General features: G+C 61.8%; 59 protein-coding genes and 2 tRNA genes (2 of these 61 cut by a window edge). 33 read left to right on the forward strand and 28 right to left on the reverse strand.

Annotation, left to right across the window (positions count from 1 at the left end; translation table 11 throughout):
• The 3 genes from C4Q27_RS22070 to lpxO all read right to left on the reverse strand — a co-directional run.
• Nucleotides 1-223, reverse strand: the beginning of a protein-coding gene (locus C4Q27_RS22070) for a GNAT family N-acetyltransferase (RefSeq protein ID WP_049587612.1). It extends 347 nt beyond the left edge of the window; the window shows 223 of its 570 coding nt (coding positions 1-223); its start codon is at nucleotides 221-223; its stop codon lies beyond the left edge, outside the window.
• Between the two features lie 78 nt (nucleotides 224-301).
• Nucleotides 302-646, reverse strand: coding sequence for a carboxymuconolactone decarboxylase family protein (locus C4Q27_RS22075; protein ID WP_014591592.1), 345 nt, complete (start codon nucleotides 644-646; stop codon nucleotides 302-304).
• 119 nt (nucleotides 647-765) lie between these two features.
• Nucleotides 766-1665, reverse strand: coding sequence for a lipid A hydroxylase LpxO (lpxO, locus tag C4Q27_RS22080; protein ID WP_020193192.1), 900 nt, complete (start codon nucleotides 1663-1665; stop codon nucleotides 766-768).
• Between the two features lie 157 nt (nucleotides 1666-1822).
• On the opposite strand from lpxO, the gene thpR reads away from it, so the two are divergent.
• A complete protein-coding gene (thpR, locus tag C4Q27_RS22085) occupies nucleotides 1823-2368 on the forward strand; it encodes an RNA 2',3'-cyclic phosphodiesterase (protein WP_064492446.1) in 546 nt (181 codons plus the stop codon).
• Nucleotides 2369-2375: 7 nt separating this feature from the next.
• Here the strand turns inward: thpR and C4Q27_RS22090 are convergent, their stop codons facing one another.
• The 4 genes from C4Q27_RS22090 to C4Q27_RS22105 form a co-directional block, all read right to left on the reverse strand.
• A complete protein-coding gene (locus C4Q27_RS22090) occupies nucleotides 2376-4808 on the reverse strand; it encodes a TonB-dependent receptor (RefSeq protein ID WP_104887373.1) in 2433 nt (810 codons plus the stop codon).
• A gap of 90 nt (nucleotides 4809-4898) precedes the next feature.
• Nucleotides 4899-5876, reverse strand: a complete 978-nt coding sequence (locus C4Q27_RS22095) for a FecR family protein (protein ID WP_104887374.1) — start codon at nucleotides 5874-5876, stop codon at nucleotides 4899-4901.
• Nucleotides 5873-6379 carry a sigma-70 family RNA polymerase sigma factor gene (locus C4Q27_RS22100; protein ID WP_104887375.1) on the reverse strand — a complete coding sequence of 169 codons (507 nt, stop codon included), beginning with the start codon at nucleotides 6377-6379 and terminating at the stop codon, nucleotides 5873-5875. Before C4Q27_RS22100 ends, C4Q27_RS22095 begins: the two co-directional genes overlap by 4 nt.
• Before the next feature lie 122 nt (nucleotides 6380-6501).
• Nucleotides 6502-7098 (reverse strand): NAD(P)H-dependent oxidoreductase, encoded by a 597-nt coding sequence (locus C4Q27_RS22105; protein WP_104887376.1) that lies wholly within the window; start codon nucleotides 7096-7098, stop codon nucleotides 6502-6504.
• Nucleotides 7099-7189: 91 nt separating this feature from the next.
• Between C4Q27_RS22105 and C4Q27_RS22110 the strand changes: the two genes are divergently transcribed.
• A complete protein-coding gene (locus tag C4Q27_RS22110; protein WP_104887377.1) occupies nucleotides 7190-7789 on the forward strand; it encodes a TetR/AcrR family transcriptional regulator in 600 nt (199 codons plus the stop codon).
• A gap of 44 nt (nucleotides 7790-7833) precedes the next feature.
• On the opposite strand, the gene C4Q27_RS22115 is transcribed toward C4Q27_RS22110, so the two are convergent.
• On the reverse strand, nucleotides 7834-8739 hold the full coding sequence (locus tag C4Q27_RS22115) for an AraC family transcriptional regulator (protein WP_064492452.1): 906 nt from the start codon (nucleotides 8737-8739) through the stop codon (nucleotides 7834-7836).
• Between the two features lie 181 nt (nucleotides 8740-8920).
• Between C4Q27_RS22115 and calA the strand changes: the two genes are divergently transcribed.
• Nucleotides 8921-9973 (forward strand): vanillin reductase, encoded by a 1053-nt coding sequence (calA, locus tag C4Q27_RS22120; RefSeq protein WP_010953379.1) that lies wholly within the window; start codon nucleotides 8921-8923, stop codon nucleotides 9971-9973.
• A 110-nt stretch (nucleotides 9974-10083) separates the two neighbouring features.
• On the opposite strand, the gene C4Q27_RS22125 is transcribed toward calA, so the two are convergent.
• Entirely contained in the window at nucleotides 10084-11400 is a 1317-nt protein-coding gene (locus C4Q27_RS22125) for a hypothetical protein (protein ID WP_104887378.1), read from the reverse strand.
• A gap of 206 nt (nucleotides 11401-11606) precedes the next feature.
• Between C4Q27_RS22125 and C4Q27_RS22130 the strand changes: the two genes are divergently transcribed.
• The gene (locus tag C4Q27_RS22130) at nucleotides 11607-12806 is read left to right on the forward strand and encodes a sugar transporter (RefSeq protein ID WP_104887379.1); all 1200 of its coding nucleotides are present in this window, start codon (nucleotides 11607-11609) and stop codon (nucleotides 12804-12806) included.
• Between the two features lie 39 nt (nucleotides 12807-12845).
• Here the strand turns inward: C4Q27_RS22130 and C4Q27_RS22135 are convergent, their stop codons facing one another.
• The 3 genes from C4Q27_RS22135 to C4Q27_RS22145 are packed head-to-tail and all read right to left on the reverse strand — an operon-like array spanning nucleotide 12846 to nucleotide 15284.
• Nucleotides 12846-13430 (reverse strand): LysE family translocator, encoded by a 585-nt coding sequence (locus tag C4Q27_RS22135; protein ID WP_064492455.1) that lies wholly within the window; start codon nucleotides 13428-13430, stop codon nucleotides 12846-12848.
• A 51-nt stretch (nucleotides 13431-13481) separates the two neighbouring features.
• Complete coding sequence (locus C4Q27_RS22140; RefSeq protein WP_064492456.1) at nucleotides 13482-14312, reverse strand: AraC family transcriptional regulator; 831 nt, start codon at nucleotides 14310-14312, stop codon at nucleotides 13482-13484.
• 48 nt (nucleotides 14313-14360) lie between these two features.
• The gene (locus tag C4Q27_RS22145) at nucleotides 14361-15284 is read right to left on the reverse strand and encodes a LysR family transcriptional regulator (protein WP_010953383.1); all 924 of its coding nucleotides are present in this window, start codon (nucleotides 15282-15284) and stop codon (nucleotides 14361-14363) included.
• Between the two features lie 103 nt (nucleotides 15285-15387).
• Here C4Q27_RS22145 and C4Q27_RS22150 point away from each other — a divergent pair, with 103 nt between their 5' ends.
• From C4Q27_RS22150 to C4Q27_RS22160, 3 genes are all read left to right on the forward strand, one after another.
• Entirely contained in the window at nucleotides 15388-16041 is a 654-nt protein-coding gene (locus C4Q27_RS22150) for an oxygen-insensitive NAD(P)H-dependent nitroreductase NfsB (protein ID WP_014591578.1), read from the forward strand.
• 142 nt (nucleotides 16042-16183) lie between these two features.
• Entirely contained in the window at nucleotides 16184-16633 is a 450-nt protein-coding gene (locus tag C4Q27_RS22155; protein ID WP_003250525.1) for an antitoxin Xre/MbcA/ParS toxin-binding domain-containing protein, read from the forward strand.
• Nucleotides 16630-17067: an RES family NAD+ phosphorylase gene (locus C4Q27_RS22160; RefSeq protein ID WP_003250527.1), complete on the forward strand. Its 438-nt coding sequence runs from the start codon at nucleotides 16630-16632 to the stop codon at nucleotides 17065-17067. Before C4Q27_RS22155 ends, C4Q27_RS22160 begins: the two co-directional genes overlap by 4 nt.
• A 34-nt stretch (nucleotides 17068-17101) precedes the next feature.
• On the opposite strand, the gene C4Q27_RS22165 is transcribed toward C4Q27_RS22160, so the two are convergent.
• Together C4Q27_RS22165 and C4Q27_RS22170 are read right to left on the reverse strand one after the other, a co-directional pair.
• A complete protein-coding gene (locus tag C4Q27_RS22165) occupies nucleotides 17102-18256 on the reverse strand; it encodes a cysteine desulfurase family protein (RefSeq protein WP_064492465.1) in 1155 nt (384 codons plus the stop codon).
• A gap of 194 nt (nucleotides 18257-18450) precedes the next feature.
• On the reverse strand, nucleotides 18451-19377 hold the full coding sequence (locus C4Q27_RS22170; protein ID WP_010953387.1) for a LysR family transcriptional regulator: 927 nt from the start codon (nucleotides 19375-19377) through the stop codon (nucleotides 18451-18453).
• A 140-nt stretch (nucleotides 19378-19517) separates the two neighbouring features.
• Between C4Q27_RS22170 and C4Q27_RS22175 the strand changes: the two genes are divergently transcribed.
• From C4Q27_RS22175 to C4Q27_RS22185, 3 genes are all read left to right on the forward strand, one after another.
• The gene (locus C4Q27_RS22175; protein ID WP_104887380.1) at nucleotides 19518-20747 is read left to right on the forward strand and encodes an acyl-CoA dehydrogenase; all 1230 of its coding nucleotides are present in this window, start codon (nucleotides 19518-19520) and stop codon (nucleotides 20745-20747) included.
• A 163-nt stretch (nucleotides 20748-20910) separates the two neighbouring features.
• Complete coding sequence (locus tag C4Q27_RS22180; RefSeq protein ID WP_064492458.1) at nucleotides 20911-22308, forward strand: PAAR domain-containing protein; 1398 nt, start codon at nucleotides 20911-20913, stop codon at nucleotides 22306-22308.
• Nucleotides 22301-22690: a hypothetical protein gene (locus tag C4Q27_RS22185; RefSeq protein ID WP_064492459.1), complete on the forward strand. Its 390-nt coding sequence runs from the start codon at nucleotides 22301-22303 to the stop codon at nucleotides 22688-22690. The genes C4Q27_RS22180 and C4Q27_RS22185 overlap by 8 nt, the downstream gene beginning before the upstream one ends.
• A gap of 7 nt (nucleotides 22691-22697) precedes the next feature.
• Here C4Q27_RS22185 and C4Q27_RS22190 read toward each other — a convergent pair whose 3' ends face one another.
• Complete coding sequence (locus tag C4Q27_RS22190) at nucleotides 22698-23762, reverse strand: TerC family protein (RefSeq protein ID WP_064492460.1); 1065 nt, start codon at nucleotides 23760-23762, stop codon at nucleotides 22698-22700.
• Nucleotides 23763-24083: 321 nt separating this feature from the next.
• On the opposite strand from C4Q27_RS22190, the gene ahpC reads away from it, so the two are divergent.
• From ahpC to C4Q27_RS22215, 3 genes are all read left to right on the forward strand, one after another.
• Nucleotides 24084-24647 carry an alkyl hydroperoxide reductase subunit C gene (ahpC, locus tag C4Q27_RS22195; RefSeq protein WP_003250537.1) on the forward strand — a complete coding sequence of 188 codons (564 nt, stop codon included), beginning with the start codon at nucleotides 24084-24086 and terminating at the stop codon, nucleotides 24645-24647.
• A gap of 124 nt (nucleotides 24648-24771) precedes the next feature.
• Nucleotides 24772-26334, forward strand: a complete 1563-nt coding sequence (gene ahpF, locus C4Q27_RS22200; RefSeq protein WP_014591572.1) for an alkyl hydroperoxide reductase subunit F — start codon at nucleotides 24772-24774, stop codon at nucleotides 26332-26334.
• A gap of 926 nt (nucleotides 26335-27260) precedes the next feature.
• Entirely contained in the window at nucleotides 27261-27449 is a 189-nt protein-coding gene (locus C4Q27_RS22215; protein ID WP_003250541.1) for a hypothetical protein, read from the forward strand.
• Nucleotides 27450-27453: 4 nt separating this feature from the next.
• On the opposite strand, the gene C4Q27_RS22220 is transcribed toward C4Q27_RS22215, so the two are convergent.
• From C4Q27_RS22220 to nhaR, 3 genes are all read right to left on the reverse strand, one after another.
• Entirely contained in the window at nucleotides 27454-28101 is a 648-nt protein-coding gene (locus C4Q27_RS22220) for a YceH family protein (protein ID WP_104887383.1), read from the reverse strand.
• 88 nt (nucleotides 28102-28189) lie between these two features.
• A complete protein-coding gene (gene sstT, locus C4Q27_RS22225) occupies nucleotides 28190-29401 on the reverse strand; it encodes a serine/threonine transporter SstT (RefSeq protein WP_064491376.1) in 1212 nt (403 codons plus the stop codon).
• A 97-nt stretch (nucleotides 29402-29498) separates the two neighbouring features.
• Nucleotides 29499-30392, reverse strand: coding sequence for a transcriptional activator NhaR (gene nhaR, locus C4Q27_RS22230; protein ID WP_004573709.1), 894 nt, complete (start codon nucleotides 30390-30392; stop codon nucleotides 29499-29501).
• Between the two features lie 132 nt (nucleotides 30393-30524).
• Between nhaR and C4Q27_RS22235 the strand changes: the two genes are divergently transcribed.
• Complete coding sequence (locus C4Q27_RS22235; protein WP_020191237.1) at nucleotides 30525-30764, forward strand: hypothetical protein; 240 nt, start codon at nucleotides 30525-30527, stop codon at nucleotides 30762-30764.
• A 28-nt stretch (nucleotides 30765-30792) separates the two neighbouring features.
• Nucleotides 30793-31545 (forward strand): TerC family protein, encoded by a 753-nt coding sequence (locus C4Q27_RS22240; RefSeq protein ID WP_003250551.1) that lies wholly within the window; start codon nucleotides 30793-30795, stop codon nucleotides 31543-31545.
• Between the two features lie 130 nt (nucleotides 31546-31675).
• Here C4Q27_RS22240 and C4Q27_RS22245 read toward each other — a convergent pair whose 3' ends face one another.
• On the reverse strand, nucleotides 31676-31855 hold the full coding sequence (locus C4Q27_RS22245; protein ID WP_104887384.1) for a hypothetical protein: 180 nt from the start codon (nucleotides 31853-31855) through the stop codon (nucleotides 31676-31678).
• 166 nt (nucleotides 31856-32021) lie between these two features.
• On the opposite strand from C4Q27_RS22245, the gene C4Q27_RS22250 reads away from it, so the two are divergent.
• On the forward strand, nucleotides 32022-32756 hold the full coding sequence (locus tag C4Q27_RS22250; protein ID WP_104887385.1) for a peptidase C39 family protein: 735 nt from the start codon (nucleotides 32022-32024) through the stop codon (nucleotides 32754-32756).
• A gap of 88 nt (nucleotides 32757-32844) precedes the next feature.
• On the opposite strand, the gene C4Q27_RS22255 is transcribed toward C4Q27_RS22250, so the two are convergent.
• A complete protein-coding gene (locus C4Q27_RS22255; RefSeq protein ID WP_003250557.1) occupies nucleotides 32845-34128 on the reverse strand; it encodes an FAD-binding oxidoreductase in 1284 nt (427 codons plus the stop codon).
• Nucleotides 34129-34331: 203 nt separating this feature from the next.
• Here C4Q27_RS22255 and C4Q27_RS22260 point away from each other — a divergent pair.
• The 4 genes from C4Q27_RS22260 (at nucleotide 34332) to C4Q27_RS22275 (ending at nucleotide 35881) form a co-directional block, all read left to right on the forward strand.
• Nucleotides 34332-34408, forward strand: a tRNA-Val gene (locus C4Q27_RS22260).
• Nucleotides 34409-34579: 171 nt separating this feature from the next.
• A tRNA-Val gene (locus C4Q27_RS22265) sits at nucleotides 34580-34656 on the forward strand.
• A gap of 131 nt (nucleotides 34657-34787) precedes the next feature.
• Entirely contained in the window at nucleotides 34788-35357 is a 570-nt protein-coding gene (locus C4Q27_RS22270) for an SPOR domain-containing protein (protein ID WP_014591568.1), read from the forward strand.
• A 98-nt stretch (nucleotides 35358-35455) separates the two neighbouring features.
• Complete coding sequence (locus C4Q27_RS22275) at nucleotides 35456-35881, forward strand: hypothetical protein (protein WP_014591567.1); 426 nt, start codon at nucleotides 35456-35458, stop codon at nucleotides 35879-35881.
• Nucleotides 35882-35884: 3 nt separating this feature from the next.
• Here C4Q27_RS22275 and C4Q27_RS22280 read toward each other — a convergent pair whose 3' ends face one another.
• From C4Q27_RS22280 to cynS, 4 genes are all read right to left on the reverse strand, one after another.
• Nucleotides 35885-36577 (reverse strand): endonuclease, encoded by a 693-nt coding sequence (locus tag C4Q27_RS22280; RefSeq protein ID WP_064491378.1) that lies wholly within the window; start codon nucleotides 36575-36577, stop codon nucleotides 35885-35887.
• A gap of 6 nt (nucleotides 36578-36583) precedes the next feature.
• The gene (locus C4Q27_RS22285; protein WP_004574330.1) at nucleotides 36584-36826 is read right to left on the reverse strand and encodes a DUF1654 domain-containing protein; all 243 of its coding nucleotides are present in this window, start codon (nucleotides 36824-36826) and stop codon (nucleotides 36584-36586) included.
• Nucleotides 36827-37045: 219 nt separating this feature from the next.
• The gene (locus C4Q27_RS22290) at nucleotides 37046-37870 is read right to left on the reverse strand and encodes a formate/nitrite transporter family protein (protein WP_104887386.1); all 825 of its coding nucleotides are present in this window, start codon (nucleotides 37868-37870) and stop codon (nucleotides 37046-37048) included.
• A 64-nt stretch (nucleotides 37871-37934) separates the two neighbouring features.
• Nucleotides 37935-38375: a cyanase gene (gene cynS, locus C4Q27_RS22295; protein WP_003250631.1), complete on the reverse strand. Its 441-nt coding sequence runs from the start codon at nucleotides 38373-38375 to the stop codon at nucleotides 37935-37937.
• 201 nt (nucleotides 38376-38576) lie between these two features.
• Between cynS and C4Q27_RS22300 the strand changes: the two genes are divergently transcribed.
• Nucleotides 38577-40451 (forward strand): sigma 54-interacting transcriptional regulator, encoded by a 1875-nt coding sequence (locus tag C4Q27_RS22300; protein ID WP_104887387.1) that lies wholly within the window; start codon nucleotides 38577-38579, stop codon nucleotides 40449-40451.
• A gap of 119 nt (nucleotides 40452-40570) precedes the next feature.
• Here C4Q27_RS22300 and C4Q27_RS22305 read toward each other — a convergent pair whose 3' ends face one another.
• Complete coding sequence (locus C4Q27_RS22305; protein WP_104887388.1) at nucleotides 40571-41659, reverse strand: asparaginase; 1089 nt, start codon at nucleotides 41657-41659, stop codon at nucleotides 40571-40573.
• Nucleotides 41660-42026: 367 nt separating this feature from the next.
• Between C4Q27_RS22305 and C4Q27_RS22310 the strand changes: the two genes are divergently transcribed.
• The 7 genes from C4Q27_RS22310 (at nucleotide 42027) to C4Q27_RS22340 (ending at nucleotide 48964) form a co-directional block, all read left to right on the forward strand.
• Nucleotides 42027-42986, forward strand: a complete 960-nt coding sequence (locus C4Q27_RS22310; RefSeq protein WP_104887389.1) for a sugar ABC transporter substrate-binding protein — start codon at nucleotides 42027-42029, stop codon at nucleotides 42984-42986.
• Nucleotides 42987-43006: 20 nt separating this feature from the next.
• Nucleotides 43007-44560 carry a sugar ABC transporter ATP-binding protein gene (locus tag C4Q27_RS22315; protein ID WP_104887390.1) on the forward strand — a complete coding sequence of 518 codons (1554 nt, stop codon included), beginning with the start codon at nucleotides 43007-43009 and terminating at the stop codon, nucleotides 44558-44560.
• A complete protein-coding gene (locus C4Q27_RS22320) occupies nucleotides 44557-45552 on the forward strand; it encodes an ABC transporter permease (protein WP_104887391.1) in 996 nt (331 codons plus the stop codon). Before C4Q27_RS22315 ends, C4Q27_RS22320 begins: the two co-directional genes overlap by 4 nt.
• A 4-nt stretch (nucleotides 45553-45556) precedes the next feature.
• Nucleotides 45557-46579 carry a LacI family DNA-binding transcriptional regulator gene (locus tag C4Q27_RS22325; RefSeq protein WP_064491382.1) on the forward strand — a complete coding sequence of 341 codons (1023 nt, stop codon included), beginning with the start codon at nucleotides 45557-45559 and terminating at the stop codon, nucleotides 46577-46579.
• 15 nt (nucleotides 46580-46594) lie between these two features.
• Nucleotides 46595-47503, forward strand: a complete 909-nt coding sequence (rbsK, locus tag C4Q27_RS22330) for a ribokinase (protein ID WP_104887392.1) — start codon at nucleotides 46595-46597, stop codon at nucleotides 47501-47503.
• Nucleotides 47500-47898: a D-ribose pyranase gene (rbsD, locus tag C4Q27_RS22335; RefSeq protein ID WP_003250646.1), complete on the forward strand. Its 399-nt coding sequence runs from the start codon at nucleotides 47500-47502 to the stop codon at nucleotides 47896-47898. The genes rbsK and rbsD overlap by 4 nt, the downstream gene beginning before the upstream one ends.
• A 64-nt stretch (nucleotides 47899-47962) precedes the next feature.
• Nucleotides 47963-48964 (forward strand): nucleoside hydrolase, encoded by a 1002-nt coding sequence (locus C4Q27_RS22340; protein WP_104887393.1) that lies wholly within the window; start codon nucleotides 47963-47965, stop codon nucleotides 48962-48964.
• Here C4Q27_RS22340 and C4Q27_RS22345 read toward each other — a convergent pair.
• The gene (locus C4Q27_RS22345; RefSeq protein ID WP_003250649.1) at nucleotides 48936-49148 is read right to left on the reverse strand and encodes a hypothetical protein; all 213 of its coding nucleotides are present in this window, start codon (nucleotides 49146-49148) and stop codon (nucleotides 48936-48938) included. The genes C4Q27_RS22340 and C4Q27_RS22345 overlap by 29 nt on opposite strands.
• Before the next feature lie 274 nt (nucleotides 49149-49422).
• On the opposite strand from C4Q27_RS22345, the gene C4Q27_RS22350 reads away from it, so the two are divergent.
• A complete protein-coding gene (locus C4Q27_RS22350) occupies nucleotides 49423-49743 on the forward strand; it encodes an I78 family peptidase inhibitor (RefSeq protein WP_049587634.1) in 321 nt (106 codons plus the stop codon).
• Between the two features lie 199 nt (nucleotides 49744-49942).
• Here C4Q27_RS22350 and C4Q27_RS22355 read toward each other — a convergent pair whose 3' ends face one another.
• Together C4Q27_RS22355 and C4Q27_RS22360 are read right to left on the reverse strand one after the other, a co-directional pair.
• Nucleotides 49943-50155, reverse strand: coding sequence for a cold-shock protein (locus C4Q27_RS22355; RefSeq protein ID WP_003250656.1), 213 nt, complete (start codon nucleotides 50153-50155; stop codon nucleotides 49943-49945).
• Between the two features lie 162 nt (nucleotides 50156-50317).
• Complete coding sequence (locus C4Q27_RS22360) at nucleotides 50318-50623, reverse strand: hypothetical protein (RefSeq protein WP_012052881.1); 306 nt, start codon at nucleotides 50621-50623, stop codon at nucleotides 50318-50320.
• A gap of 338 nt (nucleotides 50624-50961) precedes the next feature.
• Here C4Q27_RS22360 and thrS point away from each other — a divergent pair, with 338 nt between their 5' ends.
• The 4 genes in view from thrS to rplT are tightly spaced (at most 60 nt apart) and all read left to right on the forward strand, a layout consistent with a single transcriptional unit that may run on beyond the window.
• The gene (gene thrS / locus C4Q27_RS22365; RefSeq protein ID WP_019751949.1) at nucleotides 50962-52884 is read left to right on the forward strand and encodes a threonine--tRNA ligase; all 1923 of its coding nucleotides are present in this window, start codon (nucleotides 50962-50964) and stop codon (nucleotides 52882-52884) included.
• Nucleotides 52884-53435 carry a translation initiation factor IF-3 gene (infC, locus tag C4Q27_RS22370; protein WP_012052879.1) on the forward strand — a complete coding sequence of 184 codons (552 nt, stop codon included), beginning with the start codon at nucleotides 52884-52886 and terminating at the stop codon, nucleotides 53433-53435. The genes thrS and infC overlap by 1 nt, the downstream gene beginning before the upstream one ends.
• Nucleotides 53436-53495: 60 nt before the next feature.
• Nucleotides 53496-53690 carry a 50S ribosomal protein L35 gene (gene rpmI, locus C4Q27_RS22375; protein WP_003250667.1) on the forward strand — a complete coding sequence of 65 codons (195 nt, stop codon included), beginning with the start codon at nucleotides 53496-53498 and terminating at the stop codon, nucleotides 53688-53690.
• A 27-nt stretch (nucleotides 53691-53717) separates the two neighbouring features.
• A protein-coding gene (gene rplT / locus C4Q27_RS22380) for a 50S ribosomal protein L20 (protein WP_003250671.1) crosses the window boundary here: on the forward strand, nucleotides 53718-53766 show its 5' portion. Its footprint extends 308 nt past the window's final position; the window shows 49 of its 357 coding nt (coding positions 1-49); the start codon lies at nucleotides 53718-53720; its stop codon lies off the right edge, out of view.

Below are 53766 nucleotides of genomic sequence, written 5' to 3' on the forward strand. Positions count from 1 at the left end.
CACCAGGCCCGGCAGCATTGGGCTTGAGGTAATACGAACCCAGTAGCTCGCCATCTTCTTCGGCCAGCAGCGTGTGCAAGGGCAGCTCCAGCCACAGCTGGCGCGCCTGTTCGAAGCTCAGGGCCGGGTCGAAAGCGTAGGTTTCACGGGCTTGGACAATGGCCTGGAAGGTGGGCCAGAAACGATCGAAATCGTCCGGCGTCATGGGGCGAATGTGGATCATGCGGGTTCCTGCGCGGGGTGAGCCGCTCAGTCTGGGTGGCGCGGCGCCGTCGCGCAAGGGCGGCGACGCCGTTTGTGCTCAACCGTTGGCCTTGCCCACCGCGTCCATTGCACGGGCGGAGTACACCAGCGCGGCACCGGCGTTCATGGCCACGGCCACGCCGAGGGCCTCGGCAATTTCCTCGCGGCTGGCACCCGCTTTGACGGCCTGCTGCGAATGCACGGCGATACAGCCGTCGCAGCGGGTGGTCACAGCCACGGCCAAGGAAATCAGCTCGCGGGTCTTGGCATCCAGGTGGTTGGTCTTGGCGCCTGCACCGCTGGCGGTCATGTAGCCGGCTACGGTGTCGGGTGAGAGTTGCTTGAGATCGCCGATGCCGGCCATCAACTGCTTACGGTAGGCGTCCCAGTCCATCATGCTCATCGTCTTCACCTTGGGGTGGTTGCGAGTGGAGCTTTCAGGCTAGTCGAAACGTGGCACGTGCGAGGCGGTACTTTGGTGGGTAAACGCAGGCCACTCGTACAGTGGCCTGCGTTGCGCCTTCAGATGTAGATGAACACCAGCACCAACGCCGCGACCACTGCCCATTTTTCCAGGTAGTAGCGCATGCGGTTGCGCTTCTTCAGCGCCTTGCCACGCTCGCGGATCTTGTAGATGCGGGTGAACAGGCGGTTGATGCCACCGGTCTTGTCGCTGGCGTCGTTGGGCGCAGCGGCAGCGGCCATCACGTTGCGGCTGAACCAGCGGTTGAACGCGGTTGCCCAGCGGTACTTGAGCGGGCGTTCGACGTCGCAGAACAGGATGATGCGGTTGTGCTCGGTGGTGTTGGCTGCATAGTGGATGTAGGTTTCGTCGAAGATCACCCCCTCACCATCGCGCCAGGCGTATTTCTCGCCGTCCACGTCGATGTAGCAGCCGTCGTCATTCGGCGTGTCCAGGCCCAGGTGGTAGCGGTACGAACCGGCATACGGGTCACGGTGGCGCACCAGCTTGGCTCCCGGAGGCAGGGTGGCGAACATGGCGGCCTTGACCGTGCCGATGCCTTGCAGCAGCTCGGTCGTGCGTGGGCAAAGGGCCATTGCCGACGGGTGGCTTTCGCCATACCACTTCAGGTAAAAGCGCTTCCAGCCGGTCTTGAAGAACGAGTTGAAACCGACGTCATCGTAATTGTCGGATTTCTTGATTTCGCCTACGTGCAGCAACTGGCGGCCTTCCTCACGGATCTCCTGCCAGTGGTCCTGCAGCGGTTTCAGTTCCGGAAAGGCCTCGACCGGCAGGTAGGGCTTGGCCGGGTGTTTGGAGAACAGGTACAGGAAGCTGTTGATCGGGGCCAGGAAGCTGGAGTGGTCGCCCAGCTGGCGAGTCAGCTTGTGGCGAACCCGACCGCGCAAGTGAACATAGGCGATCGAGAGGGCGAAGATAAGTACGAGTGCAATTTTCATGGACGTTTACTTGTCGAAAAATGGCCATGCGCCATGGCATGAGCCCGCCAGCATAAACAATCATGGGGGCAGTTTGTACTTATTGTTATGAAACTGCGGGGCGACATTGGTGTAATACCTACCGTCTTGCGCAAACGTTTCATGTCAGGGAGTTTGTATGGTTCAGGATATACGTCCCAGCGGTAGCCCGTTCAAGCGGCTGTTCTTCGCCTTGCCGGTCAGCGACGCCCAGCGCCGTGACCTGGCCCAGTGGCGGCGCGGGCTGAACCTGCGCAGCGGCAAGCCGGTGCCGACGGCCAACTTCCACGTCACGCTGCTGTTCCTCGGTGATGTAGATACCGCCCAGGTGCCTGCGATCTGTGCGGCAGTCGATCAACTGGCGCTGCCGGCCAGGGCACCGCGGCTTCTGCTTGACCGCTTGCAGGTGTGGCAGCGGGCCGGCGCGCTGGTGCTGGAGCCACAGCAGACACCGCCAGCCCTGTTGCAACTGGTGTACGGCTTGCAGCAGGCACTGCTGCCGTTGGGGGTGGAGGCGGCCAACCGTGAGTATCGGCCACACTTGACCCTGTCCAGGGATTACCGCGGGCAACCACCCGAGGCCAGCAGCGCGCCGGAGTTCTACCTCAGCGCGCGCCACTTCACGCTTTACGAGTCACGCAAGGGCGCTTACCGGCCCTTGGCGCAGTGGCCGCTGGCAGGCTGACCCAGGGTCAGAGTTGCGGGGTGTATTTCACCGTCAGCATGAAGTTGCGTGGCTCGCCATAGTTGTTGCTGCCATTGAGCTGGTTGAAGCCTGCAACCCAGTACTTCTTGTCGAACAGGTTGTTGGCGTTGACGGCAAGGTTCACTTCGGGGGTTAGCTGGTACGCCAGGCGTGCGCTCCACACGGTATAGCCAGGCACGGTATAGGTACGCTCGTAGCCGAGGGTGTGGCTCTGGGTGGTGAAGCCCAGGCCGGTGCTCCAGCGCTGGCCGTCCAGTGGCAGGGTGTAATCGGCCCATGCACGCAGCATGTGCTTGGGTGTCCACTGGCTGAAGGTGCGGCCTTTCTCGTCAGGGTCATCGAGGAACTTGGTGGTGTTGTAGGTGTAGCCTGCGAACAGCTGCAGGCCACTCAGCACTTCGCCGCTGATTTCGGCTTCAACGCCTTGGCTGCGCACCTTGCCCGCTGCGGTGGAGCAGTACCAGTCATCGCAGGCGAAGCCCGAGGCTACGTCGGTGACGGCGCGGTTTTCCTGGTCGTAGCGAAACAGTGCGATCGAGGCGTTGACCCGGCCGTCGAGGAGTTCGCCCTTCAGGCCCGTTTCGTAGTTGCTGCCGATCACCGGTTTGAGCGGCGCATTGCCCACGGCGCGTTCGGTTTGCGGTACAAACACGTCGGTGTAGCTAGCGTACCAGGCCCATTCGCGGGTCAGGTCGTAGACAAAGCCGGCATAAGGGGTGACTTGGCCCGTTTCGGTCATGCGGCTGGTGGGGTAGCGGGTACCGGAGTCGGTCAGGCTCTCGAAGTCGATCGAATCCCAGCTGTAGTCGAACCAGCTGACACGCGTGCCGAGGATCAAGGTCAGATCCTGGGTAGGCTTGATGCGCCAGGCGCCATACAGGCCCTTCTGGCGGATGTCGTAGCTGGCCCTGTTGGAGCGTGCAGCTTCGCCATCGAATACGCTGTCGCGGCTGGGCTCCGGGCGGTCATGGTCGATATCGAAGATGTTGCCGCCGGCGTCGAAGTTGCGCCAATAGGCGTCATCCGAGGTCAGTTTGGAGTAGTTGCCTCCCACGGTGATTTCGTGGGCCAGGGGACCGGTGTTGAAGTGGCCCACCACGTTCATGTCCAGGCCCAGCTTGGTCGAGTGAAAATCGGTGAGCCAGTCGGCGTAGGTGATGCCGCTGCCGTCAGGCGCAACGCCCTGGCGGGTGCTCTGCACGCGCTGGTGGGTGGATGTGTTGGTTTCATCCATGCGTACGGCTGCGGCCTTGAAGGTCCAGTCATCGTTGAAGCGGTGCTCAAGGTCCAGGTAGTACGTGGTGACGTCGGTTTCTGCGCGGCTCCAGCGGGCGCCGGTGTAAGTCGAACGCGGCAGGTCGACCGGTTTGCCACTGGCGTAGCGTGGGAGGCCGCGCAGCATCGGCCGGGACTGCTGACGGTTGTAGCTTATGCCGCCGCCCACTGTCGTCGCATCGGTCAGGTCGATGTCCAGCGCACCGTACAGCGAATGGTTTTTGCTCCAGACATAGTCGATGAAGCTGTCGCTTTGGTCCTCGTCAGCGACAAGCCGCCCGCGAACACGGCCGTCGGTCGTCAGCGGGCCGCCGGCATCCAGCTGCAGGCCATAGTGGTCCCAGGAGCCAGCTTTGCCTGTCAGCGTAACGGCCGGCACCGTTTGGCCACGCTTGCGCACCAGGTTGATTGCGCCACCTGGGCTGCCGGTGCCTTGCAACAGGCCCGAAGCACCGCGCAGCACTTCCACCCGGTCGAAGAACACCAGGTCCTGGGTTGCCCAGTTGCCCAGCGAATAGTTGTTTCGCGGGATCGGCACACCGTCGTATTGCCAGTCATCAATCTGAAAACCACGCGAGGTCACGACCACGCCAGGGCCAATGCCCTGCGCGCCGACAATGCCTGTGGTGTGGTTAAGCGCGTCCTGCAAGTCGGTGATGCCCTGGTCATCCAGTTGCTTGCGCGTGATGACGGTGACCGACTGGGGAATCTCCTTGAGGGTGTGCGTGCCTTTGCCCAGGGTCACCGCGCGGGCGGCATACGACCCGGTGCCTTCGCTGGTTGCGTCCACATAGTTGTCGGTGATGCTGGTGCTGCCCAGCTCCATGACGTCGCTGCCCAGGTTGCCGGGCGCCACACTGAAATGGCCCTCGGCGGAAACCCGCAACTGCAAGCCGCTACCGGCCAGCGCAGCTTGCATGGCCTGCTCGGCACTCATCTGGCCGACCACGGCAGGTGCCTGCTTGCCGTGCACCAGTGCTGGCTCCAGCGCGATGATGTGGCCGCTCTGGCTGGCGATGCGGTTGAGCGTGTGAGCCAGGCTGGCGGGTGGCAGGTCGAACACTTGGGTTTGCGCCTGGGCAAGCACGTTGAAGCTGGCCAGGGCAGCGACCAGGGGCAGGGCGCGGGGCAAGGGGTTGTACACGGATTACTCCCGAATGAAGTGGCTGTCAGGAGGTATGTGGGATGAGCAAAGAAAACTTGCCACGATTGCGAATGATTTTGATAAATATTTCTATCTGGCGGAGTTCAGGTCGATCAACATCAGCCACGGGCCATAGCGCTCCACGCTGATTGGAAGGGCCTCGGCCAAGGCCTTGAACGCCTGCTGTGGCTGGTCCAGAGGAAATACGCCCTGCACCCGCAGATCGCGTGCCGCGGGGGCGAGCCGGATGTAGCCGCGCTGGTAGGGGCGCAGCGCGTCGACCACCACATGCAGAGGCTGGTCGAGGACCTCCAGGCGGCCCTCCAGCCATGCAGCACGTTGCTGTTGCTCGCCTGTCAGGCGCTCAATGGTGTTGTTCCGTAGCAGGGCAGCCTGCCCTTGCTGCAGCTCCGCCCACTGTCCATTGGCCAGACTGGCGCGGACGCTGTGCTGCAGTACCACAACACGTGTGGCGTCCTGCTCCTGGCTGACCAGAAACCGCGTCCCCAACGCCTGCACTTGCCCTTGCGCGGTGCGCACGCGCAAGGGGCGCAACGGATCGCGCGCAACCTGGATCAGCAACTCGCCGTGACGCAGCACCAGAAGGCGCTGCCCGGCATCGAACTGCACGTCGACCGCACTGGCACTGTTCAGGCTCAGGCGGCTGCCGTCTGCCAAGGTAAAACTGCGCCGCTCGCCACGGCCCGTGTGCAAATCGGCCAGCCAGCCCTGGGTGGTGTCGCTGCGCCAACCACCCCACAGCGCCGCGCCGAACAGCCCCAGACTGGCCATGGCGCCAAGTACGTCACGCCGTGAGCGAGTAGGCTGCATCAGCAATCGGCGTGCCTCTGCTGCTTGGCCAGGGGCCCGCTGATCCAGGGCGAGCAACGCGGCGAACGGATGGCCAAGGCGTTGCTCCAGGCGGTTCCAGGCCTGTTGGTGAGCGGGGTCTTGCTGCAGCCACAGCCTGACCCGTTGCAGCAGCGCCGGGTCAGGCGTAGCGGCCCTGAGCTCCACCATCCAGTCGATGGCCTGCTCGCTGACCCGGTCCAGAGCAGGCCTGCTCATGGCTGCACTTCGCACAGGTAACATTGGCGCAGCGCCTGTTTCATGTAGCGGCTGACAGAGCGTTCACTGATCTGCAGCTTTGCCGCGATGTCGGCGTAGTGCATGCCGTCGAGCTGGCTGTAGAGGAAGGTGGCTTTGACGACTGCCGGCAAGCCGTCCAGTGCCTGATCGATGTTCACCAGGGCCTCGATCAGCAGCAGTTGCTCCTCGGCCGATGGCGCTACGGCCTCAGGCAGCCGTGCCAGGTGTTCCAGGTAGGCCTGCTCGAGCTGGCGACGGCGATGGCGGTCGAAGATCAGCCGACGGGCGATGACGGTAAGGTAGGCGCGAGGCTGCAGGATGCTGTCCGGGTCGACACGTGCGCCGAGCATCTGGCAGAACGTTTCGGCGGCGGTGTCCTCTGCGTCGGCGTGGTTGCGCAGGCGTTTCTGGATGTGCTGGAGCAACCAGCGATGGTGGTCGCTGAAGAAAAAGCCCAGTTTACGGGTCGATGTGCTGTCCAACGCCTGGCTTCCGGTTGTGAGTGTGAATCGTTCTCAATGGTAGCCGGGTCGTCTGATTTCCTGCAATGGGGTGGCTTGCAGAACCGAGGCTGCCGCTACCTGAGTAGCGGCACTGTGCCGGTTCAGGCTGCGGCCTGGCAATCTGCAAACAGTTTTTTGCCCAAAGCGTGTGCGTGGTGCAAGTGGGGAAGTTGGTCAGCCCCTTCGCTGTCATCCAGCAATGTGGAACTGAGTACTTCTGCGCCGCAATAGTCGAAGATGCCGTGCTCGATCTGCACGCGCATCGCCTCGCCATAGCCATGCCGGTCGAAGGTGCCTGTATCGGCACCTGCAATGCCGACCAGGTGAACCTTCATGCCGCGCAATTTCTTGACCGTGGTGCCCCCTTCATAGTCGAACGCCCAGCCGTTGCTGAATACCCGCTCGACCCACCCCTTGAGCAAGGCCGGCAGCGACCACCAGTAGATCGGATAGACCAGCACCAGGGCATCGGCGCGCTCGATGCGTGCCTGCTCGTTGAGTACATCGGCCGGCGGTGCTGCCAGCCGGCGGTGCACGGCATGGTCTGCCAGGCTGAAGCGGGGGTCGAAGCCTTCGCTGGCCAGGTCGGCGATTTCGCTGCTGTGGCCGACGCTGGCCAGGCCGTCGGCAACCTGCCGGGCCAGCGCGTGGGTGAGGGATTGCGGGTCATGGTGACCGACGACGATCAGAGCGTGCATGGTGGCTCTCCATTCAAGGATGCAGGGTAGCCTGAAGCGTTATATACTCCAGGTAAGTTACGATTAGTAAGTTACTTTTGGTAGGTAATCGATGTCAAGCGATCATCAAGCACGTTCCCGCAAGCGCCTGAGCCGCGACGACCGACGCAGGCAGTTGCTGGATATGGCCTGGCAATTGGTGCGGGAGGAGGGTACCGATGCCTTGAGCCTGGGCCGCCTGGCCGAACAGGCGGGGGTGACCAAGCCGGTGGTCTACGACCATTTCGAGACCCGCAACGGGCTGCTGGTGGCGCTGTATCAGGAATACGATGCGCGTCAGTCGCAGATGCTGGCGCGAGCCTTGGCCAGCTGTGAAGCCAGCCTGGCCAGCCGCGCCCGGGTGATCGCCGAGGCCTACGTGGACTGCGTAATGAGCCAGGGCCGGGAGATACCTGGAGTGTCGGCAGCGCTGGCCGGGTCGCCGGAAATGGAGGCGCTGAAGCGGGCGTACGAGCAGCCGTTCCTGGACAAGTGCCGCGAAGCCTTGGCCGGGTTTTCGCCCAGCGGCAATGTAGGGGTTGCCGGCATGCGCCTGCTGGTGGGGGCAGCGGATGCACTGTCCCAGGCGGCTGCAGCAGGGGAACTGGAGGCCGGGCAGGCCAAGGCTGAGCTCAAGGCCGCAATTATCGCCATGGTCGAACGGCAAACATGAAGCGCCGACCACTGTGTGTGGGCATGCTTGATAAACTGGCTTCGCTACACAGGCAAGCTCTGATAGGGCTGTTCATCCCCCGGGCTGCGTTCGAACTGGCGCTTGTACTCGCGGCTGAACTGCGAGGTGCTCTGATAGCCCACCCGGTGCGCAGCCTGTGCCACGCCCAGGCCTTCGCCAATCAGCATTTGCTGCGCCTTGAGTAGCCGCAAGCGCTTCAGGTACTGCATCGGCGCCATGTCGGTGCAGCGCTTGAAGTGTTCATGGAAGGTCGAAACGCTCATGTTGGCCCGCGCGGCCAGTGCCTCCACGCTCAGCGGCTCGGCGTAGTGCTCGCGCAGGTGGGCGAGGGCGGCGCCGATGCGGGCGAAGTGCCCCTGTTGCTCCACCAGTGCCCGCAAAACACCGGCCTGCGGGCCGCGCAGCGCGGTATACAGCACCTCGCGTACGCGCGCCGGGCCCAGTACCTTGGCGTCAAGCGGGTCGTGCAGGCAGTGCAGCAGCCGTTCCACACTTTCGCGCATGGGTGCATCCAGTGCCGCCGAGGTCATCGATTGCGGGGTTTGCGCCTGCACTTCAGCGTCCGGTGCCAAGCCCATGCTCTGCACCAACTCGCCCAGCACGCCACGGTCGATGCCCACCGCCACGCCCAGCAATGGCGCGTCAGGGGTGGCGAAGGTTTCGCACATGAACGGCACCGACAACGCCTGCACCAGGTAATGCCCGGCGCCGTACTCCAGGGTGCGAGGCCCCAGGCGCGCCAGTTTGCTGCCCTGGGCCAGGATCATGAGGCTGGGTTCGTAGATCTGTGGGCTGCTGGCCACATAGTGGTCCCAGCTCAGCACCTGCACCTGGGGCAGGAGGGTGGGCACGAAGCCCGGGCGCGTGGTGAGGCTGCGGATCAGTGAGCAGAGCGGCGCATTGGCATCGACGTGACGGGTCAGTTGCATGGTGGACCAGGGGCAGAGAATCAGACAGCTTGATCATCGCAGATTGAGGGCGTGGCGCCAGCCATGGCTTGGCATCTTCGTAGAATCAGGCATGCATGCCGGAGAATCAGCCGTGGGCGAGGCGGCGAACGACGCGCAGAATGCGTCGCCTGAATCGTTTCACTTCACTGCGAGGCCCTGCATGTATACCGCCATCGGTTATGCCGCTCAAACCCCCACCAGCCCCCTGGCTCCCATGACGTTCCAACGCCGCAGCCCGCGCCCGGATGACGTCGCCATCGACATCCTGTACTGCGGCGTGTGCCACTCCGACATCCACCAGGCGCGCAACGAATGGGGCATTGCCGTGTACCCGCTGATGCCGGGCCACGAGATCATCGGCCGGGTCACGGCGGTGGGCGACAAGGTCACCGCGCACAAGGTCGGTGACCTGGTGGGCGTCGGCTGCATGGTCGACTCGTGCCGTACCTGTGAAGCCTGCGCCAAGGACCTGGAGCAATATTGCCTCGAAGGCCCGACCATGACCTACGCCACCCCGGACCGGGTCGACGGCAGCAACACCATGGGGGGGTACTCCAGCAGCATCGTGGTCAGCGAGCACTTCGTGGTGCGCATACCGGCCGGCATGGACCTGCCCAGCGCTGCACCTATTCTGTGTGCCGGCATCACCACCTATTCGCCGCTCAAGCACCACGGCGTTGGCCCAGGCCACAAGATCGGCATCCTCGGCATGGGCGGCCTGGGTCACATGGGCATCAAACTGGCCAAGGCCCTGGGTGCGGAAGTGACCCTGTTCACGCGCTCCCAAGCCAAGGCCGAGGAAGCGCGCCGCCAGGGGGCCGACCATGTGATTGTCTCCACTGATGCCGAGCAGATGCGCGCCGCTGCCGGCCGTTTCGATTTCCTGCTCGACACCATTCCGGTGCAGCACGACCTCAACCCGTACCTGGAAACGCTGAAGTTCGACGGTGTGCACATCCTGGTCGGCCTGATCGAACCGATCGACCCGGCATTGCACGCGGCCAACCTGGTGATGAAGCGCCGGGTGCTGGCGGGGTCGTTGATCGGGGGGATTGCCGAGACTCAGGAAGTGCTGGACTTCTGCGCCGAGCACGACATCCGTTGCGATATCGAGATGCTGGACATCCGCAACATCAACCAGGCCTATGAGCGGATGATTGCCGGTGATGTGAAGTACCGGTTCGTGATCGACATGGCCACGCTACAGGGCTGATTGATCGGTTGCCTGTACGGGCCTCTTCGCGGGCAAGCCCGCTCCTACACAGGGGTGATGTAGGGCTTGCGCACGGTGGGGCCCGTACAGGCAGCAACGATGCAGCCGTTTTACCAGGCCATTGGCTTGTCCCAGCCCTTCCAGAACAACCATCGCCGCACCTCGCTGTGCGCCCCGGTACCGATCTGCCACTCGGGCCGCCCGCTATCCAGCGCAATCACCGAAATAACCCCCGCATGGCTCGCCGCCACCAGCGTTTGCCCGTCGGCGCTGATATCCATCGCACTGATGGTCGAGCCCAGGTAATGCTGCCAATGCTCCGTACCCTCTTCGCCAAACGCCCGCAGGTAGCCATAAGCATCCCCTACGATGTACTCGCCATTGCGCGCAACCCCCGCATACACCCTTGCGCCATCCTGCACCAGCGGGGTACGCGGGTCCTGGCTGTAGTAATCGGTATCCAGCCCGTGCAGGTCTGCCACCCTCACGGCCAGCGTGGCACCGCTGTAGAAATGGCAGGCATTGACGATCAACTGGTCCCCCGCGCGGTTGAACAAGGCAAAGTGCGGGTATTCACTGCCCGGGCCGATGTGCGCCAGCGGCTTGAGTCGTTCGTCCAGAACAAGATGTCGGCTGCCTTGCTCACCCACGACGATCAGCCGGCCATCCGCCGACACCGCACCATGCTCCATGCTCAGCCCCAGGCTGATGTCGTCCGGGTCGGTGCCCTCGGCCAGCTCTTCGAGCACGCGTGCCTGCTGTGGCAGCAGGCGAGTCGCACCTTGAGTGGCCAGCACGAAGATACCTTCGGCGCTCACCAGCAGTACTCGCTGGCCATCGGGGAAGGGGATCAGCGCGGTCGGTGTGGGCGGCAGGTCGAACGGCTCGAACGGGTAACCTGGCGGCAACCCCTCCAGCCCCGTGGGCCAGGCCAGGCGTTGCACTTGCGGGCCGCCCCAGCCATCGGTCACACGCACGCCCTCGGCATTGGCCAGGGCGAAGTAGCGCCGCGCGGGGCAGCGGCCAAAGTGTTCGATGCCGATGACCGGGGTTACCCCATGGTGGTCGATACGCACCACCTGGCCCTTGTCGTAAGGCATGCCGATGCGGGCCAGCAGGCTGCCATCTTCCAGCAGCAGGACATGGCTGATGCCTTGGCCGTGGTCTTCGAGCAACGGTATCAAGGGGTGGTGTGCGGGTGGCCAGGCCTTGCGGAATGCCTGGCGCTGCGGTTCGTCGACGCCAGGGCGGTTGGCTGCCTGCAGGGCTGCCAGCCAGGCATCGAGCAGGTGTTCGGTGGCGGGTGCCTGCGGCTCTTCGAGGTTGTCCCAGCCGTGCACACGGCCCTGCGCGACGTAGTCGTTGACGGCCTGGGCATAGGCGATGACTGCCTGCTGCCACTGCTGCTGGGGGTGTTGCTTGTCCATGAGCGGATCGGGCTCCTTGTTGCACACGCGTTTCACACAAAGCGCGCATGGTACTCCTTCTGCCTGCCTTGCGGTTGTGAGGCCCCAGCTTGGCGCGTACCATGCCGGGCATTCCTATCCATAACAAAAACGTACGTTGGCAGCCCTGCAAGCGGGTGGCTGGCGTGCGACCTGTTGCCTTGTCTGCGGAGAAGCGGTTTCCACCCATGAACGGACCCATACCCACTCACCTGCCGCCCACAACGGGCAGCGGCAGCTGGCTGAGCGTCATCGCCCTGGCCTTGGCGGCCTTCATTTTCAACACCACCGAGTTCGTCCCGGTGGCGCTGCTCAGTGACATTGGCCGCAGCTTCGACATGAGCACTGCCCAGGTCGGCCTGATGCTGACCATCTATGCCTGGATCGTGGCGCTGGCCTCGTTGCCCATGATGTTGCTGACCCGCAACATCGAACGGCGGCGTCTGCTGCTGTTCGTGTTCCTGGTGTTCGTTGTCAGCCACTTGCTGTCCTGGCTTTCGCAAAGCTTCGCCATGCTGCTGGTCAGCCGCATCGGCATTGCCCTGGCGCATGCGGTGTTCTGGTCCATCACCGCTTCGCTGGCGGTGCGTGTGGCGCCGCCGGGCCAGCAGGCCAAGGCGCTGGGCCTGCTGGCCACCGGTACTACCCTGGCCATGGTCCTGGGCATCCCGCTGGGCCGTGTGGTGGGCGAGGCACTGGGCTGGCGCATCACGTTCCTGAGCATTGCCGGGGTAGCGCTAGCCGCCATGCTGTGCCTGATGAAATCGCTGCCGCTGCTGCCCAGCCAGAACTCCGGTTCGTTGCGCAGCCTGCCGGTTCTGTTCAAGCGCCCGGCACTGGTCATTACCTACTTGCTGGTAACGCTGGTCATTACCGCGCAGTTCACGGCCTACAGCTATATCGAGCCGTTCGCCCTGCACGTAGCGCAGATCGGCGGCGACCGCACCACGCTGTTGCTGCTGTTGTTCGGCGGTGCCGGGGTTTTTGGTTCGTTGTTGTTCAGCCGTTACAGCGAACGCTTCCCGCATGGCTTCCTGGTGGGTTCGATCGGGGTACTCGCCGCGTGCCTGTTGCTGATGTTGCCGCTGTCGGGCAACTTCTATGTGTTCGCAGTGCTGAGCATGTTCTGGGGCGTGGCAGTTCTCAGCTTCAGCCTGGCGCTGCAGTCCAAGACCCTGAAGCTGGCGTCCGACGCCACCGATGTGGCCATGGCGCTGTTCTCGGGTATCTACAACATCGGCATTGGCGGTGGTGCGCTGCTCGGCAGTATCGTCAGCAGCCAGATGAACGTGGCGGATATCGGCCTAGTGGGCGGCAGCGTGGCAGTGGTCGGGCTGGTACTGGCCGTTGCCAGTACCCGGCGCTTTCGCGAGGCGTTGACACGTTGAGCCGAGGCCGCTCAGGCCCCTTGCCAGTCAAGCAGAGACTCAGGCCAATACTGCAGCCCATGCTGATATCAACAAAACCCCCGCCAATACCTGGTTGAACACCCGCAATCGCCCCGGTGCCTGCAGCCACCGGGCGCTCCCCACCCCCAACACCGCCCAGGCGGCCATGCTCGGCAGAGCGATCAGCAAGAACACCAGCGCCAGCTGCCACACGGGCAACGACGGCGCGGCAAATACCCCGACCACCGCCACGGCCATCAACCACACCTTGGGGTTCACCACCTGCAACGAGGCCGCACTGAGCGCACTGAAGCCTTGTGCCGTGGCCGCGTGGAGCGGGGCGGCGGCACTGCGCAGCATCTTCCACGCCAGGCTGCTCAGCCACAGCACCCCGGCCCAGCTCATCAGCTGTTGCGCCAAGGGGTAGCGCAGCAGCAGTTCGCCCAGCCCCAGCCCGACGAGCAGCACAATGGAGGCAGCCGCGCCACACGCCGCCACGATCGGCGCCAGGCTTGCGCGCAGGCCCCGGCGGGCGCCATGGGCCAGGATCAACAGGTTGGTCGGCCCCGGGCTGATACTGGACACCAGGGCAAACAGAATGAAGGGCAACAGCGACTCAGACATGGTTCATGGGCTCCGTAACATCGAAGCACCATGCTCGCTGCCCGCCGGCACTCAGTCTGGAAGGTTTGAGCAGCGCCTGCGGTAGTCGGCGGGGGTCAACTGGTAGGCGCGGCGGAACCAGCGCCCCAGGTGGCTCTGGTCGGCAAAGCCCAACGCCACGGCCACTTCGGCAGGTGTCTGGCCTTGGGCAAGCAGGCGCCGCGCGCGGGCCAGGCGCAGCTGGATCAGGTAGGCATGGGGTGCAATGCCGAACGCTGCCTTGAACGCACGCGTCAGGCGGAAGCGGTCGATGCCGCAGGCCTGGGCCAGGTCCTCCAGGCCGATGTCGCGTTCCAGGTTGGCATGCAGGAAGTCCCGGGCGCGCTGTGCGGTCAGCGGCAGGCGCGGGTCGGGGTTGATGCGGCGGCGCCAGTGCAGGTGGCGGGTCAGGCAGGCCAGCAGATCGTCCATGGCCGTTTGCCTGACGATGCGCAAGTCCTGGTGATGCACGGCCCTGAAGGCCAGGGCGGTGGCCCGTGCCAGGCGTTCGTCGTGGCACAGGGTGTCGGCGAAGCTGGGCAGGCTGTCGCCCGGCGCGTGCTCGTACAGCGCGCGCAGCTGTTGGTCGAGCCAGGCGGGCTCCAGGTACAGCGTCGAATAGGTGAAGCCTTCTTCGGTGGGCGCCAGGCCATCGTGGATGTCGCCAGGCTCAAGTAAAAATACCTGCCCCGGCGTGCTGCGGTGGCGCACCCGGCGGCAGTTGAACTGCTGCACGCCCTGCTCGGTCACGCCGACCAGGAAGCTGTCGTGCCAGTGGGGGTCATAGGCATGGCCGACAAAATGCGCACGGACCGACTCGATGCCGGTGTCGGCGTCTTGTTTGAAGTCGATCCAGTTGCTCATGGACGTGTACCGTGGGGTAAATGGCTACCTTAGCGCAACGCCCCCGGCTCAGTCTGGAACGATTGTGCAGCCGTTGGTCAGTGCCCGGGCGCGCAGGGCCTCGAAGCGTTCGCGTAGCCACAGGTGCAATTGCGTCACGGCAGGCGTGAGCTGCTTGCGATGAGGGCAGACCAAGGCCAGCGGGGTAGGCTCGCCGATCAATTCGGGCAGGACGATTTCCAGTTCACCTGCCGCGATGTTGGCGCTGACATCCAGCCACGACTTGTAGACGATACCTTCCCCCTGGATGGCCAGGCGGCGGATGACGTCGGCATCGTCACTGACCAGCGGCCCACGCACCTGCACGGTGCGGTTACCCAGCTGCCACTTGTCGTACACCCGGCTGTGCTGCATGTACAGCAGACAGGCATGCTGCTGCAGCGCGTCGGGGGTAAGCGGGCGGCCGTGGCGGGCCAGGTAGTCGGGCGAGGCCACCAGCACGCGGCGGTTCCATTCGGCCAGTGGCAGGGCGATGTAGTTGGCATCCTGGTTGAGGCCATAGCGGATGGCCACATCCACAGGGTCGCGGTTGAGGTCGGCCATCTGGTCGGACAGGAAGAAGCGCAGTTGCAATGCCGGGTGGTCGCGGCGGAAAGCGCTGAGCCAGGGCAGCAGCATGTTGCGGCCCATGTCGGAAGGGGCCGACACCTGCAGGGTGCCGCGCAGGCTATTGGGGTTGCCATGCAGATCTTCATGGCCCTGGCGCAGGCTTTCCAGCACATTCAGCGCGGTTGGCAGGTAGCGCTCGCCCTCGGCGGTCAGGCGCAGGCTGCGGGTGGTGCGGGCGAACAGGCGTACATCCAGGTCGCGTTCCAGGCGTTTGATCGCGGCCGCCACCTGGCCTGGCAGCAGGCCTGCTTCATGGGCAGCGGCAGTGAAGCTACCCAGCACGCTGCTGCGGGCAAACAGTTCGAGGTCGGTGATGCGCAGCATTTTCATTCCAGGGATGAAAGTGTTGTTACATTGTGCCGCTTTTTCTTTTTTGCTGGAAAGATAAGATGCCCGGCAAACCCATTGTTCACTCCGGAGTTGTCGCATGGATACCGTATCGCTGGCCAAGCGCCGTTACACCACCAAAGCTTACGATGCCTCACGCCGCATTCCCCAGGCCACTGTCGATGCCCTGCTCGAACAACTGCGCCACAGCCCGTCGTCGGTCAATTCCCAGCCTTGGCATTTCATCGTCGCCGACACGGCCGAAGGCAAGGCCCGCCTGGCCAAGAGCACTGCTGAGGGTTATGCCTACAACACGCAGAAGCTTCTCGATGCCTCGCACGTGATCGTGTTCTGCACCCGTACCGAGATGACTGAAGAACACCTGAACGCCGTGCTTGATCAAGAGGCCGCCGATGGCCGTTTCCGTGATGAGCAAGCGCGCGCCGGGCAAAACCAGAGCCGCCGCCACTACGTCAACCTGCACCGCTTCGACCAGAAGGATGTGCAGCACTGGATGGAAAAGCAGACCTACCTGGCGCTGGGTACTGCCTTGCTGGGTGCGGCGGCGCATGGGCTGGATGCCACGCCGATCGAGGGCTTCGACAGCAAGGTCCTCGATGCCGAACTGGGCTTGCGTGAGCGTGGGTTCACCAGCGTGGTGATCCTGAGCCTGGGTTACCGCAGCGAGGCGGATTTCAACGCCGGGCTGAACAAGTCGCGGTTGCCGGCATCGCAAGTGTTCACCTTCCTCTGAAGTTTTTGGGGCCGCTTTGCGGCCCTGGCAACGCTGGCGGTCAATCTGGCAAAGCCCTGGCTTCGACCGCCCGACCCGGCAAACTGGCAATGACCCGGCATATACCGCATACTTGTCGGCAAATGCCGAAAAGGAGCATGCCATGCTTGCCGAAGTGCTTCGCGACAACGGTTATCACGAGTACCGGGCGCGCCTGCAGGCGCTGCTGGACATTCCCGAGCTTGCCAGCGACTTCGAAATTCACACCCGCATCACCGATGGTTTTGCCGCCACCTGGTTGGTGAAGCTGACCGAGCGCGGTGTGCTCACCCCGGTGGAGCGCGACCAGATCATTCCGCTGCGCACCCTCAAATCCCGTATCGAGCGTGACCAACCGCTGACCGTGGATGAGAGCGATCGGCTGTTCCGCTCGGCCCACATCACCGCCATGGCCGAGGCCGTGTTCGGTGAAGCGGGCAAGGCCAAACGCTGGCTTTCCAAGCCCAAGGAACGTTTCTCGGGGCTGACGCCGATGCAGATGCTCACCACCCAGCAAGGCACCACTCAGGTCGAAGAAATGCTGCTGCAGATTGCCGAGGGCTATGGCCTGTGATTTTGTGGCGAATCAGCGCCTATGCAGACTTGAGCGGTACGGGGGGCTTGCGTGTAAGTGGCCGCTGGCACCAGGCGGGTCGGCCGGTGGTGTATGCCGCCACCAGTCCTCCCGGGGCGATGCTGGAAGTGTTGGTGCACCTGGAGATCGACCCCGAGGATTTCCCTACCACCATGCGCTTGCTGCGCATCGAACTGCCTGACACGGTTTCCCAGGCGCAGTTGCCCGCTTTGCAGCCCGGCTGGTCTGCCCAGCCTGAGTTGACCCGTACGCTGGGCAATCGCTTTCTGGATGACTGTTCGGCATTGCTGCTGCCGGTGCCAAGCGCGATCATGCCCAGCACCACCAATTACCTGTTCAACCCACGGCACCCGCAGGCGCAGAGCGCGAAAATCCAGGTTGAGGATTTCACGCCGGACAGCCGCCTGTTCTAGTGTGGTGTTTCTGAAACACCACACTAGGGCGTGGTCACCACAGTGCGGCCGATGCTGACGCCAGCACCCGGCCAAACACGTCGAGTGCCTTGTCCACGTCCGCCTCGGTGCTGAAACGGCCGATGCTCAAACGCACACTGTTGCGTGCCTGACGCTCATCCAGCCCCAGTGCCAGCAGCACGTGCGAGGCAGCGTTGCTCGCCGAGTTGCAGGCCGAGGTGGTCGACAAGGCCAGCTCGCCGGCCAGCGCCGCGCTGTTGAAGCCCTTGCTGTCGATGCACAGGTTCAAGGTATGGGGAATGCGTTGCTTGGCGCAGCCGTTCAGGGTAATGCCGGGCATGGCCAGCAGGCCTGTGCGCAGGCGTCTTGCCAGTTGCTCGAGGCGCTGGTGTTCGCTGTCGCCAGGTTGGCCGGCCAAGGCAAAGGCACTGCCCATGCCCGCTATCTGATGGGTCGCCAGGGTGCCGGAACGCAGGCCCTGCTCATGGCCGCCGCCGTGCATCTGCGCACGCATCAGCACGCGGGCGCGCGGCCCGACATACAGCGCGCCGATGCCTTTTGGCCCGTAGACCTTGTGCGCCGAAAAAGACATCAGGTCCACGGCCATCGTATGCAGGTCGATAGCCAGCTTGCCCACGGCCTGCGCGGCATCCACGTGCAGCAGGGCACCGTGGGCACGCACCTGCTCGCCGATCGCGGCAAAGTCGGTGACCGTGCCCAGTTCGTTGTTGACCGCCATCAGCGATACCAGGCGGGTGTCAGCGCGCAACGCTGCCTGCACGCTTGCAGGCTGGATCAGGCCATCGGCATCCGCTGCCAGGCGAGTAACGGCCCAGCCCTGGCGCTCCAGTTCGGCCACGGTGTCGAGCACGGCCTTGTGTTCCAGCTGGCTGGTGATCAGGTGTCCGGGCTGGCCGATGCCTTGGGCAATACCCTTGAGCGCCAGGTTGTTTGACTCGGTCGCGCCCGAGGTCCATACCAGCTGCTCGGCGTGCGCGCCGACGCACTCGGCGACTTGCTGGCGCGCCTGCTCCACGGCGTGACGTGCAGCCTGGCCGAAGGCGTGGCCGCTGGAAGCCGGGTTGCCGAAGTTGGCCTGGTTACCCAGGCAGGCGAGCATGGTTTCGATAACCCGGTCGTCGACGGGGGTAGTGGCGGCGTAATCGAAGTAGAGTGGGGCGCTAGGCATTGAGGGCAGGTCCGTGTCAGTGGCCGTGAAATCGGCGATCATTGACGTAAGCGTACCTGCCAACAGCGGTATTTTTTTCGTTTCCCTCAGGTCGATTCGCGATTATTTTAGAAAAAAATTCTCTATCGAAGATCTTTCATAGAATTTTCTACTTTGTCTGGTGAGGGGCCATCAATGGCACCTCACCGGCACCTTCAGGCGTGCTCCAGAGCCTTTTCTTCCTCTGCCACCACGCGCTCGCACAATTCGGTGATCTGTTCGCGCATCCAGCGGTTGGCCGGGTCCTGGTCGGTGCTTTCATGCCAGTACAGGTGCGTTTCCAGTGCGGGGACCTCCACCGGCAGCGCCTGATAACGCAACTGATGGCGACGGGCGAAGCGCTCGGGAACCGTCATCGCCATGTCGGTCTGCTGCAACACCTGCGACGCCATCAGGTAGTGTTGCGAACGCAGGGCGACTTTGCGTTGAACACCCATCTTGCCCAGCGCCAGGTCGACGTAACCCAGGCCGTTGCGGCGGCTGGAGATATGGATATGGGTCATGCCCAGGTAGCTGTCGAGGGTCAGCTTGCTGTCAGCCAGCGGGTGGCCCTGGCGCAGGGCGCAGACATAGCGGTCTTGCATCAGTTTGATGTGGCGCACCTGCGGGTCGGTGTTCAGTGGCGCGTCGATGGCAAAGTCCAGGCGGCCGGCCGCGAGTTCCTTGGTGGTCTCGCGGCGCTTGCACAGGAAACTCTCGATCATTACCGCCGGCGCCAGGCGGCGCAGGCGCTGGAACAGCGGCGGCAAGATGACCGCCTCGGTCAGGTCGGTCATGCTGATGCGGAAGGTCTTGTTGGCCTGCTGCGGGTTGAACGTGCGGCTTTCCTGCACCGATGTCCGCAACAGCGCCAGCGCGTTGCGCACAGGGCCGATGATGTTCTGCGCCATGGGTGTGGGCACCATGCCTTGCGCGGTACGCACGAACAGCGGGTCATTGAAGGTTTCGCGCAGGCGCGACAGGGCATTGGACACTGCCGGCTGGGTAATGCCGACGATCTGCCCGGCGCGGGTCAGGTTGGCTTCGGTGTAGATCGCATCGAACACGATGAACAGGTTGAGGTCGACCTTGCTAAGGTTCATGGGCGCCGCTCTTTGTTGGAATTATCGGCCGATCATATATCGGTTATGAATGTTTATACACGCGGAAAATAGACTAGGTGGATGGAGCAATGCTGCTCTAGGCTCTGGCCCACGTACTCCGAACTGTGAAGGTAGCCCAGATGGATTTCGCCTATTCGCCCAAGGTCCAGGCACTGCGCGAGCGTGTCACTGCGTTCATGGACGCTTATGTCTACCCCGCCGAAGCCGTGTTCGAGCGCCAGGTCGCCGAGGGTGACCGCTGGCAGCCCACTGCAATCATGGAGGAGCTTAAAGCCAAGGCCCGCGCCGAAGGGTTGTGGAACCTGTTCTTGCCCGAGTCGGAATACGGCGCTGGCCTGAGCAACCTGGAGTACGCCCCGCTGGCAGAGATCATGGGCCGCTCGTTGCTCGGGCCGGAGCCGTTCAACTGCTCCGCGCCGGACACCGGCAACATGGAAGTGCTGGTGCGCTATGGCAGCGAGGCGCAGAAACGCCTGTGGCTGGAGCCGCTGCTGCGCGGCGAGATCCGCTCAGCGTTTGCCATGACCGAACCGGACGTGGCCTCCTCGGACGCCACCAACATGGCTGCTACCGCCATACGGGACGGTGACGAGTGGGTGATCAACGGCCGCAAGTGGTGGACGTCCGGCGCCTGCGACCCGCGCTGCAAGGTCATGATCTTCATGGGCCTGTCTGACCCTGAAGGGCCACGCCACCAGCAGCATTCCATGGTGCTGGTGCCTACCGACACGCCGGGCGTGAAGATCGTCCGCCCGCTGCCGGTGTTCGGATATGACGATGCGCCCCATGGTCATGCCGAAGTCCTTTTCGAGAATGTGCGGGTGCCGTACGAAAATGTGATCCTTGGTGAAGGACGCGGCTTCGAAATTGCCCAGGGCCGCCTGGGTCCAGGGCGTATCCACCACTGCATGCGCTCGATCGGCATGGCCGAGCGCGCACTGGAGCTGATGTGCAAGCGCTCGGTGGAGCGTACTGCTTTCGGTCGGCCACTGGCACGCCTGGGCGGCAACGTCGACAAGATCGCCGACTCGCGCATGGAAATCGACATGGCCCGGCTGCTGACGCTCAAAGCGGCCTACATGATGGACACTGTCGGCAACAAGGTGGCTCGTAGCGAGATCGCCCAGATCAAGGTGGTGGCGCCGAACGTGGCCTTGAAAGTGATCGACCGGGCTATCCAGATACATGGTGGGGCAGGGGTAAGCGGCGATTTCCCGCTGGCCTACATGTATGCCATGCAGCGCACCCTTCGTCTGGCTGACGGGCCGGATGAAGTGCACCGGGCCGCGATTGGCAAGTACGAAATTGGCAAGTATGTGCCGGTGGAGATGTTGCGTAGCGGGCGGTGAACGCGTCAGCCTGCGCCGGCCCATTCGCGATCAAACCCGCGCCTGCAGTGATTGCGCAAAGTCCTGCAACTTGTAGGACGTATCTGAATTTTGGCTGAGGCCACTTGAATCTCCCTTGCAGGTGATAGGTTTCCAACCTGAATCAAGTACAGGGAGTTCATATATGCGCGTCAATCTAGAGGGGAAAGGTCAGGCGGTAGATGGCGATGTCACCACAACGGGTGCTGTCTGTATTGCGACGGGGGCCGGCTATCTAGACGAAGGCCGAATGGTGCTCCGTGAAGGCGACCACACCACGCCATGCCCTCTTTGTGGGCAGGCGGGAACTGTCGCCGAAGGTGTGGATCACTTTATTTCAGATGGCCAGCGGGTGGCTATGGATGGTGCGTTGGTTGTCTGTGGCTGTTCGCCGGGCACCAACCGGGTAGTCGCGCCCTTGTATGAGGCTCCGCCCTCCATGCACTCCATTGCAGGGCGTGCCAATACCCACGCTGCCGAGCTGTCACCCACCTTCAACCCCGAGCGCTTCTCCCAACCGGTAATAGGTGCACTGCCTGGTTCGCTGGAGCCTGGCTTCTACGTGGTTCCACGACGCATGTCGTTTCCCCAGATACTGCTTCAACTGGCCGGTCACGATTCCACGTTGCCGGTCTCACGGTTACAGCGGCTCAATCCCACGTATGCGCAAGGGTTCAAAGCTGGGGAAATCTTCGTTATCGGTGATCCTGACAATGGAAATGCCTGCACGCGCGAAGAGGGAGAGCTTATGGCGGCTGCGCAGCATGCGCGGCGTGCGCTGGAGGCACTCGACTACGTCGAAGCGGATTTCATGATGCAGCACCAGGCCGAAATCGCCGGCTTGCTCAGCAACGCCAGTCTGTCCATGGGCGTGGGCAAGGACATGCTGGATCAAGGCTTGAAACAAGTAAGCGATACCTTGACCAGCATCGAGCAATTGCACCAGCGTGAGTTCATGCACCATGGCCATTTGAATAGTCCGGGTTTCTTCGCCGAGCGCAGGCGGTTGTTGCAGCAACTGGATGGCCAGTTGAAAGCGGCGTTGCTTAATAAGCAACTGAATCTGGGGAGCTATGAGCGGCTGAAGAAGAGCTTGAATATCTCTACCAAGAGCCTGGTGCACCATTGGTCGAAAGCGGGCGGACCGGGGCAGATTCCGGGGTATGCGACACATCTTGAGAAGGTGGCGCGGTTAAGTAAGTACCTGCAATACGGAGGGTATGCAGCGATTGGGCTGGGCGGGACCTCGTCTTATCTGAAAGTAAAAGAAGTCTGTCGGGCCGGGGAGACTCGTGCTTGTCGAAAGGTTCGGTTTACTGAAGCGGGAAATTTTGTAGGGGGTCTAACGGGAGGGTTGGTAGGTGCCTCTGGTGGAGGTGCTGCAGCAGCTGCGTTATGCGGTATTTTTGCGGTGGGTACCGGTGGGTTTGGTGCAGTGTGCGGGATTGCGATCGTTGGCGCAGCCTCTTCTGCAGGCGCTATTGGTATTGGCGCCCTCGGAGAGCGGACCGGTGAACTCCTTCATGAGGTGACTGATGATTGACTTTGACAATTGGTCCCCATTGTTGCAGATAGGATTCCTGATTGCGCCTTTCGTCCTGGGCCTTGCGGGGATCGCTATCAATGTGAAAATTGCTTTGTCGAGTGATTTTGATGTCGCCCTTTCAGCGATCACGAGCAACCCCTATCTTGAGCAGATGAAACCCGTATGGGGCGGACGAAACCTAAGGCATCGATGCCTACTGATGAGTACAGTAAGCGCTTTGGTCACATTCCCAAGGTTACATTCACGCCTCGGATGGTTGAACGAAGCGGAGCTTGACAATTTTCCCCCAAAGTTGAGGCGAGATATGGGAGCAGCCCTTTGGTTGATCTTGATTGCCTCACTTTGGGGAGCGGTTGGTTACTTCATCATCAAGCAATGATTGCAACTCAGACCCGTAACTGTGGGTCATTCTTTTTTTGTCCCGTTGTTTTCTTATCGTTAGCTGCTTTTTCTATCGTCTTGTCGTCTTTATTCAACGTCTGCCCCCGCGTCTTGATCAACGAAATCACCACCCCACCCAGCAACAACCCGAATGTCACGCCCAACGACAGCAGCGCCGGCACCTTGCCCACCATGCCGTGGTAGAAAATCTTGCAGCCAATGAAGATCAACACCAGCGCCAGTGCGTACTTGAGGTAAACGAACCGGTGCATCAGCGCCGCCAGCGCGAAATACAGCGAGCGTAAGCCGAGGATGGCGAAGATGTTGGAGGTGTAGACGATGAACGGGTCCTGGGTGATAGCGAAGATCGCCGGCACGCTGTCGACGGCAAATACCAGGTCGGCCAGTTCGATCAGTACCAGCGCCAGAAACAGCGGGGTGGCATAACGCAGCGCCTTGCTGTGCCCGGCCGGGGTGTGGCGTACGAAGAAGTGCGAGCCATGGATCTGGTCGGTAACCCGCATGTGCCGCCGCACGAACTTGAGGATCGGGTTGTTGGCCAGGTCTGGGCGGCTGTCTTCCTTCGACAGTGCCATTTTCACCCCGGTAAACAGCAGGAAGGCACCGAAGATGTACAGGACCCAGGCAAAGTTCTGTACCAGCGCCGCGCCCACGCCGATCATGATGGCCCGCAGGAACACCACGCCCAGGATGCCCCAGAACAGTACGCGGTGCTGGTAGCGGCGGGGGATGGCGAAGTAGCTGAAGATCATCGCCATGACGAACACGTTGTCCATCGACAACGATTGCTCGACCAAAAAACCGGTGTAGAACTCCAGTGCCGACTGCGCGCCCAACTGGTACCAGACCCCCGCGCCGAACAGTACACCGACACTGAAATAGCCTGAATACAACAGCAGGCTCTCGCGCATTTCAATTTCCCGGTCGTGGCGGTGCAGCACGCCCAGGTCGAGCACCAGCAAACCGATGACGATGGCCATGAACACCAGCCACAACCAGGCGCTGGTACCGAGGACAGGTGTTGTGAGGAATGCTTGCAGAGCTGTCATGAGCCCCTCCTTGAATGTCGACGTTGCAAGGCAACAGTGATCCGACATGGCGGCTTGGCAGCCGTCAGAGGGGCCCGGTATCACATGGGCTTGAGCCTAGACCCGTTTGCCCGTGATGCCGAATGGGGAGCTGTTACATTTCTTTGCCAGTGCAGAGCTCAGGTCCGCAATCCTTTGCTCAGCCCTTTCCCTTCTATTAAGTAGCCCCGGTTATAGCCAAAACCAATCGAAAGCATGAGCTTTGCCAATGAGCCTTCAGCGGGATGATTAGTTAGGATTCTATCCATCAACTGATTCCAACCCCATGAAGGAGCGTCTCTCATGCCAATCATCAACAGCCAGGTCAAACCCTTCAACGCCACCGCCTACCACAAAGGCGAGTTCGTTCAGGTCAGCGAAGCCGATCTGAAAGGCAAGTGGTCTGTCGTGTTCTTCTACCCGGCCGACTTCACCTTCGTTTGCCCGACCGAGCTGGGTGACCTTGCTGACAACTACGCCGAGTTCCAGAAGCTGGGCGTGGAAATCTACGGTGTTTCCACTGATACCCACTTCACTCACAAAGCCTGGCACGACACTTCGGACACCATCGGCAAGATCGAATACCCGCTGATCGGTGACCCGACTCACGTCATTTCGCGCAACTTCGACGTGCTGATCGAAGAAGCTGGCCTGGCCGACCGCGGTACCTTCGTGATCAACCCGGAAGGCCAGATCAAGATTGTCGAGCTGAACGACGGTGGCGTAGGCCGTGATGCTGCTGAACTGCTGCGTAAGGTCAAGGCTGCCCAGTACGTTGCCGCTCACCCAGGCGAAGTGTGCCCGGCCAAGTGGAAAGAAGGCGAAGCCACTCTGGCGCCGTCGCTGGACCTCGTAGGCAAGATCTAAGGTCATGCCCATAACGCGGGCGGTAAGCAGCCGCCAAAGCTGAAATACCTACCGCCCCGTCAAGCGCCCGGGCGACCTCGCCTGGGCGTTTTTGTATCCGAGTTTTGAAAAAGGAATCGCCCGTATGTTGGACGCCACGCTTAAATCGCAACTGAAAACCTACCTGGAGCGGGTCACCCAGCCGATCGAGATCGTTGCTTCCCTCGACGACGGCGCGAAGTCCCGCGAATTGCACGACCTGCTGGTGGAGATTGCCGGCCTGTCGAACCTCATTACCTTCAGCGCGGACGGTACCGATGCCCGTCGCCCTTCGTTCTCGCTGAACCGCCCAGGTGCCGATATCAGCCTGCGCTTCGCCGGCATCCCCATGGGTCACGAGTTCACCTCGCTGGTGCTGGCACTGTTGCAGGTCGGTGGCCACCCGTCAAAGGCCAGTGCCGAAGTGATCGAGCAGATCCAGGCCCTGGAAGGTGAATTCAACTTCGAAACCTACTTCTCGCTGTCGTGCCAGAACTGCCCGGACGTCGTCCAGGCACTGAACCTGATGGCGGTACTCAACCCCAACGTGCGCCATGTTGCCATCGACGGTGCGCTGTTCCAGGACGAAGTGGAATCGCGCAAGATCATGGCGGTACCGAGTATCTACCTCAACGGTGAAGTGTTTGGTCAGGGCCGTATGGGCCTGGAAGAAATCATTGGCAAGATCGACACCAACGCTGGCGCCCGCCAGGCCGAGAAGATCAACGCCAAGGAAGCCTTTGACGTGCTGGTCGTCGGCGGTGGCCCCGCTGGCGCCGCTGCTGCCATCTACGCTGCCCGCAAGGGCATCCGCACCGGTGTTGCCGCCGAGCGCTTCGGCGGCCAGGTGCTGGACACACTGGCCATCGAGAACTTCATCTCGGTGCAGGAAACCGAAGGGCCGAAGCTGGCCACGGCGCTGGAAGAGCACGTCAAACAGTACGACGTCGACATCATGAACCTGCAGCGCGGTGAAGCGCTGATTCCGGCCGCCGAGGGCGGTCTACACGAAGTGCGCCTGGCGGGGGGCGCTTCGCTGAAGGCCAAGACCGTGATCCTGGCCACCGGCGCCCGCTGGCGCGAAATGAACGTGCCGGGTGAGCAGGAGTACCGCGGCCGCGGCGTGGCTTACTGCCCGCACTGTGACGGCCCGCTGTTCAAGGGCAAACGTGTGGCAGTGATTGGCGGCGGCAACTCGGGTGTGGAAGCGGCCATCGACCTGGCTGGTATCGTCGCCCAGGTGACGCTGATCGAGTTCGACAGCCAGTTGCGTGCCGATGCGGTGTTGCAACGCAAGCTGCGCAGCCTGCCGAACGTCAACGTGATCACCAGCGCGCTGACCACCGAGGTGCTGGGCAATGGCGAGAAGGTGACCGGCCTGCGCTACAAGGACCGCACCACGGATGAACAGCACGAAGTGGCACTGGAAGGCATCTTCGTGCAGATTGGCCTGCTGCCCAACACTGACTGGCTGAAGGGCACCGTCGAGCTGTCGCCGCGTGGCGAAATCATTGTCGACGCCAAGGGCCAGACCAGCATCCCGGGTGTGTTTGCCGCAGGTGACGTGACTACCGTGCCGTACAAGCAGATCGTCATTGCGGTGGGTGAGGGGGCCAAGGCATCGCTGGCGGCCTTTGACCACCTGATTCGGACTTCGGCACCGGCGTAAGCCTGTACCGGCCCTTTCGCGGTTAGAGCCGCCCTCACAGGACTGAGCAGTTGTTGAAACTGTGAAGATCCCCGTAGGCGCGGGTTTACCCGCGAAGAGGCCGGCCCTGCTGGCCAGTCTCCACCCGTCGTTCACCGTTGTCGCCGCTACCGTATTCGCGGGTAAACCCGCTCCTACCACACTGATCGGTGGTGGCCACACATCAGGGGTTGGCCACAGGCCGTCGTGTAGGAGCGGATTCACCCGCGAAGAGGCCGGCCCTGCTGGCCAATCTCCACCCGCCGTTCACCGTTGCCGCCGCCACCGTATTCGCGGGTAAACCCGCTCCTACGCAGATTGGTGGTGGACATACCTCGGGGGTTGGACACAGGCCGTCGTGTAGGAGCGGGTTCACCCGCGAAGAGGCCGGCCCTGCTGGCCAATCTCCAACCGCCGTTCACCGTTGCCGGCGCTACCGTATTCGCGGGTAAACCCGCTCCTACCACACTGATCGGTGATGGCCACACATCAGGGGTTGGCCACAGGCCGTCGCGTAGGAGCGGGTTCACCCGCGAAGAGGCCGGCCCTGCTGGCCAGTCTCCACCCGTCGTTCACCGTTGCCGCCGCTACCGTATTCGCGGGTAAACCCGCTCCTACGCAGATTGGTGGTGGACACACATCGGGAGTTGGACACAGGCCGTCGCGTAGGAGCGGGTTCACCCGCGAAGAGGCCGTCCCTGCTGGCCAGTCTCCACCCGTCGTTCACCGTTGCCGCCGCTACCGTATTCGCGGGTAACCCGCTCCTACGCAGATTGGTGGTGGACACACCTCGGGGGGTGGACGCAGGCCGTCGTGTAGGAGCGGGTTTACCCGCGAAAGGGCCGGTGCAAGCAAAGCAGCACCTGAAGGTGTCTATGCTTACTGCAGACCCCTCAGGAATCACACCCATGACCCTGATCAGCCGCGAACCCTGGTGGCTAGTCCCCCCAAAGCCCGGGCAGCAAGAGCAGGACCTGCACTGGGGCTACCTGGAAATCTACGCCGACGGTCGCGCTGTGTTTGTCGACCAGCGCCCCACTGACCGGGAACTGGCCGAGCGCAAGAGCTGCCGCAATTTCCCCGACCCCGAGCCGTGACGGCTCAGCCTTCCAGCTCAGCCAGGCGCGCTTCCAGCGCCGCAATGCGGGCTTCGAGGGCTTCGATGCGGTCTTCTGACACACTGCCGCCAGTGGTGCGCGCGCCGCCTTCCTGCTGCCGTGCAGCGAGAATCGCCTCGATTTCCGCCGGGTCGCCCAAGGCATGGGTGTAGCGGTCTTCACGCTGGCCGGCCTGGCGTGGCAGGTGCAAGGCCAGGTCCCGCGAGATCAGGCGCTCCAGCTGATGCTGGATCTGCTCGGTGTCGTCAAAGTCGTGCAGGCGGTTGCTACGGGTCAGCAGTTCGTTGAGGGTTTGCGGGCCCCGCAGGAACATCAGGCCCATCAGCACCAACTGCGCTGGCACCAGCTCCAGTGCCTTGTCTACCCGATGTTCCCAGCGGTCGGCACGGCTGCCCATCTGCAGGCGGGTCATGCCCTGACCTTCGAGGGCGCGCAATGCCTGGCCGACCTGGCCTTGGGTGAGGTTCATCACCGGCTCGCGGCTGGTCTTCTGGTTGCAGGCCAGGACTAGGGCATTGAGGGTCAGCGGGTAGCTTTCCGGGCTGGTGGCCTGCTTTTCGATCAGCGAGCCGAGAACGCGGATCTCGATGCTGTTGAAGCGGCCTTCACCTGCGGTTTCGTGTTCTGACATGGCCCTGTCTCGTGGCTGGGGAAAGGCCACTAGGGTAGGTAATGCCATCGCGTAAGGCAATTGGGGCCGCAAAGCGGCCCCGGCCCTCTTAGCCGTTGCGCTGCTCTTGAGCCTGGCATGCCGCGGCAGTGAACAGCACATCGGTCGAAGAATTCAGCGCCGTTTCGGCCGAGTCCTGCAGCACGCCGATGATGAAGCCCACCGCAACCACCTGCATGGCAATTTCGCTTGGGATGCCAAACAGGCTGCACGCCAGCGGAATCAGCAGCAGCGAACCCCCGGCCACGCCCGAGGCGCCGCAGGCGCACACTGCTGCCACCACGCTGAGAAGCACGGCAGTCGGCAGGTCCACCTGGATACCCAGGGTATGCACTGCGGCCAGGGTCAGCACGGTAATGGTGATCGCCGCACCGGCCATGTTGATGGTCGCGCCCAGCGGGATCGACACCGAGTAGGTGTCTTCATGCAGGCCAAGGCGTTCCGACAACGCCAGGTTCACCGGGATGTTTGCGGCCGAGCTGCGGGTGAAGAACGCGGTAATACCGCTTTCACGCAGGCACAGCAGCGTCAGCGGGTAGGGGTTGCGGCGGATCTTCCAGAACACGATCAGTGGGTTCATCACCAACGCCACGAACAGCATGCAGCCGATCAGTACCGCCAACAGGTGCAGGTAGCCGAGCAGCGCGTCCAGGCCCGACTGGGCCAGGGTGGAACTGACCAGGCCAAAGATGCCCAGCGGGGCGAAGCGGATGACCACGCGCACGATCAGGGTTACACCCGTGGACAGGTCTTCGACCACGGTACGGGTGGTTTCGCCGGCGTGGCGCAGGGCCACACCCAAGCCGATGGCCCACGTCAGCACGCCGATGAAGTTGGCATTGAGCAGGGCATTGACCGGGTTGTCTACCGCACTCAGCAGCAGGTTCTGCAGCACCTCGGTGATGCCGCCTGGCGCGCTCAGCGTGGCTTCGCTGGTGCTTAGTGCCAGGTGCGACGGGAACAGCATGCTGGCAACCACGGCCACCACTGCTGCGGCAAAGGTGCCCAGCAGGTACAGCCAGAGGATCGGGCGAATGTGGGTTTCCTGGCCGTGACGATGGTTGGCGACCGAAGCCATGACCAGGATGAACACCAGCACGGGCGCAACCGCCTTCAGGGCGCTGACAAACACCTTGCCAAGAAAGGCCAGGTCGCGGGCGATGGCAGGTGCCAGCAGGGCGAGGGCGATGCCGGCGAGCAGGCCAATGACGATCTGAGTCACCAGGCTGGTGCGGTTGAGGATGCGGAGGAAAGGGGTCATGTGCAGCGGTATCTCGGAATCTGGAAAGGGCGGACTTTACCATAGAGCACCTATGGCGCATGTCGGGCCGTGTTCTTTGTCAATCAGGCTTTTGCGGCTACCAGTGAAACAACTCCCGCCGGGCCCCCTCGGTAATCGCCACGATCCCTGGGTGCTTGACCTTGCGCTCCACCGAAATGGCATAGAACGATTCGTGCACGGCCTCGGTCTGCCCGATCAGTTGCACGCCATACTGACGGCACACCTCCTCGGCGATTACGCTGGGCGCTACGAAAATGCCGCTGCCCGACTGTCCGAACGCTTGCATCAAGGCACTGTCATCGAACTCCCCCACGATCCGTGGCTGCACCTGCTGCTCGCCCAGCCACCGCAGCAAGCGGCTGCTTACCACGGTCTCCTGGCCGGGAACCAGCAGCGGAGCATCCTGCAGGCAAGCTGGAAAAGGACCTTCAAGCCGTTGTGCCAGCGCCGGGGTGGCGAAGAAGCTCAGCCCGCACTCGCCCAGCTTTTGGCTGTAGCACTTGATGTCCAGGTGGTTAGGCATGGGGCTGTCGGATATCACCAGGTCCAGGCGCTGGATAGCCAGGTCTGCCAGTAACCGCTCAAGTTTGTCCTCGCGGCAGTTGATGCGCAGCACCTCCTCCAGGTCCATGGTCGGTGCCAGCAGGCGGTAGACAATGGATTTGGGCACCACGTCAGCCACCCCCACACGGAACAGGATCTGCTCTTGAGGGCCGGCACGCAGCATGGCTTCAAGCTCGCTGCCGATCTGAAACATCTGCTCTGCATACACCAGGGCCTGACGGCCGGTTTCTGTCAGTTCCAGCTGCCGGCCGGCGCGCTGGAACAGTTCCAGGCCGTAGGTTTGCTCGAACAGGGTGATCTGCCCGCTGATGGTTTGCGGTGTGAGGTTCAGCTGTTGGCTGGCGCGGGTGATGCTGCCCGTCTTGGCCACGGCCCAGAAGTAATGCAACTGGCGATAGTTAAGCACCGTCGGTCGTTCCGATTCGTAAAAACCGAAGTATATGCCATGAAAATACGAATTTTCCTGAACTATTGCCGTCTCTAGAATGCACGGCTATCAGGCGCCATGCGCCGCCGGGTTATTTCAAGCGAGGACACCATGCTGCAACTCAAATCCATAGGCACCCCGTTGGTGCTGGCTTTGGCCCTGTTCACCCTGGCAGGCTGCGACCAGGCCGAGAAATCCGCGCAGCAGATGCTCGATCAGGCCGCGCAGTCGGCCAAGCAAGCCATCGACGACACCAACAAGGCTGCCCAGCAGGCGCTGAGCGAAGCCATCGGCAGCGAAGGGCAGAAGCCCAAGGATGCCGAGAAGAAAGAAGAAACCCAGGAAATCTGACCCCAACCGCTGCTGCAGGATTTGAACAATGGAATATTTGCTGGAACTCGCCGCTAGCCCTACCGCCTGGGTTGCCCTGGCTACGCTGGTGGCCATGGAAGTTGTACTGGGCATCGACAACCTGATCTTCATCTCGATCCTGACCAACAAACTGCCGGTGGAGTACCGCTCCAAGGCGCGGCGTATCGGTATCAGCATGGCCTTGGTCATGCGACTGGCCTTGCTCAGCACCGTGGCCTGGATCGTCCAGTTGACCGACCCGGTGTTCGAAGTGTTCGGCAACGCCTTCTCGTGGAAGGATGTGATCCTGATTGCCGGTGGTCTGTTCCTGCTGTGGAAGGCGACCAAGGAAATTCACGAAAACGTCGACCCGCATGGCGCCAAGGAGGAAGCCAAGGTCTCCTCCACGGTTACCCTGGGCTTTGCTGCGGCGATTTTCCAGATCCTGCTGCTGGACATCGTCTTCTCGGTCGACAGCATCATCACCGCCGTGGGCATGACCGAGCACCTGCCGATCATGATTATCGCCGTTATCACGGCTGTGATCGTGATGATGGTGGCCGCCGATCCGCTGGCCAACTTCATCAACGACAACCCGACCGTGGTCATGCTGGCGCTGGGCTTCCTCATCATGATCGGCATGACGCTGATCGCCGAAGGCTTTGGCGCCCATGTACCCAAGGGCTATGTGTATGCGGCCATGGCGTTCTCGACGGCTATCGAGGTCCTCAACATCCTTGCCCGTCGAGCGCGTTTGAAGCGTGAGGCGGCTGAAGGCTGATGTAAAAAAGGGGCGTTCTGCGCCCCCCTCGTGAACAAGCCCGCTTTCACAGGTACCTCGAGCCGTACTGGCATCGCGAAATACCTGTGGAGCGGGCTTGTCAGTGATCAGGCTTCGGGAAATCCTGAGGTTAGCTCACCCCGACATGCCGCCGCGCCCGCCTTGCTGGCTGTGGCTTGGGTGTTGCCTGCGGGGGCAGGTGGTGATGGTGTGCGTGACGCCGCACGATACGCAGTACACCCCACAGCATGGCGGCTGCGACGCTCAGCCACATGCCTACCAGCATGAGAATTGCCATGGTCAGGCTCATCTGTGCCTCCATCTCTGCGGCAAGCGCTTGATTGGCCCGCGTTTACCTTCCAGACACTGCTTTAGTCTAGCCCTTCGTCCGTGACGTTCCATCGAACAATGGTCTATCTCTAGGGCCGATTCGCTCCAAGGCGCTGTCGGACTATACCCGCGCCGCTGTCGGACCTATGATCGGTGGCCAGAGCCGGGCGCTGCCTGCCTGGCGTTGGAACAAGCGAGTGTCCATGGAGCAACATTCCTTCAAGGCTGCCCCCCGGCGGCTACTGGCGGCCTGCCTGCTGGCTGCCACCCTGGCCGGCTGCGCCAGCGCACCGCCCGGCAACCTCAAGGGCCTGCCGCAGCGGGTCGAGATCAGCAGCGTGCCGTTCTACCGTGGCAACGCCAACCACAGCGGGGCCATGGCGCTGGCAGCAGTGCTGTCGCAGCAGGGGGCACCTATTACGCCAGGCTTGCTGGATAAGCCGCTGAACCTGCCTCAGGGTGCCGAAACGCTGGATTCCGCTATTCCCCGTGTGGCGCGGGACTACGGCAGGGTGGTGTACCCGCTGGACAAGCAACTGGACGCGCTGCTGGCCCAGGTGGCGGCGGGCAACCCGGTGCTGCTGCGTTACGAGGAAGGTTCGGCCTGGTGGAGCGAGCCGCGCTATGCGGTGTTGATGGGGTATGACCGGTACAAGCAGCGGGTGCTGCTGCGTTCGGGCATGCACCGGCGGCAGGTGATGGCATTCGATGACTTTGCATCGGCGTGGGAGAAGCAGGGGAGTTGGGCGGTGCTGGTGCAGCCACCTCGGCAACTGCCGGCCCAGGTTGATCGCCAGCGGTGGTTGCACGCTGCGGATGAACTGGCCAAGGCGGGGCAAGAGAGTGCGGCGAAGCAGGCGGTCAATAGCCTGAACAAATAGCGTTGCCAGTGCCGGCCCTTCGCAGGTAAGCCCGCGCCCACACGGACTGTGCAAGCAGCACAAATCCTGTGGGCGCGGGCCGCCTGAATCAGAAGCCCAGGCGATCGCGCAGGCTGTAGTACCAGGCACCGATGGCGCTGAAGGGTACGCGCAGCATCTGGCCACCCGGGAACGGGTAGTGCGGCAGGCCGGCAAAGGCGTCGAAACGCTCTGCCTGGCCACGCAGGGCCTCGGCCAGCACCTTGCCCGCCAGGTGGGTATAGGTCACGCCGTGGCCCGAGCAACCCTGCGAGTAGTAGATGTTGTCGCCGATCCGGCCAACCTGAGGCAGGCGCGACAGGGTCAGCAGGAAGTTACCGGTCCAGGCGTAGTCGATCTTCACGTTCTTCAGCTGCGGGAAGGCCTTGAGCATTTTCGGGCGGATGATCGCCTCGATGTTGGCCGGGTCACGCGCGCCGTACACCACGCCGCCACCGAAAATCAGGCGCTTGTCGCTGGTCAGGCGGTAGTAGTCGAGCAGGTAGTTGCAGTCCTCGACGCAGTAGTCCTGCGGCAGCAGAGTGCGTGCCAGTTCTTCGCCCAGTGGCTCGGTGGTGATCACCTGTGTGCCGCATGGCATGGACTTGGCGGCCAGCTCGGGTACCAGGTTGCCCAGGTAGGCGTTGCCGGCAACGATGATGAACTTGGCGCGGACCTTGCCCTGCGGGGTATGCACGACCGGGTTGGCACCGCGTTCGATGCGCACGGCCGGGGTTTGCTCATAGATGATGCCACCCAGCGACTCGACCGCGGCAGCTTCACCCAAGGCCAGGTTCAGCGGGTGGATGTGGCCGCCGCTCATGTCGAGCATGCCGCCGATGTAGCTGTCGCAGGCAACCACTTCGCGGATGCGCTTCTGGTCCATCAGCTCCAGCTGATTATGGCCAAAGCGTTCCCACAGGCGCTTTTGCGATTCCAGGTGGCCCATCTGCTTGCTGGTAAGGGCGGCGAATACGCCACCATCTTTCAGGTCGCACTGAATGTTGTACTTGGCCACGCGTTCACGAATGATGCGCCCGCCCTCGAAGGCCATGTGGCCCAGCAGTTGCGCCTGCTTGGGGCCGACGGTGCGTTCGATGACATCAATGTCGCGGCTGTAGCTGTTGACGATCTGGCCGCCGTTGCGGCCCGATGCGCCGAAGCCGACCTTGGCCGCTTCGACGATGCTCACCTTGAAGCCGTTCTCCAGAAGGAACAGGGCGCTGGACAGGCCGGTGTAGCCGGCACCGATGATGCACACATCGGTTTCCACCTCACCCTGCAGCGCCGGACGTGGCGGCACCGGGTTGGCCGAGGCGGCGTAGTAGGACTGGGGGTAGGGGGTGTTAGCCATGCTGCAGGAACCTCGTGTTTTATATTTTTAACGAATGTACCGATGCTATCAATAATAATAAACACCCGCTAGTCGTCTGGTGAAAATCCTTTACGGGTCCCCCCTTAGCCAGCCTCTCTATAAAGAGTTTAAGATTCAGTAGGTTAGCGCGAAAAAAAGTGTTGACAGGGTTTTTGTAATGCGTAGAATGCGCACCACACGACAGGCACATAGCTCAGTTGGTTAGAGCACCACCTTGACATGGTGGGGGTCGTTGGTTCGAGTCCAATTGTGCCTACCAAATCGAAAAAGGGGTGATCCGAAAGGGTCACCCCTTTTTTCATTGTCCATTGCGCGTGTGCCGGAAAACCGCGGTCTGGACGCGAAGCGCCTGCATTCGAAAGTTTTTGATTTTTCTCAAAAAAAAGCTTTACAGGTACGCATCGGGCCACTAATATGCGCACCACACGACAGGCACATAGCTCAGTTGGTTAGAGCACCACCTTGACATGGTGGGGGTCGTTGGTTCGAGTCCAATTGTGCCTACCAAATCGAAAAAGGGCGATCAGAAATGATCGCCCTTTTTGCATTTGCGCCCGAAGCAGCGTGTAACGTTTGGTCGCGGTCCGGGCATACCCCGGCGTGCTAGAATCCGCCCCTTCGAATCTGGAGGTACACGCGTGCGCAAACTGGCTGTGGTAATGGCAGTGCTCGCCCTGGCGGGCTGTGAGAACGAGGTCGAAGGCGTGCACAAGCAGGTGGCCGAACACCTGCACAACCCCAAGACCGCCAAGTTCGGCAACGTGCGGATCGACACCCAGGGCACCATCTGCGGTCAGGTCCGCGGCAAGGACGATGCCGGGCAGTACGAAGCCTACCGCAGCTACGTGGCGATCAAGCGCGATGGCCAATACGACATCATCGTCGACGATACCGGCAACAACCTGCGTATCCGTGAGCTCTGCGGTGGAGCCGACCTGCAGCGCCGTGCCGAGGCGCTGGCAGACCAGCCGGCGCCACAGGGTTGGGACGTGGAAGTGGTGCAGGGCGCCAATATGGGTGCGCTCAGCGACATGACGGCGCGCCTGATCGAAAAGGGCATCCCGTCTTCGGTGGAGTACCGTGACGGCAAGCCGGTGGTGCTGCTGGGGCCGTTCCCCACCCGTGAAGAAGCGCAGGCGCGCAGGGACGAAGTGATGGCCAAGCTGGGTACCGATTCGGTGGTCATCCAGCACGGCGCAGCACGCTAAGCCAGTAAAAGTGGCGCCGCAGTCAAGGCTTGTGTCAGGCGCTGTTCACACAAGTTTGGCTATGCTTGGGGTGGTAGCTGCCAAACGGGGAGGGCCTCATGTCTACACTGGAGCGGGCCATTGCCGTGGCCGCCAGGGCGCATGAAGGGCAATACGATAAGGGTGGGGCGGCTTATATCCTCCACCCGTTACGCGTGATGATGCGGGTTTCCACACCTGAACAGCGGATTGTGGCGGTGCTTCACGATGTGATCGAAGACACCCCGCTGACCCTGTCCGACCTGGCGCGTGAGGGTTTCGCGCTGAAAATCCTGGCTGCGTTGCTGGCGCTTAGCCGCCGCGAAGGCGAGCCTTACCAGGATTTCGTAGTGCGCCTGGGCGACGACCCGCTGGCGCGCACCGTCAAGCTGGCCGATCTGGCCGACAACAGTGATCTCTCGCGCATCCCCTGTCCGGGCCCCGCCGACCTGGCGCGGCTGGCCCGTTACCGGGAAGCCAGCGCCTACTTACAAACGCTGGCCTGAGGATCAACCGCACGCCTTGAGGTTGACCGGCCCCACGAACGCGTTTCCCCGCCCCATCACGCAGGCGACCTGTTGGTTGCGTTGCCGCTCCCAGGCTTGCGGCGGGTAGGTCTTGTTCCAGGCCTCGAAAAGCTGGCGGTCCTGTTTGGACAGGCGCAGGTTGTACTGCTTGCTCATGTAGAAGTAGGTGCGGGCGATCATGCCGCGGATCGACGGGCGCGGCATCACCTTCCTCGCCTTGAAGTCGACCTGGGTCAGGCAGCGGCCATACTGGCCGCGTTGTTCTGGTAGCCAGCCGAAACTGAAGTTGCTGCGGTCGCCGTTGACCTCACCGATGCTTGGCACCAGGTTGTGCAGGTCGGCTTCGGCGCGTTGGTACACTTCGTCATGCTGCGAGCACTGCTTGCGCCCGCCACTCTGCCAGCATTGGCGCTGATGGCCGATCTGCCAGGCGGGTACGATGTGCTCCCACTCGATGCGTGACGCGCGCTGGGCATTCTTGCGCGGGGCATAGCCGCAGGAGGCCAGGTCGACCTTGTTGCCCTTGTATTTACAGCCGCAATAGAACTCGGTCGATTGTGGCGCGTAGAGCTTCCAGGCGACCTTCTTGGCCTCCTGGAAGGTACGCGGAGCGTCGGCTTGAACAAACGGAGCGGTCAGTAACAGGCAGGCTGCTGCGAAAAGCGAAACTCTCATGCGCAGTCAATCTTCCTTCGGTACCGTCCAGAAAATCTGCACACCGCCATCGTCGCGATGGGCGAGGGTGACGTTGTCGTTTTCTGCGATCTCCTGAAGCAGGGTCTCCCAGTCATCCGGGCTTTCCTGTTCCAGGCGGAAGATCAGCGCCGCACGGCTGCGCTGGGCGGTGGGGCTGTTGATGATCTTCTGGATGCGTACACCCAGCTGTTCATAGCTGCTCGGGGTGGCGGAGGCGGTGCTGGACACAGGAGTTTCCTTGTTTTGCTGTATGTGCATACAGTATTTCACTGTAAGTAAATTCGCAACAGCTTGTCAGGGGAAATCCAGCGTTGGTCTGTAAGCCATGACACCGTTCTGAAATGTAAACGATGTTCGGGTTAGAGGCAGTGCAAAGCAAAACCTCTTTTTTGTCCTGGATATGAAGGAGACAGGCGGCGACTGAGGCTGCCTGCCTTCTTTATCGCTTCAGCAGGTTGTTGCGCTGGTGGCTTTCTTCGCGGCCGTACGGATGTGGGTGCCGTACAGCGTCAGGCCTGTGAAGGCCAGGCCGCCCACCAAGTTGCCCAGTACAGTAGGGATTTCGTTCCACACCAGGTAGTCCATGAGCGAGAAATCGCCGCCCATGATCATTGCGGAAGGGAACAGGAACATGTTCACGACCGAGTGCTCGAAACCCATGAAGAAAAACAGCATGATCGGCATCCACATGGCGATCACCTTGCCGCTCACAGAGGTGGAGATCATCGCGCCGACCACGCCCATCGACACCATCCAGTTGCACAGCACGCCACGCAGGAAGATCGTCAACCAGCCTGCCAGCCCGTATTGCTCGTAACCCAGGGTGCGGGCCTCACCGATGCTGGCAATTTTCTCTCCCACGGCACCGGGGGAAGCATGGAAACCATAGGTAAAGACGAAGGCCATCATGCAGGCGACCGTAAGGGCGCCGGCGAAGTTGCCGACGAACACCAGGCCCCAGTTGCGCAGAATTCCCCTAACGGTGACCCCGGGGCGTTTGTCCAGTAGTGCCAGCGGGGTGAGCATGAAGACCCCGGTGAGCAGGTCGAAGCCCATAAGGTAGAGCATTGAAAAACCAACCGGAAACAGTACTGCGCCTATCAGGGCTGAGCCTGTCTGCACTGCGATGGTCACTGCGAATACGGCCGCCAGGGCCAGAATTGCCCCGGCCATATAGCTGCGGATCAGCGTGTCGCGAGTGGACATGTGGACCTTTGATGCGCCGGCATCGAGCATCTTGGTGACAAAATCGGTGGGTAGCAGATAAGACATGGCGGTTCCCTCAACTGCGGGTAATAGGCGGCACCCCCGGAGGGATGCCGAGGGTTGGATGGGTTTACCAGGAACGGTATGGCAAGAACTTGCCATTGAGAGTCAACAAAACCCGGTCGCCTTTGGGATCTTCGATTCGCTCGACATGCATGGAAAAGTCGATGGCACTCATGATGCCGTCGCCAAATTTTTCCTGGATAACGTCTTTCAGGGTTGGGCCATAGACGCCCACGACTTCGTACAGTCGATAGATCAGCGGGTCTTGAGGGATGGACTTGTCCCAACCCTTGACCGGGAAAGCGGTTAAGGTAGCGGCGACTTGATCATCCAGCTCCAATACCTCGCAAAGATGCGTTGCCACTTCCAGCGGCGCGCTGTTCATGCCGTAGCAAACCGATGCAAGCCATACCGGGGCCTTGCCCACTGCGTTGGCAAGATCATCCCAGCTCAGGCCCTTGCGTGCTTTCGCGGCCATGATCAGGTGATGCATTTCAAGTTTGTCCATTATTTCTGCTCCCGCAGTTTTGTTTAAGGTGAGAACACCCATAGCGAGAGCTGTGCCAACTTCCAATATTTTGTAACTACCTGATTTTATTGATTTATTTTTTGGTTGATGGCGAGGTGTATTTACGAAATTTCGTAAATTACGAATTGTCGTAATATTGTTCACGAAATTTCGTGAAAATCGGTTCGAGGATATCCATCAGTGACAGACGCCGTCGCCCTCGGAGTCGCGGCCGACTCCGCCGTTGCCATGCTGTTAATCCACCCGGTAGATGATCGGGTACTGCAAGCCAACAACGCCGCGCTTGATTTACTTGGCTGCGCCGCAAATGAGCTGCCCGGTCATGCCTTTAGCCATTTTCTGCGAGGGGGAATCGCACTGTGGGTGAGCTTTACGGATGAGGTGCTGACTCAAGGCGAAGCGTGGTCGGACGACCTGCTGCTGGTGGATCTGCAACTGCGGCAAATAGCGGTGGAGGTTTCGGCTAGCGCGGTTGAGGGCGGGAAAATTGTACTGGCGGTGCAGCGCCGCGACCTTCTGGAGCAGCGTCGAAACCGTGCTGAGGCGCGCCGGCAACACCGTTTGGGCCACGTAGGGTGGGAACGAATCAGCCAGGTGTTCGAACGCATCCAGCAGCAAAACCGGCTGATTCTTGGTGCAGTTGGCGAGGGCATCTATGGGCTCGATACCCGGGGCCAGACCACGTTCATCAACCCCGCCGCCGAGCGTATTTTGGGGTGGAGTGCCGTCGACATGATTGGCCAGGATGCCCACCATTTGTTCCACCACAGCCATAGCGACGGACGTGCGTTCGAGGTCAATCAGTGCCCCATCCATGCTTCGTTCAGCGATGGACAAGTTCATCGCGTGGACCACGAGGTGTTCTGGCACAAGAGCGGCGAACCAATCGCCGTCGAGTACACCAGCACTCCAATCTTCGAGATGGGAAGGCTGGTAGGGGCGGTGGTGTTGTTTCGGGACATCCGCGAACGACAACGCACTGAAGCGCGCCTGCGCGATGCGCTAAGTGAAGTAGAGCAGTTGAAGACTCGGCTGGAAATGGAAAACCAATACCTGCAGGAGGAAATCAACGCCCACGGCAATCACCACGAGATCGTCGGCGAAAGCCCTGCGGTCAAGCATCTGTTACAGCAGATCGACCTGGTCGCAGCTACCGACGCCAACGTGTTGGTCACCGGCGAGTCAGGCACGGGTAAAGAGCTTGTTGCTCGTGCTATTCATGCCAGCAGCCCCCGGCGCGACCGCCCTCTGATTCGGGTCAATTGCGCCGCGGTGCCCCGTGAATTGTTCGAGAGCGAGTTCTTCGGCCACCTCAAAGGGGCCTTCACCGGAGCGGTCAGCAACCGAGTGGGTCGCTTTGAGTTGGCAGACGGCGGTACCTTGTTTCTCGATGAGGTGGGAGAGATTCCGCTGGAGCTACAAAGCAAGTTGCTCCGCGTTCTACAGGACCGCCAGTTTGAGCCTGTAGGCGACAATCGCACCAGGGCCGTTGATGTGCGAGTTATCGCCGCAACGAACCGTGACCTACGCGATATGGTCGCCCGAGGTGCGTTCCGAGAAGATTTGTACTTCCGCTTGAATGTGTTCCCTATACGCTCGGTGCCCTTGCGGGAGCGACTTGAGGACATTCCTTTGCTCGCCAGCCATTTTCTTGAAAGGGCTAGCCTGGCGTTCAACAAACCGGGCATTCGCATGTCGCTGACCCAAGTCGCGGTGCTTCAGCAGTACGCTTGGCCAGGCAACATTCGCGAGCTTCAAAATGTGATTGAGCGACAGACCATTGTCTCCCGAGATGGTCGCGTGAGCTTTCATGAGGTTCTGGCGCCAAGCGCCCCGTCCAGTGGCCCTGTATCTTCAACTTCACAATGCCCGCCCGAGCCGACTGCCGACAAAGACTGGGAGCGGCAGATGAAGCTGAATGCGATCTCTGTGCTCAAACGAACAGCAGGGAAAGTCTCCGGCGAGGGTGGTGCTGCGCAATTGCTGGGGTTGAAGCCCACAACCCTGGCGTCTCGACTCAAAAAGTGGGGCGTTGATCCGAGAGATTACAAATAGAGCTACTCGCGCAACCCTGAGAAGAAACCCACTGATGCGAGCCCCAGTTGAGTGGCGGCGGGGGGGATCTGGAAAGGAAGAATGGCCGGTGATGTGGGGCACCGGCCATGGGTGGTTGATCAGTACTCCCAGAAGATGCGTTGCAGCTCTTTGCTGTCCTGGGTCTTGGTCATTGCCACCATCGCCAGGATCCGCGCTTTTTGCGGGTTCAGGTCGTGAGCCACGACCCAGTCGTTCTTGTCATCCGGCTGTTCGGCGTTACGCAGTACGAAACCACCCTGGTTGACATGCGACGAGCGGATGATCTGCACGCCGTTCTTGCGCAGTTCTTGCAGCGCCGGGACTACCCGCGACGATACCGAACCGTTGCCGGTACCGGCATGGATCAGCGCCTTGGCACCGTTCTGTGCCAGCGCCTTGTAGGCGGTGTCGGTGACGTTGCCATAGCCATAGGCAATGTCCACCTGCGGCAGGCTGCTGATCTGCTTGATATCGAACTCGGAATTGACCGTATGGCGCTTGGCCGGCAGGCGGAACCAGTACGATTTGCCTTCCACCACCATGCCCATCGGGCCCCAGGCGCTCTTGAAGGCTTCGGTCTTGATGTTGACCGCCTTGCTTACATCGCGGCCGGACTGGATCTCGTCGTTCATGGTCACCAGCACGCCCTTGCCACGCGACTGCTTGTCGCTGGCTACGGCCACGGCGTTGTACAGGTTGAGCATGCCGTCGGCGGACATGGCGGTACCCGGACGCATCGAGCCGACCATCACGATTGGCTTGTCGGTCTTCTCTACCAGGTTGAGGAAGTAGGCGGTTTCTTCGAGGGTGTCGGTGCCGTGGGTGATGACGATGCCGTCCACGTCCTTGCTTTCGGCCAGCTCGGCGACGCGCTTGCCCAGCTTCAGCAGGTCGTCATTGCTGATGCTCTCGGAGGCGATCTGCATCACTTGCTCGCCACGTACGTTGGCGATGTCGGCCAGTTCTGGCACGCCCGCGATGAGCTTGTCGACGCCCAGCTTGGCAGCCTGGTAAGTGGCGCTGTTGGCAGCGCTGGCGCCGGCGCCGGCAATGGTGCCGCCGGTGGCGAGGATGACCACGTTGGCCAGCTTCTGTTGGGTTTCGGCTTCTTTGGCCGAGGCGCTGGATGGCAGGATCAGCAGCAGGGCGAGTGCGCTGGGGGCGAAGGTTTTGAGTGCGGCATTCATCGTTATTGTTCTCGCTTCCTAGTGAGATAGTTATTGAGTCGCGCAGGGCTATAGGCATTTTTCGTACCAAGGCACCACGCGTTGCCTGGGTTAGAGTGGCTGTGCTTTGCAATGGGCTGTGTAGCAGCCCCGACAATGTGTGGTGTTGCACCGAACCGCGCCTGCCAAAGGCAGCATTGCATTCGTAATTCCGAACAAATAAAGGAAAAGGTGTTCGGTTTTTCGGAAAAGACTGCATAATCGGCCCCAGCAGCACTTTGGCCTCCGAAAGCCAAACGGATTTGACAAACAACGGTCCTGTTACCATAGTTGGTCAACGCAAACGTTTGCGATCCGATAAAAAACACAAGATTCGGAGTCATCGTTCATGAAGCTGCCGTTCCCCGGTCGTCTGCTGGCCCTCGCTGTCATTTCCTCGCTTAGCCTCGCCTTGCCATTGTCTGCTGCCCACGCTGAAGACAAGCCCAAGGTCGCCCTTGTCATGAAGTCGCTGGCCAACGAGTTCTTCCGCACCATGGAAGACGGCGCCAAGGACTACCAGAAAACCCACGCCGACGAGTTCGACCTGATCGCCAACGGCATCAAGAACGAGACCGACACTGGCGAGCAGATCCGCATCGTCGAGCAGATGGTCAATGCCGGCGCCAAGGCGCTGGTGATTGCCCCGGCTGACTCGAAAGCACTTGTGTCGGCGGTGAAGAAGGCCATGGACCAGGGCGTGGTGGTGATCAACATCGACAACCGTCTGGACCCTGATCTGCTCAAGAGCAAAGGCATCAGCGTTCCCTTCGTCGGCCCCGACAACCGCAAGGGCGCGCGCCTGGTTGGCGATTACCTGGCCAGCCAGAAGCTCAAGGCCGGCGACCAGGTGGGCATTATCGAAGGCGTGTCGACCACCACCAATGCCCAGCAGCGCACCGCCGGCTTCAAGGACGCCATGGACGCCGCGCAGATGAAAGTCGTCTCGGTACAAAGCGGCAATTGGGAGATCGACAAAGGCAACGCCGTCGCCGCCTCCATGCTCAACGAATACCCCGACCTGAAGGCCTTGCTGGCCGGCAACGACAGCATGGCCCTGGGCGCTGTGTCCGCCGTGCGTGCCGCTGGCAAGACCGGCCAGGTGCAAGTGGTGGGCTATGACAACATCAATGCCATCAAGCCAATGCTTGAAGACGGTCGGGTGCTTGCCACCCTCGACCAGGCAGCCAGCCAGCAGGCGGTGTATGGCATTCAGGCGGCACTGAAAATGGTCAAGGGCGAAAAGCCTGATGTGGATGCCGACAACGTCATTCAGACCCCGGTCGAACTCATCACCAAGAAGCCCTGATGCTGCCAGGAGAATCGGCCATGCCTGCATCGGCCAATGAAGTGGTGCTTGCCGCCAGCGGCCTGGGCAAGACCTACGCCCAGCCCGTGCTCGGCGAGGTCAGCCTGAGCCTGCGCGCCGGTGAAGTGCTGGCCCTGACCGGCGAGAACGGCGCGGGCAAGAGTACGTTGTCCAAGCTCATCAGCGGCCTGGAGGTGCCCACCACCGGGCACATGACCTACCGTGGCCAGGCCTACGCGCCCGGCAGCCGCAGCGAGGCCGAACGCCTTGGTGTGCGCATGGTCATGCAGGAGCTGAACCTGCTGCCGACGCTGACCGTGGCGGAAAACCTGTTTCTCGACAACCTGCCCAGCCGTTTCGGCTGGATCAGCCACAAGCGCCTGCGTCAGCTGGCAACGGCCGCCATGGCTCGGGTCGGGCTCGACGCCATCGACCCGGACACCCCTGTCGGCGAGCTGGGCATCGGCCATCAGCAAATGGTCGAGATTGCCCGCAACCTGATCGGTGACTGCCATGTGCTGATCCTGGATGAACCCACTGCCATGCTCACTGCGCGCGAGGTGGCGTTGCTGTTCACCCAGATCGAGCGCCTGCGCGCGCGCGGCGTGGCCATCGTCTATATCTCGCATCGCCTGGAAGAGTTGCAGCGGGTGGCCCAACGCATCGTTGTGCTGCGCGATGGCAAGCTGGTGTGCGACGAGCCGATCCAGCGCTACAGCAGCGCCGAGCTGGTCAACCTGATGGTCGGCCGCGAGCTGGGCGAGCATATCGACCTGGGCCGACGGCAGATGGGTGCACCGCTGCTCAAGGTCGACAAGTTGTGCCGCGGCGACAAGGTGCGCGAGGTGTCGTTCGAAGTCAGGGCAGGGGAGATTTTTGGCATCTCCGGCCTGATCGGCGCCGGCCGTACCGAGCTGCTGCGCCTGATCTACGGTGCCGATCGCGCCGACAGCGGCGGTATCGCGCTGGGCCAGCCGCCGCAGGCGGTAAACATCGACTCGCCCAAGGCTGCAGTGCGGGCCGGTATCGCGCTGATAACCGAAGACCGAAAAGGTGAGGGCCTGCTGTTGACGCAGTCGATCAGCGCCAACATTGCGTTGGGCAACCTGGGCGCGGTATCGCGGGCCGGCGTGCTCGATGGCGAAGCGGAAAAAGCCTTGGCCGAACGCCAGATCCAGGCCATGCGCATTCGCAGTGCCGGCGCGCAGCAGGTGGTGGGTGAGCTGTCTGGTGGTAACCAGCAAAAAGTGGTGATCGGCCGCTGGCTGGAGCGCGATTGCCAGGTGCTGCTGTTCGACGAACCCACGCGTGGCATCGATGTGGGCGCCAAGTTCGACATTTATGGCCTGCTGGCCGAGCTGGCGCGCAAAGGCAAGGCCTTGGTGGTGGTGTCCAGTGACCTGCGCGAACTGATGCTGATTTGCGACCGCATCGCCGTGCTGTCCGCCGGCCGCCTGATCGACACCTTCGCGCGTGATCATTGGAGCCAGGACCAGTTGCTTGCCGCCGCCTTCGCCGGTTATCAGAAACGTGACGCGCTGCTGCATGATGCAGCCCCCAGGATGGATGCATGAAAACCACCCCGCTCAACAACCAGGACGCCGCCCCCGTGCGCCGCGGCGGTACGTACTTTGGCCTGGGCACCTACCTGGGCCTGGCTGGCGCCTTGCTGGCGATGATCGTGCTGTTCTCGTTCCTCAGCAGCCACTTCTGGTCGTATGGCACCTTCAGCACGCTGGCCAACCAGATCCCGGACCTGATGGTGCTGGCGGTGGGCATGACCTTCGTGCTGATCATCGGCGGCATCGACCTGTCGGTGGGCTCGGTGCTGGCGCTGGCCGCCTCGACGGTGAGCGTGGCGATACTCGGCTGGGGCTGGGGCGTGCTGCCCTCGGCGCTGCTGGGCATGGCTGTGGCCGCATTGGCCGGCAGCATTACCGGTGGCGTCACCGTGGCCTGGCGTATCCCGTCGTTCATCGTTTCGCTTGGTGTGCTGGAGATGGCCCGTGGCCTGGCCTACCAGTTCACCGACTCGCGCACCGCCTATATCGGCGACGCCTATGCCTGGTTCTCCAACCCGGTCGCCTTTGGTGTTTCGCCAGCGTTCATCATCGCCTTGCTGGTGATCGTGCTCGCCCAGTTGGTCCTGACGCGCACGGTGTTCGGTCGTTACCTGATCGGTATCGGCACCAACGAAGAGGCCGTGCGCCTGGCCGGTATCGATCCGCGCCCCTACAAAGTGCTGGTGTTCGCCCTGATGGGCCTGCTCGCCGGCCTGGCCGCGCTGTTCCAGATCTCGCGGCTGGAAGCGGCCGACCCCAATGCCGGCTCTGGCCTGGAGCTGCAGGTCATTGCCGCCGTCGTGATCGGCGGCACCAGCCTGATGGGTGGGCGTGGCTCGGTCATCAGCACCTTCTTTGGCGTACTGATCATTTCCGTATTGGCCGCCGGGCTGGCGCAGATCGGCGCCAGCGAGCCGACCAAACGCATCATCACCGGGGCGGTGATCGTCATCGCCGTGGTGCTCGACACTTACCGTAGCCGGCGCGCAGGCCGGCGGAACTGACACCATGGCAACTATCAAAGACGTCGCGGCACTGGCGGGTATTTCCTACACCACCGTGTCCCATGTACTCAACAAGACCCGTCCGGTCAGCGAACAGGTGCGGCTGAAAGTGGAAGCCGCCATCATCGAACTGGATTACGTGCCCAGTGCGGTGGCGCGCTCGCTGAAGGCGCGCAGCACGGCCACCATCGGCCTGTTGGTGCCCAACAGCGTCAACCCGTACTTCGCCGAACTGGCGCGGGGTATCGAAGACGCCTGCGAGCGCAACGGCTATTGCGTGATCCTGTGCAACTCCGACGACAACCCGCAGAAGCAGCGCAGCTACCTGCGCGTGCTGCTGGAAAAACGCATCGATGGCCTGGTAGTGGCCTCGGTGGGCCAGGACGACGACCTGCTGCAGAGCCTGGCCAGTGTGCGCACGCCAATGGTCATCGTCGACCGTGAGCTGGAAGGCGTCGATGCCGACCTGGTGCGCATTGACCACGAGCAGGGGGCGTACCTGGCCACCCGGCATCTGCTGGAGCTTGGTCATCGCGACGTCGCCTATATCGGCGGCCCCGCCGAAACCGGGGTTACCCAGCTGCGCCTGAGCGGCTTCCGCCGTGCCATGGCCGAAGCCGGTGCGCCCGTGCCGGGCAGCCGTGTACTGCACTGCGACTTCACCAGCCCGGGTGGCCATGCAGCGGCGGCGCAGATGCTGGAAGGCAAGCGGCCCTCGGCGATTTTTGCCGGCAACGACATGATCGGCTTTGGTGTGCTGCGCGCTGCAGCCGAACGCAATATCAGCGTACCCGGCGAGCTGTCGGTGATCGGTTTCGACGACATCGAGCTCAGCCGCTACGTGTACCCACCACTGACCACGGTGGGCCAGTCGATCCGCGAGCTGGGCGAGAGCGCTGCCTCGTTGCTGCTGACGCGTATCGCTACGCCCCGGCAAGGCGCGGCGGAGCAGCGCATTGTCGCCCCGCGTATCGTCTTGCGTGAGTCCACCGGGCCGCGTCCGGACCTGTTCAATGATTACCGCTAACGCTAAGGAAACGTCATGAATGCCAAGGTTGTGGTGGTTGGCAGCCTCAACATGGACCTGGTGGTCCGCGCCCAGCGCCTGCCACGGGCCGGCGAAACACTCCCCGGCGATAGCTTTTTCACGGTGCCGGGCGGCAAGGGTGCCAACCAGGCGGTGGCAGTGGCGCGGCTGGGCGGCAGCGTGGCGATGATCGGCAATGTAGGGGATGACGACTACGGTCGGCAGCTGCACCGGGCCTTGTATGTCGAGGGGATCGACTGTCAGGGCGTCAGCACCTGTCCAGCCATGTCCAGCGGTGTGGCGCTGATCACGGTGGATGCTGCCAGCCAGAACTGTATTGTCATCATTCCCGGCGCCAACGGCCTGCTGACGCCGCAGTCGGTGCTGCGTTTCGATGCACTGCTGCAGGCCGCCGAGGTGGTCATCTGCCAGCTGGAAGTGCCCACTGACACTGTGGCGTGCACACTGGCCAGGGCGCGTGAGCTGGGCAAGCAGGTCATCCTGAATCCAGCACCCGCTAGCGGCCCCTTGCCAGCGGACTGGTTTGCGCATATCGATTACCTTACCCCTAACGAAAGCGAGGCCGAAGCCTTGACCGGTGTGGCGGTGACCGACCAGGACAGTGCCCGGCGCGCAGGTGAGCGCTTGCTGCAGCTGGGGGCAGGCAAAGTGATCATCACCTTGGGTGCGCAAGGTGCCTTGCTGGTTACTGCCCAAGGCCATCGGCACTATCCGGCGCCGCGCGTGCAACCGCTGGACACCACCGCTGCCGGCGATACCTTCATTGGTGGCTTTGCTGCCGCCCTGGTGCGTGGGCTGAAGGAGGGCGAGGCGATCGCCTTTGGCCAGCGTGCCGCGGCATTGTCGGTTACCCGTGCCGGTGCCCAACCGTCGATTCCCTACCTGGCGGAGCTGACGCCATGAAGAAAACCCCGCTGCTGAACGTTGCCCTGTCGCGAGTCATTGCCGGCATGGGGCATGGCGATATCCTGGTGATCGGCGATGCCGGGCTGCCGGTGCCGCCGGGTGTCGAGCTGATCGACCTGGCCATTACGCCTGGCCTGCCGGACTTCGCCAGCGTGCTGCGGGTGGTGCTGAGCGAATTGCAGGTTGAGCGGCACGTGCTGGCTGAAGAAATGCAGAAAGTGGTGCCACCTGCGCTGGTCGAAATCGAGCGACTGAAGGGCAAGCTGGGCAAGCGCGAATGGCTGACCCATGAGGATTTCAAAGTGCTGTCGCGCAGTGCCCGTGCGGTGGTGCGTACAGGCGAGTGCCAGCCCTACAGCAACATCGCCCTCATCTCCGGCGTCACCTTCTAGCCGCTTCCACAAAGGACGCCGGGCTGTGTAAACGCATGATTCATAGGCAACAGGAGTGCCATCCATGCTCAAGTCCCTGCTACAAGGAGTTGTTTTCATGGCCACAGCCTCCACCCTCCAGGCCGCACCCATCGACCTGATCATCGACACCGATCCCGGCGCGGACGACGTGGTCGCGCTGTTTCTGGCCATGGCTTCGCCCAACGAACTCAATATCCGCGCCATCACCACCGTGGCCGGCAACGTGCGCCTAAACAAGACCTCGCGCAATGCCCGCCTGGCCCGCGAATGGGCGGGGCGCGAAGACATCCCGGTGTATGCCGGTGCCGGCCGCCCATTGGTGCGCACGCCGATCTACGCCGCCGACGTTCATGGCGAAGAAGGCCTCACCGGTGTACCGGTGCACGAGCCGAAAGCGCCCCTGGCCCAGGGCAATGCCGTGCAATACCTGGTCGATACCCTCAGCGCAGCCAAACCGCACAGCATCACCGTCGCCATGCTCGGCCCGCAGACCAACCTGGCCCTGGCGCTGATCCAGCGCCCGAGCATCGTCAACGGCATCAAAGAGGTGGTGGTCATGGGGGGAGCCCATTTCAACGGCGGCAACATCACCCCGGTGGCGGAGTTCAACCTCTATGCCGACCCGCACGCCGCCGAAGTGGTGCTGGCCAGCGGCGTACAGCTGACCTACCTGCCGCTGGACGTCACGCACAAGCTGCTGACCAGTAACGCCCGCCTGAAGCAACTGGCAGCCGTGAACAACCAGGCCAGCAAGCGCGTGGTGGATATCCTCAATGCCTACATCACCCACGATATGGACGTGTATGGCATACCTGGCGGCCCTGTGCACGACGCCAGCGTCATCGCCTACCTGTTAAAGCCCGAGCTGTTCGGCGGCCGGCGTATCCACATGAGCATCGACAGCCGCGAAGGGGCCACTTTCGGCCAGACAGTTGCAGACTGGTACGGTGTGCTCAAGCGGCCGGCGAATGTGCTGTGGGTGGAGCAGGGTGATGCCCAGGGGCTGTTCGACCTGCTCAGTGCCCGTCTGGCGCGATTGGAATAGCCGCGTGCGGCGCGTAGCGCTCGAACACCTGGTCGATGAAGCTGCGTGCCGCCTCGGCACCGTTGTCGCGCACCAACAGGTCGATGGCGATCAGCAGCAACTCTTCCGGTGTGCCAGGGCTGTACGCGCTCTGGCCCTCGGCCCATTTGACCTTGATATCGGCATCGATGCTGTGGGTGCTCATGAAAAGCTCTCGCTAGGGGCCCGGAACGAAGGAGGAACACCTGACCCTGGTGTTCGATGGAGGCGGGATGCGCTCCACTTCTTGCAGCAAATCATGGCTTTGCGCCGGTGACCGTGCGGGCTAAGCATATGGCAAACACAGCACGTTGTGCAAAATCCGGTCACGATTGCTTTTCGCCTCGCTGCTGCAGTTCAGGCAGACTTGACCGGTTTTGCAACAAATGATGAGCGGAGCTGTCGGATCAGGCAGTTCCCGGACCGATTTAGGAGGCTTCATGTTTCGTACCCGTGCTTACCTGGCAACTCTGGCTGTGGCTGCTGTCCTGGCGGGTTGCAGCACTGGTGGCAATGCTGATGGCGGTGGTGCGCCGGCCGCGTCAGCGGGCAACGATGGCCGCTGCGAAGCCAGTGGTGCCGACTTTGCCATGGGCAAGCAGGCCAGCGCCGAATTGCTGGAGCAGGCACGCAAGGCCAGCGGCTCGCAGATGGCGCGCATTCTCAAGCCGCACGACGTGGTCACCCTGGAGTACCGCTCCGAGCGCCTGAACCTGAACGTGGACGAGCAGGGCAGGGTAACCCGCGTCAACTGCGGTTGATGCACGCGGGGGCAACTGCCTTGCGCAAAATGTGAAAAGCCTGCGCGGTCGCCTGTAGGAGCGGGTTCACCCGCGAACACGGGCGAAGCCCGTGCCATTCACCCTAAAGTCTGTTTCGCAGGCAATCCCGCCCCTTCAGATGATGCATCACCCATAAAAAAACCCGCCACAAGGGCGGGTTTTTTTACAGCTATCCGAATTACTCCGGACGAACCTGTGCAGCCTGCATGCCCTTCTGGCCGCGCTCGGCGACGAAGGAAACAGTCTGGCCTTCTTTCAGGCTCTTGAAGCCGTCAGATTCGATGGCTTTGAAGTGTACGAACAGGTCGTCGCCGCCGCCTGCTGGGGTGATGAAGCCGTAGCCTTTCTCATCATTGAACCATTTGACGGTGCCTTGTTGGCGATTGGACATGGGTGAATCTCCAGAACATTTAGTTTTTTCAGTGGTGCAATGCGGCCGAGGCTACGGAGCACGGGATACATCATAGTCTAATTCTGCGCATCTAGCGCCTTTTACCTTCGCAGGATATTGATCCAGCTCAAAGAATGGCTGGCCATCACCGGCTTTAAGGTTTCAGCTCTTCGGTGCGCAGGCCTGTTTCACCACCGACTGCGCCTTCTGCATCAGCTTGGCGTCAACGCCATCCTTGCTGTCGAGGTCGGCAATCTCGGCGTCGGTGAAATTCTTTTTGATGGCTTGCGCGCCGCAGTCGCAGTGTTTTTTCGCGGTGGCAGCGTCAACGCCCTGGCCGCTGGCCACTTGCGTGCACTGGGTCATGTAGGCGGCCTCCTTCCCGGCTGGGAAGTTGCCGGCGTTCGCAGCCACGGGCAGCAGCAGGGCGCCAGCGGCCGCCAGGGCCAGAAGAGACGGAACTCGCATCACCAGTTACTCCTTGGGTTAAGGTCTCATCAAGAGTAGGTTGCTTCCCAAAGTCTGAGCGGTATTTTTCCGCGTTAGTTCACCGCTGCGGTGCAATTTCCAAATATTTCTGCCTGGGGTGCAACCCGCGTGCTAGCATGCTCGGCTTGCAGTCGCGCTGTTGCCGGCTGCAGCTATCTTTTTTCTTTCCAGTCACTCTGGTTCGTCCCTGACAAGCCGAAAGGCTTCTGCCACTGTGGGGCAGGCTTCCTTTTACCGGAAGGCAGGTCGGATCTTGTACTGGCTCATCCCAACCCACGTGACCTTTGGTAGGGGTCACCACTAGGAGAGGAGGCGCCATGCCCGTTATTACTCTTCCCGATGGCAGTCAACGTTCGTTCGATCACGCCGTATCCGTAGCCGAAGTAGCCGCTTCCATCGGCGCTGGCCTGGCCAAGGCCACCGTTGCCGGCAAGGTCGACGGCAAGCTGGTCGATGCGTGTGACCTGATCAGCAACGACGCCACCCTGCAGATCATCACCCCTAAAGATGAAGAGGGACTGGAGATCATCCGTCACTCGTGCGCCCACTTGGTTGGCCACGCCGTGAAGCAGCTGTACCCGACCGCCAAGATGGTGATCGGCCCGGTCATTGACGAAGGCTTCTATTACGACATCGCCTACGAGCGCCCCTTCACCCCAGAAGACATGGCCGCCATCGAAAAGCGCATGATGGAGCTGATCGAAAAAGACTACGACGTGGTCAAGAAAATGACCCCGCGCGCCGAAGTCATCGATGTGTTCACGGCCCGTGGCGAAGACTACAAGCTGCGTCTGGTCGAAGACATGCCGGATGAACAGGCCATGGGCCTGTACTACCACGAAGAATACGTCGACATGTGCCGTGGCCCGCACGTGCCGAACACCCGCTTCCTCAAGGCATTCAAGCTGACCAAGCTGTCCGGCGCCTACTGGCGTGGCGATGCCAAGAACGAGCAGCTGCAGCGCGTGTACGGCACGGCCTGGGCTGACAAGAAGCAGCTGGCTGCGTACATCCAGCGCATCGAAGAAGCCGAAAAACGCGACCACCGCAAGATCGGCAAGCAGCTCGACCTGTTCCACCTGCAGGAAGAAGCCCCGGGCATGGTGTTCTGGCACGCCAACGGCTGGACCGTCTACCAGGTACTCGAGCAGTACATGCGTGGCGTGCAGCGCGAAAACGGCTACCAGGAAATCAAGACCCCGCAGGTTGTCGACCGCATCCTGTGGGAGCGTTCCGGCCACTGGTCCAACTATGCCGAAAACATGTTCACCACTTCGTCGGAAAGCCGTGACTACGCGGTAAAACCGATGAACTGCCCGTGCCATGTGCAGGTGTTCAACCAGGGCCTGAAAAGCTACCGCGACCTGCCGCTGCGTCTGGCCGAGTTCGGTGCCTGCCACCGTAACGAGCCGTCCGGCGCACTGCACGGCATCATGCGCGTGCGTGGCTTCGTACAGGACGATGCGCACATTTTCTGCACCGAAGATCAGGTGAAGAAAGAGGCCGCCGACTTCATCAAGCTGACCCTGGACGTGTACAAGGACTTCGGTTTCAGCGACATCGCCATGAAACTGTCCACTCGTCCGGCCAAGCGTGTCGGTTCCGAAGAGCTGTGGGATCGTGCTGAAACAGCGCTGGCCGACGCCCTGAACGAATCCGGCCTTGAGTGGGAATACCAGCCGGGCGAGGGTGCCTTCTACGGCCCGAAAATCGAGTTTACCCTGCGCGACTGCCTCGGCCGTAACTGGCAGTGCGGTACCCTGCAGTATGACCCGAACCTGCCAGAGCGTCTGGATGCCAGCTATATCGCCGAAGATAACAGCCGAGTTCGCCCGGTCATGCTGCACCGCGCCATCCTCGGTTCGTTCGAGCGCTTCATCGGCATGCTGATCGAGCACTACGCGGGCGTGTTCCCGGCGTGGCTGGCCCCAACCCAGGCGGTGATCATGAATATCACCGACAAGCAGGCCGATTTCGCCCTCGAGGTTGAGAAATCTCTGAACGGAAGCGGTTTCCGTGCCAAGTCGGACTTGAGAAATGAGAAGATCGGCTTTAAAATCCGCGAGCATACTTTGCTCAAGGTCCCGTACCTTTTGGTTATAGGGGACCGCGAAGTCGAAACGCAAACCGTCGCTGTGCGTACTCGCGAAGGCGCAGACCTGGGCTCCATGCCCGTCGCCCAATTCGTTGAGCTGCTGACACAAGCGGTTTCCCGGCGTGGTCGCCAAGAATCGGAGTAATGACTATTAAGCGTGAAATGAGAAACGATAAGCGTGCTGTACCGAAGGCCCCGATCAACGAGAATATCTCGGCCCGCGAGGTTCGGTTAATTGGCGCAGACGGCGAGCAGGTTGGCATCGTCTCGATTGATGAAGCGCTGCGTATCGCTGATGAAGCGAAGCTGGACCTGGTAGAAATCTCTGCAGACGCGGTACCACCCGTCTGCAAGGTCATGGACTACGGCAAGCACCTCTTCGAGAAGAAGAAGCAGGCTAACGAAGCCAAGAAAAACCAGAAGCAGATCCAGATCAAAGAAATCAAGTTTCGTCCAGGGACGGAGGATGGGGATTACCAGGTAAAACTACGCAACCTGGTACGTTTCCTTACCGATGGGGACAAGGCCAAGATCTCTCTGAGATTCCGTGGTCGTGAGATGGCCCACCAGGAGCTGGGCATGGAGCTGTTGAAGCGGGTCGAAGCCGACCTCGCCGAATACGGCACCGTTGAGCAGCATCCGAAGATGGAAGGACGCCAGCTTATGATGGTCATCGCCCCCAAGAAAAAGAAGTAATCTCCCGGGCACGGCAGGCCTGATGATTATGTGTAATTTTATCGAATGCGGAGTTCCAACATGCCAAAAATGAAAACCAAGAGCGGTGCTGCGAAGCGCTTCCTGAAGACAGCTTCGGGCTTCAAGCACAAGCACGCTTTCAAGAGCCACATCCTGACCAAAATGTCGACCAAGCGTAAGCGTCAACTGCGCGGTGCCAGCTTGCTGCACCCGTCCGACGTCGCAAAAGTCGAGCGCATGCTGCGCGTTCGTTAATTCTGGTTAAGATAGAGGAAGTTACTCATGGCTCGTGTTAAGCGCGGCGTTATCGCTCGTAAGCGTCACAAAAAAA

It is taken from the genome of Pseudomonas sp. SWI36, assembly GCF_002948105.1.
In the GTDB taxonomy this organism is placed as follows: Bacteria; Pseudomonadota; Gammaproteobacteria; order Pseudomonadales; family Pseudomonadaceae; genus Aquipseudomonas; species Aquipseudomonas alloputida.

Bases quoted from the DNA above. Each gene is read 5' to 3' on its own strand.
- C4Q27_RS22075 (WP_014591592.1), bottom strand. From the start codon at position 646: ATGAGCATGATGGACTGGGACGCCTACCGTAAGCAGTTGATGGCCGGC.
- lpxO (WP_020193192.1), bottom strand. From the start codon at position 1,665: ATGAAAATTGCACTCGTACTTATCTTCGCCCTCTCGATCGCCTATGTT.
- thpR (WP_064492446.1), top strand. From the start codon at position 1,823: ATGGTTCAGGATATACGTCCCAGCGGTAGCCCGTTCAAGCGGCTGTTC.
- C4Q27_RS22095 (WP_104887374.1), bottom strand. From the start codon at position 5,876: ATGAGCAGGCCTGCTCTGGACCGGGTCAGCGAGCAGGCCATCGACTGG.
- C4Q27_RS22105 (WP_104887376.1), bottom strand. From the start codon at position 7,098: ATGCACGCTCTGATCGTCGTCGGTCACCATGACCCGCAATCCCTCACC.
- C4Q27_RS22110 (WP_104887377.1), top strand. From the start codon at position 7,190: ATGTCAAGCGATCATCAAGCACGTTCCCGCAAGCGCCTGAGCCGCGAC.
- C4Q27_RS22115 (WP_064492452.1), bottom strand. From the start codon at position 8,739: ATGCAACTGACCCGTCACGTCGATGCCAATGCGCCGCTCTGCTCACTG.
- calA (WP_010953379.1), top strand. From the start codon at position 8,921: ATGTATACCGCCATCGGTTATGCCGCTCAAACCCCCACCAGCCCCCTG.
- C4Q27_RS22125 (WP_104887378.1), bottom strand. From the start codon at position 11,400: ATGGACAAGCAACACCCCCAGCAGCAGTGGCAGCAGGCAGTCATCGCC.
- C4Q27_RS22130 (WP_104887379.1), top strand. From the start codon at position 11,607: ATGAACGGACCCATACCCACTCACCTGCCGCCCACAACGGGCAGCGGC.
- C4Q27_RS22135 (WP_064492455.1), bottom strand. From the start codon at position 13,430: ATGTCTGAGTCGCTGTTGCCCTTCATTCTGTTTGCCCTGGTGTCCAGT.
- C4Q27_RS22140 (WP_064492456.1), bottom strand. From the start codon at position 14,312: ATGAGCAACTGGATCGACTTCAAACAAGACGCCGACACCGGCATCGAG.
- C4Q27_RS22145 (WP_010953383.1), bottom strand. From the start codon at position 15,284: ATGCTGCGCATCACCGACCTCGAACTGTTTGCCCGCAGCAGCGTGCTG.
- C4Q27_RS22150 (WP_014591578.1), top strand. From the start codon at position 15,388: ATGGATACCGTATCGCTGGCCAAGCGCCGTTACACCACCAAAGCTTAC.
- C4Q27_RS22155 (WP_003250525.1), top strand. From the start codon at position 16,184: ATGCTTGCCGAAGTGCTTCGCGACAACGGTTATCACGAGTACCGGGCG.
- C4Q27_RS22165 (WP_064492465.1), bottom strand. From the start codon at position 18,256: ATGCCTAGCGCCCCACTCTACTTCGATTACGCCGCCACTACCCCCGTC.
- C4Q27_RS22170 (WP_010953387.1), bottom strand. From the start codon at position 19,377: ATGAACCTTAGCAAGGTCGACCTCAACCTGTTCATCGTGTTCGATGCG.
- C4Q27_RS22175 (WP_104887380.1), top strand. From the start codon at position 19,518: ATGGATTTCGCCTATTCGCCCAAGGTCCAGGCACTGCGCGAGCGTGTC.
- C4Q27_RS22180 (WP_064492458.1), top strand. From the start codon at position 20,911: ATGCGCGTCAATCTAGAGGGGAAAGGTCAGGCGGTAGATGGCGATGTC.
- C4Q27_RS22185 (WP_064492459.1), top strand. From the start codon at position 22,301: ATGATTGACTTTGACAATTGGTCCCCATTGTTGCAGATAGGATTCCTG.
- C4Q27_RS22190 (WP_064492460.1), bottom strand. From the start codon at position 23,762: ATGACAGCTCTGCAAGCATTCCTCACAACACCTGTCCTCGGTACCAGC.
- ahpC (WP_003250537.1), top strand. From the start codon at position 24,084: ATGCCAATCATCAACAGCCAGGTCAAACCCTTCAACGCCACCGCCTAC.
- ahpF (WP_014591572.1), top strand. From the start codon at position 24,772: ATGTTGGACGCCACGCTTAAATCGCAACTGAAAACCTACCTGGAGCGG.
- C4Q27_RS22215 (WP_003250541.1), top strand. From the start codon at position 27,261: ATGACCCTGATCAGCCGCGAACCCTGGTGGCTAGTCCCCCCAAAGCCC.
- C4Q27_RS22220 (WP_104887383.1), bottom strand. From the start codon at position 28,101: ATGTCAGAACACGAAACCGCAGGTGAAGGCCGCTTCAACAGCATCGAG.
- sstT (WP_064491376.1), bottom strand. From the start codon at position 29,401: ATGACCCCTTTCCTCCGCATCCTCAACCGCACCAGCCTGGTGACTCAG.
- C4Q27_RS22235 (WP_020191237.1), top strand. From the start codon at position 30,525: ATGCTGCAACTCAAATCCATAGGCACCCCGTTGGTGCTGGCTTTGGCC.
- C4Q27_RS22240 (WP_003250551.1), top strand. From the start codon at position 30,793: ATGGAATATTTGCTGGAACTCGCCGCTAGCCCTACCGCCTGGGTTGCC.
- C4Q27_RS22245 (WP_104887384.1), bottom strand. From the start codon at position 31,855: ATGAGCCTGACCATGGCAATTCTCATGCTGGTAGGCATGTGGCTGAGC.
- C4Q27_RS22250 (WP_104887385.1), top strand. From the start codon at position 32,022: ATGATCGGTGGCCAGAGCCGGGCGCTGCCTGCCTGGCGTTGGAACAAG.
- C4Q27_RS22255 (WP_003250557.1), bottom strand. From the start codon at position 34,128: ATGGCTAACACCCCCTACCCCCAGTCCTACTACGCCGCCTCGGCCAAC.
- C4Q27_RS22275 (WP_014591567.1), top strand. From the start codon at position 35,456: ATGTCTACACTGGAGCGGGCCATTGCCGTGGCCGCCAGGGCGCATGAA.
- C4Q27_RS22280 (WP_064491378.1), bottom strand. From the start codon at position 36,577: ATGAGAGTTTCGCTTTTCGCAGCAGCCTGCCTGTTACTGACCGCTCCG.
- C4Q27_RS22290 (WP_104887386.1), bottom strand. From the start codon at position 37,870: ATGTCTTATCTGCTACCCACCGATTTTGTCACCAAGATGCTCGATGCC.
- cynS (WP_003250631.1), bottom strand. From the start codon at position 38,375: ATGGACAAACTTGAAATGCATCACCTGATCATGGCCGCGAAAGCACGC.
- C4Q27_RS22305 (WP_104887388.1), bottom strand. From the start codon at position 41,659: ATGAATGCCGCACTCAAAACCTTCGCCCCCAGCGCACTCGCCCTGCTG.
- C4Q27_RS22310 (WP_104887389.1), top strand. From the start codon at position 42,027: ATGAAGCTGCCGTTCCCCGGTCGTCTGCTGGCCCTCGCTGTCATTTCC.
- C4Q27_RS22315 (WP_104887390.1), top strand. From the start codon at position 43,007: ATGCCTGCATCGGCCAATGAAGTGGTGCTTGCCGCCAGCGGCCTGGGC.
- C4Q27_RS22320 (WP_104887391.1), top strand. From the start codon at position 44,557: ATGAAAACCACCCCGCTCAACAACCAGGACGCCGCCCCCGTGCGCCGC.
- C4Q27_RS22325 (WP_064491382.1), top strand. From the start codon at position 45,557: ATGGCAACTATCAAAGACGTCGCGGCACTGGCGGGTATTTCCTACACC.
- rbsK (WP_104887392.1), top strand. From the start codon at position 46,595: ATGAATGCCAAGGTTGTGGTGGTTGGCAGCCTCAACATGGACCTGGTG.
- rbsD (WP_003250646.1), top strand. From the start codon at position 47,500: ATGAAGAAAACCCCGCTGCTGAACGTTGCCCTGTCGCGAGTCATTGCC.
- C4Q27_RS22340 (WP_104887393.1), top strand. From the start codon at position 47,963: ATGCTCAAGTCCCTGCTACAAGGAGTTGTTTTCATGGCCACAGCCTCC.
- C4Q27_RS22345 (WP_003250649.1), bottom strand. From the start codon at position 49,148: ATGAGCACCCACAGCATCGATGCCGATATCAAGGTCAAATGGGCCGAG.
- C4Q27_RS22350 (WP_049587634.1), top strand. From the start codon at position 49,423: ATGTTTCGTACCCGTGCTTACCTGGCAACTCTGGCTGTGGCTGCTGTC.
- C4Q27_RS22355 (WP_003250656.1), bottom strand. From the start codon at position 50,155: ATGTCCAATCGCCAACAAGGCACCGTCAAATGGTTCAATGATGAGAAA.
- C4Q27_RS22360 (WP_012052881.1), bottom strand. From the start codon at position 50,623: ATGCGAGTTCCGTCTCTTCTGGCCCTGGCGGCCGCTGGCGCCCTGCTG.
- thrS (WP_019751949.1), top strand. From the start codon at position 50,962: ATGCCCGTTATTACTCTTCCCGATGGCAGTCAACGTTCGTTCGATCAC.
- infC (WP_012052879.1), top strand. From the start codon at position 52,884: ATGACTATTAAGCGTGAAATGAGAAACGATAAGCGTGCTGTACCGAAG.
- rpmI (WP_003250667.1), top strand. From the start codon at position 53,496: ATGCCAAAAATGAAAACCAAGAGCGGTGCTGCGAAGCGCTTCCTGAAG.